Annotated in this window: 56 protein-coding genes (2 of these 56 running past the window's edge); 28 read left to right on the forward strand and 28 right to left on the reverse strand. The window is 49.0% G+C overall.

The genetic code is table 11. The annotated features are described in order from the left end of the window. The 3 genes in view from ptsP to gldA are tightly spaced (at most 12 nt apart) and all read left to right on the forward strand, a layout consistent with a single transcriptional unit that may run on beyond the window. Positions 1-1,206: the 3' end of a phosphoenolpyruvate--protein phosphotransferase gene (ptsP, locus tag DY231_RS22820; protein WP_115631641.1), read on the forward strand. The gene continues 1,296 nt to the left of window position 1, outside the view; the window shows 1,206 of its 2,502 coding nt (coding positions 1,297-2,502); its start codon lies off the left edge, out of view; its stop codon occupies positions 1,204-1,206. Positions 1,207-1,217: 11 nt separating this feature from the next. Then, positions 1,218-1,880 (forward strand): fructose-6-phosphate aldolase, encoded by a 663-nt coding sequence (gene fsa, locus DY231_RS22825; protein ID WP_115631642.1) that lies wholly within the window; start codon positions 1,218-1,220, stop codon positions 1,878-1,880. Positions 1,881-1,892: 12 nt separating this feature from the next. Continuing rightward, a complete protein-coding gene (gldA, locus tag DY231_RS22830; RefSeq protein WP_115631643.1) occupies positions 1,893-2,996 on the forward strand; it encodes a bifunctional L-1,2-propanediol dehydrogenase/glycerol dehydrogenase in 1,104 nt (367 codons plus the stop codon). A 53-nt stretch (positions 2,997-3,049) separates the two neighbouring features. On the opposite strand, the gene katG is transcribed toward gldA, so the two are convergent. The 4 genes from katG to metB all read right to left on the reverse strand — a co-directional run bounded on the left by katG (position 3,050) and on the right by metB (position 10,182). Next, the gene (gene katG / locus DY231_RS22835; protein ID WP_115631644.1) at positions 3,050-5,230 is read right to left on the reverse strand and encodes a catalase/peroxidase HPI; all 2,181 of its coding nucleotides are present in this window, start codon (positions 5,228-5,230) and stop codon (positions 3,050-3,052) included. A gap of 244 nt (positions 5,231-5,474) precedes the next feature. Continuing rightward, positions 5,475-6,365, reverse strand: a complete 891-nt coding sequence (gene metF / locus DY231_RS22840) for a methylenetetrahydrofolate reductase (protein WP_034500064.1) — start codon at positions 6,363-6,365, stop codon at positions 5,475-5,477. A 221-nt stretch (positions 6,366-6,586) separates the two neighbouring features. Then, positions 6,587-9,019, reverse strand: coding sequence for a bifunctional aspartate kinase/homoserine dehydrogenase II (locus DY231_RS22845; RefSeq protein ID WP_115631645.1), 2,433 nt, complete (start codon positions 9,017-9,019; stop codon positions 6,587-6,589). 2 nt (positions 9,020-9,021) lie between these two features. Beyond that, positions 9,022-10,182, reverse strand: a complete 1,161-nt coding sequence (gene metB / locus DY231_RS22850) for a cystathionine gamma-synthase (RefSeq protein WP_034500061.1) — start codon at positions 10,180-10,182, stop codon at positions 9,022-9,024. A gap of 262 nt (positions 10,183-10,444) precedes the next feature. On the opposite strand from metB, the gene metJ reads away from it, so the two are divergent. Further along, positions 10,445-10,762, forward strand: a complete 318-nt coding sequence (gene metJ, locus DY231_RS22855) for a met regulon transcriptional regulator MetJ (RefSeq protein ID WP_034461414.1) — start codon at positions 10,445-10,447, stop codon at positions 10,760-10,762. A 66-nt stretch (positions 10,763-10,828) separates the two neighbouring features. Here the strand turns inward: metJ and rpmE are convergent, their stop codons facing one another. Beyond that, complete coding sequence (rpmE, locus tag DY231_RS22860; RefSeq protein ID WP_034500060.1) at positions 10,829-11,044, reverse strand: 50S ribosomal protein L31; 216 nt, start codon at positions 11,042-11,044, stop codon at positions 10,829-10,831. Positions 11,045-11,252: 208 nt separating this feature from the next. Here rpmE and priA point away from each other — a divergent pair, with 208 nt between their 5' ends. The 7 genes from priA (at position 11,253) to rraA (ending at position 19,282) form a co-directional block, all read left to right on the forward strand. Beyond that, positions 11,253-13,448, forward strand: a complete 2,196-nt coding sequence (gene priA, locus DY231_RS22865) for a primosomal protein N' (protein ID WP_115631646.1) — start codon at positions 11,253-11,255, stop codon at positions 13,446-13,448. Between the two features lie 165 nt (positions 13,449-13,613). Continuing rightward, positions 13,614-14,648 carry a DNA-binding transcriptional regulator CytR gene (gene cytR, locus DY231_RS22875; RefSeq protein ID WP_115631648.1) on the forward strand — a complete coding sequence of 345 codons (1,035 nt, stop codon included), beginning with the start codon at positions 13,614-13,616 and terminating at the stop codon, positions 14,646-14,648. Positions 14,649-14,737: 89 nt separating this feature from the next. Further along, on the forward strand, positions 14,738-15,733 hold the full coding sequence (gene ftsN / locus DY231_RS22880; protein WP_115631649.1) for a cell division protein FtsN: 996 nt from the start codon (positions 14,738-14,740) through the stop codon (positions 15,731-15,733). 90 nt (positions 15,734-15,823) lie between these two features. Next, positions 15,824-16,354, forward strand: a complete 531-nt coding sequence (hslV, locus tag DY231_RS22885; protein WP_034461419.1) for an ATP-dependent protease subunit HslV — start codon at positions 15,824-15,826, stop codon at positions 16,352-16,354. 9 nt (positions 16,355-16,363) lie between these two features. Further along, positions 16,364-17,698 (forward strand): ATP-dependent protease ATPase subunit HslU, encoded by a 1,335-nt coding sequence (gene hslU, locus DY231_RS22890; RefSeq protein ID WP_115631650.1) that lies wholly within the window; start codon positions 16,364-16,366, stop codon positions 17,696-17,698. 76 nt (positions 17,699-17,774) lie between these two features. Continuing rightward, positions 17,775-18,704, forward strand: coding sequence for a 1,4-dihydroxy-2-naphthoate polyprenyltransferase (gene menA, locus DY231_RS22895; RefSeq protein ID WP_115631651.1), 930 nt, complete (start codon positions 17,775-17,777; stop codon positions 18,702-18,704). A 92-nt stretch (positions 18,705-18,796) separates the two neighbouring features. Further along, the gene (gene rraA / locus DY231_RS22900; protein WP_034500052.1) at positions 18,797-19,282 is read left to right on the forward strand and encodes a ribonuclease E activity regulator RraA; all 486 of its coding nucleotides are present in this window, start codon (positions 18,797-18,799) and stop codon (positions 19,280-19,282) included. Positions 19,283-19,340: 58 nt separating this feature from the next. Here rraA and zapB read toward each other — a convergent pair whose 3' ends face one another. After that, on the reverse strand, positions 19,341-19,580 hold the full coding sequence (gene zapB / locus DY231_RS22905) for a septal ring assembly protein ZapB (RefSeq protein WP_034461423.1): 240 nt from the start codon (positions 19,578-19,580) through the stop codon (positions 19,341-19,343). A 570-nt stretch (positions 19,581-20,150) separates the two neighbouring features. Between zapB and DY231_RS22915 the strand changes: the two genes are divergently transcribed. From DY231_RS22915 to fpr, 4 genes are all read left to right on the forward strand, one after another. Further along, on the forward strand, positions 20,151-21,002 hold the full coding sequence (locus DY231_RS22915; protein WP_115631653.1) for an MIP/aquaporin family protein: 852 nt from the start codon (positions 20,151-20,153) through the stop codon (positions 21,000-21,002). A 21-nt stretch (positions 21,003-21,023) separates the two neighbouring features. After that, positions 21,024-22,538, forward strand: coding sequence for a glycerol kinase GlpK (gene glpK, locus DY231_RS22920; RefSeq protein ID WP_115631654.1), 1,515 nt, complete (start codon positions 21,024-21,026; stop codon positions 22,536-22,538). 97 nt (positions 22,539-22,635) lie between these two features. Beyond that, the gene (gene glpX, locus DY231_RS22925) at positions 22,636-23,646 is read left to right on the forward strand and encodes a class II fructose-bisphosphatase (RefSeq protein WP_115631655.1); all 1,011 of its coding nucleotides are present in this window, start codon (positions 22,636-22,638) and stop codon (positions 23,644-23,646) included. A gap of 101 nt (positions 23,647-23,747) precedes the next feature. After that, the gene (fpr, locus tag DY231_RS22930; RefSeq protein ID WP_034500044.1) at positions 23,748-24,494 is read left to right on the forward strand and encodes a ferredoxin--NADP(+) reductase; all 747 of its coding nucleotides are present in this window, start codon (positions 23,748-23,750) and stop codon (positions 24,492-24,494) included. 1 nt (position 24,495) lies between these two features. Here fpr and DY231_RS22935 read toward each other — a convergent pair whose 3' ends face one another. Then, positions 24,496-24,915 (reverse strand): DUF805 domain-containing protein, encoded by a 420-nt coding sequence (locus tag DY231_RS22935; RefSeq protein WP_034500043.1) that lies wholly within the window; start codon positions 24,913-24,915, stop codon positions 24,496-24,498. Between the two features lie 147 nt (positions 24,916-25,062). On the opposite strand from DY231_RS22935, the gene DY231_RS22940 reads away from it, so the two are divergent. Together DY231_RS22940 and tpiA are read left to right on the forward strand one after the other, a co-directional pair. Continuing rightward, positions 25,063-25,629 (forward strand): DUF1454 family protein, encoded by a 567-nt coding sequence (locus DY231_RS22940; protein ID WP_370511355.1) that lies wholly within the window; start codon positions 25,063-25,065, stop codon positions 25,627-25,629. A gap of 110 nt (positions 25,630-25,739) precedes the next feature. Then, positions 25,740-26,507, forward strand: a complete 768-nt coding sequence (tpiA, locus tag DY231_RS22945; protein WP_034500041.1) for a triose-phosphate isomerase — start codon at positions 25,740-25,742, stop codon at positions 26,505-26,507. Positions 26,508-26,551: 44 nt separating this feature from the next. Here tpiA and DY231_RS22950 read toward each other — a convergent pair whose 3' ends face one another. From DY231_RS22950 to cpxP, 5 genes are all read right to left on the reverse strand, one after another. Beyond that, positions 26,552-27,310, reverse strand: a complete 759-nt coding sequence (locus tag DY231_RS22950; RefSeq protein ID WP_115631657.1) for a CDP-diacylglycerol diphosphatase — start codon at positions 27,308-27,310, stop codon at positions 26,552-26,554. A 94-nt stretch (positions 27,311-27,404) separates the two neighbouring features. Continuing rightward, positions 27,405-28,394: a sulfate/thiosulfate ABC transporter substrate-binding protein Sbp gene (gene sbp, locus DY231_RS22955; RefSeq protein WP_115631658.1), complete on the reverse strand. Its 990-nt coding sequence runs from the start codon at positions 28,392-28,394 to the stop codon at positions 27,405-27,407. Between the two features lie 152 nt (positions 28,395-28,546). Beyond that, the gene (pfkA, locus tag DY231_RS22960) at positions 28,547-29,509 is read right to left on the reverse strand and encodes a 6-phosphofructokinase (protein ID WP_034500037.1); all 963 of its coding nucleotides are present in this window, start codon (positions 29,507-29,509) and stop codon (positions 28,547-28,549) included. Between the two features lie 183 nt (positions 29,510-29,692). After that, complete coding sequence (gene fieF, locus DY231_RS22965; protein ID WP_115631659.1) at positions 29,693-30,595, reverse strand: CDF family cation-efflux transporter FieF; 903 nt, start codon at positions 30,593-30,595, stop codon at positions 29,693-29,695. Between the two features lie 124 nt (positions 30,596-30,719). Next, on the reverse strand, positions 30,720-31,232 hold the full coding sequence (gene cpxP, locus DY231_RS22970; RefSeq protein WP_115631660.1) for a cell-envelope stress modulator CpxP: 513 nt from the start codon (positions 31,230-31,232) through the stop codon (positions 30,720-30,722). A gap of 150 nt (positions 31,233-31,382) precedes the next feature. Between cpxP and cpxR the strand changes: the two genes are divergently transcribed. From cpxR to trmL, 3 genes are all read left to right on the forward strand, one after another. Then, positions 31,383-32,081, forward strand: a complete 699-nt coding sequence (gene cpxR, locus DY231_RS22975) for an envelope stress response regulator transcription factor CpxR (RefSeq protein ID WP_034461436.1) — start codon at positions 31,383-31,385, stop codon at positions 32,079-32,081. Further along, the gene (gene cpxA, locus DY231_RS22980; RefSeq protein ID WP_034500034.1) at positions 32,078-33,448 is read left to right on the forward strand and encodes an envelope stress sensor histidine kinase CpxA; all 1,371 of its coding nucleotides are present in this window, start codon (positions 32,078-32,080) and stop codon (positions 33,446-33,448) included. Before cpxR ends, cpxA begins: the two co-directional genes overlap by 4 nt. 89 nt (positions 33,449-33,537) lie before the next feature. Next, positions 33,538-34,011 carry a tRNA (uridine(34)/cytosine(34)/5-carboxymethylaminomethyluridine(34)-2'-O)-methyltransferase TrmL gene (gene trmL / locus DY231_RS22985; RefSeq protein ID WP_115631661.1) on the forward strand — a complete coding sequence of 158 codons (474 nt, stop codon included), beginning with the start codon at positions 33,538-33,540 and terminating at the stop codon, positions 34,009-34,011. Here the strand turns inward: trmL and cysE are convergent. The 5 genes from cysE to DY231_RS23010 form a co-directional block, all read right to left on the reverse strand. Further along, on the reverse strand, positions 34,008-34,829 hold the full coding sequence (cysE, locus tag DY231_RS22990) for a serine O-acetyltransferase (protein ID WP_115631662.1): 822 nt from the start codon (positions 34,827-34,829) through the stop codon (positions 34,008-34,010). The genes trmL and cysE overlap by 4 nt on opposite strands. 94 nt (positions 34,830-34,923) lie before the next feature. After that, the gene (gene gpsA, locus DY231_RS22995) at positions 34,924-35,943 is read right to left on the reverse strand and encodes an NAD(P)H-dependent glycerol-3-phosphate dehydrogenase (protein WP_115631663.1); all 1,020 of its coding nucleotides are present in this window, start codon (positions 35,941-35,943) and stop codon (positions 34,924-34,926) included. Further along, on the reverse strand, positions 35,943-36,416 hold the full coding sequence (secB, locus tag DY231_RS23000; RefSeq protein ID WP_034461441.1) for a protein-export chaperone SecB: 474 nt from the start codon (positions 36,414-36,416) through the stop codon (positions 35,943-35,945). Before secB ends, gpsA begins: the two co-directional genes overlap by 1 nt. Before the next feature lie 60 nt (positions 36,417-36,476). Then, a complete protein-coding gene (gene grxC / locus DY231_RS23005; RefSeq protein WP_034500028.1) occupies positions 36,477-36,728 on the reverse strand; it encodes a glutaredoxin 3 in 252 nt (83 codons plus the stop codon). 25 nt (positions 36,729-36,753) lie between these two features. Next, entirely contained in the window at positions 36,754-37,185 is a 432-nt protein-coding gene (locus DY231_RS23010) for a rhodanese-like domain-containing protein (RefSeq protein WP_034500027.1), read from the reverse strand. Between the two features lie 245 nt (positions 37,186-37,430). Here DY231_RS23010 and gpmM point away from each other — a divergent pair, with 245 nt between their 5' ends. From gpmM to DY231_RS23025, 3 genes are read left to right on the forward strand one after another with little or no spacing between them, the layout of a single operon-like run. Further along, positions 37,431-38,978: a 2,3-bisphosphoglycerate-independent phosphoglycerate mutase gene (gpmM, locus tag DY231_RS23015; protein ID WP_115631664.1), complete on the forward strand. Its 1,548-nt coding sequence runs from the start codon at positions 37,431-37,433 to the stop codon at positions 38,976-38,978. Between the two features lie 9 nt (positions 38,979-38,987). Beyond that, a complete protein-coding gene (envC, locus tag DY231_RS23020; RefSeq protein ID WP_115631665.1) occupies positions 38,988-40,271 on the forward strand; it encodes a murein hydrolase activator EnvC in 1,284 nt (427 codons plus the stop codon). Between the two features lie 3 nt (positions 40,272-40,274). Next, positions 40,275-41,231 carry a divergent polysaccharide deacetylase family protein gene (locus tag DY231_RS23025; RefSeq protein ID WP_370511340.1) on the forward strand — a complete coding sequence of 319 codons (957 nt, stop codon included), beginning with the start codon at positions 40,275-40,277 and terminating at the stop codon, positions 41,229-41,231. Between the two features lie 29 nt (positions 41,232-41,260). Here the strand turns inward: DY231_RS23025 and DY231_RS23030 are convergent, their stop codons facing one another. The 3 genes from DY231_RS23030 to kbl form a co-directional block, all read right to left on the reverse strand. Beyond that, positions 41,261-42,208 (reverse strand): glycosyltransferase, encoded by a 948-nt coding sequence (locus tag DY231_RS23030; protein ID WP_115631667.1) that lies wholly within the window; start codon positions 42,206-42,208, stop codon positions 41,261-41,263. 91 nt (positions 42,209-42,299) lie between these two features. Next, positions 42,300-43,325, reverse strand: a complete 1,026-nt coding sequence (gene tdh / locus DY231_RS23035) for an L-threonine 3-dehydrogenase (protein ID WP_115631668.1) — start codon at positions 43,323-43,325, stop codon at positions 42,300-42,302. Between the two features lie 10 nt (positions 43,326-43,335). Further along, a complete protein-coding gene (gene kbl, locus DY231_RS23040) occupies positions 43,336-44,532 on the reverse strand; it encodes a glycine C-acetyltransferase (RefSeq protein ID WP_115631669.1) in 1,197 nt (398 codons plus the stop codon). 217 nt (positions 44,533-44,749) lie between these two features. Here kbl and rfaD point away from each other — a divergent pair, with 217 nt between their 5' ends. The 4 genes from rfaD (at position 44,750) to DY231_RS23060 (ending at position 49,040) form a co-directional block, all read left to right on the forward strand. Beyond that, positions 44,750-45,682 (forward strand): ADP-glyceromanno-heptose 6-epimerase, encoded by a 933-nt coding sequence (gene rfaD, locus DY231_RS23045; RefSeq protein ID WP_115631670.1) that lies wholly within the window; start codon positions 44,750-44,752, stop codon positions 45,680-45,682. A gap of 16 nt (positions 45,683-45,698) precedes the next feature. Further along, entirely contained in the window at positions 45,699-46,748 is a 1,050-nt protein-coding gene (rfaF, locus tag DY231_RS23050) for an ADP-heptose--LPS heptosyltransferase RfaF (protein ID WP_115631671.1), read from the forward strand. Beyond that, entirely contained in the window at positions 46,748-47,725 is a 978-nt protein-coding gene (rfaC, locus tag DY231_RS23055; RefSeq protein WP_115631672.1) for a lipopolysaccharide heptosyltransferase RfaC, read from the forward strand. The genes rfaF and rfaC overlap by 1 nt, the downstream gene beginning before the upstream one ends. 175 nt (positions 47,726-47,900) lie before the next feature. Further along, the gene (locus tag DY231_RS23060; protein ID WP_256682696.1) at positions 47,901-49,040 is read left to right on the forward strand and encodes an O-antigen ligase family protein; all 1,140 of its coding nucleotides are present in this window, start codon (positions 47,901-47,903) and stop codon (positions 49,038-49,040) included. A gap of 64 nt (positions 49,041-49,104) precedes the next feature. Here the strand turns inward: DY231_RS23060 and DY231_RS23065 are convergent, their stop codons facing one another. The 8 genes from DY231_RS23065 to rfaQ are packed head-to-tail and all read right to left on the reverse strand — an operon-like array spanning position 49,105 to position 56,952. Then, positions 49,105-49,899, reverse strand: coding sequence for a glycosyltransferase family 25 protein (locus DY231_RS23065; protein ID WP_115631674.1), 795 nt, complete (start codon positions 49,897-49,899; stop codon positions 49,105-49,107). 24 nt (positions 49,900-49,923) lie between these two features. After that, on the reverse strand, positions 49,924-50,934 hold the full coding sequence (locus DY231_RS23070; RefSeq protein ID WP_115631675.1) for a glycosyltransferase family 8 protein: 1,011 nt from the start codon (positions 50,932-50,934) through the stop codon (positions 49,924-49,926). Positions 50,935-50,936: 2 nt separating this feature from the next. Then, positions 50,937-51,797, reverse strand: a complete 861-nt coding sequence (gene yibB / locus DY231_RS23075) for a protein YibB (RefSeq protein WP_115631676.1) — start codon at positions 51,795-51,797, stop codon at positions 50,937-50,939. Between the two features lie 46 nt (positions 51,798-51,843). Continuing rightward, positions 51,844-52,863, reverse strand: coding sequence for a lipopolysaccharide 3-alpha-galactosyltransferase (waaO, locus tag DY231_RS23080; protein ID WP_115631677.1), 1,020 nt, complete (start codon positions 52,861-52,863; stop codon positions 51,844-51,846). 2 nt (positions 52,864-52,865) lie between these two features. Then, positions 52,866-53,948 (reverse strand): lipopolysaccharide 1,6-galactosyltransferase, encoded by a 1,083-nt coding sequence (waaB, locus tag DY231_RS23085; RefSeq protein WP_115631678.1) that lies wholly within the window; start codon positions 53,946-53,948, stop codon positions 52,866-52,868. Positions 53,949-53,967: 19 nt separating this feature from the next. After that, complete coding sequence (gene rfaP / locus DY231_RS23090; protein WP_115631679.1) at positions 53,968-54,765, reverse strand: lipopolysaccharide core heptose(I) kinase RfaP; 798 nt, start codon at positions 54,763-54,765, stop codon at positions 53,968-53,970. Continuing rightward, positions 54,758-55,882: a glycosyltransferase family 4 protein gene (locus DY231_RS23095; protein WP_115631680.1), complete on the reverse strand. Its 1,125-nt coding sequence runs from the start codon at positions 55,880-55,882 to the stop codon at positions 54,758-54,760. Before DY231_RS23095 ends, rfaP begins: the two co-directional genes overlap by 8 nt. Beyond that, positions 55,879-56,952 (reverse strand): lipopolysaccharide core heptosyltransferase RfaQ, encoded by a 1,074-nt coding sequence (gene rfaQ / locus DY231_RS23100; RefSeq protein WP_115631681.1) that lies wholly within the window; start codon positions 56,950-56,952, stop codon positions 55,879-55,881. The genes DY231_RS23095 and rfaQ overlap by 4 nt, the downstream gene beginning before the upstream one ends. A 401-nt stretch (positions 56,953-57,353) precedes the next feature. Between rfaQ and waaA the strand changes: the two genes are divergently transcribed. After that, positions 57,354-57,671: the 5' portion of a lipid IV(A) 3-deoxy-D-manno-octulosonic acid transferase gene (gene waaA / locus DY231_RS23105; protein WP_115631682.1), read on the forward strand. The gene runs 960 nt beyond the window's last position; 318 of the gene's 1,278 nt are visible here — the first part of the coding sequence; the start codon lies at positions 57,354-57,356; its stop codon lies beyond the right edge, outside the window.

Here is a 57,671-nt window from a genome sequence, read left to right on the forward strand (position 1 = left end):
CTGGAAGGGGCAAATGGGCGCAGCATTATTGTACGCACAATAGATATCGGCGGTGATAAGCCAGTGGAGTATTTGAATATTCCCGCGGAGAACAACCCGTTCCTTGGCTACCGTGCCGTGCGCATTTATCAAGAATACCTGTCGCTTTTCCATAGCCAGTTACGCTCCATTTTGCGCGCATCGGCACACGGATCATTAAAAATCATGATCCCCATGATCTCCTCAATGGAAGAGATCTTGTGGGTAAAAGATCAACTCGCGGAAGTAAAACAGTCGCTACGCAGTGAACACATCCCATTTGATGAAAAAATCCCGCTCGGCATCATGCTTGAAGTGCCTTCGGTGATGTTCATCATCGACCAGTGCTGTGAAGAGATTGATTTCTTTAGCATTGGCAGCAATGACCTGACGCAATATCTACTGGCGGTTGACCGTGACAATGCAAAAGTCACGCGTCATTACAACAGCCTGAATCCAGCATTCTTGCGCGCACTGGATTACGCAGTACAGGCGGTTCATCGCCAGGGGAAATGGATTGGGCTTTGTGGTGAGCTGGGTGCGAAAGGCTCAGTTTTACCGTTGCTGGTGGGCTTAGGGCTGGATGAAATCAGCATGAGCGCCCCTTCAATTCCGGCCACGAAAGCACGCCTGGCACAGCTTGACAGCAAAGCCTGCCGCCAGTTGCTTAACCAGGCGATGGCCTGCCGTACCTCCCTTGAGGTCGAACATCTGCTAGCCCAGTTCCGCATGACTCAGCAAGATGCCCCCCTGATCACCCCGCAATGCATCTCGCTGACTAACGACTGGCGCAGCAAAGAAGAGGTGATTAAAGGCATGACCGACAACCTGCTGATTGCCGGGCGCTGCCGCTATCCACGCAAACTAGAAGCAGACCTGTGGGCGCGGGAAGCCGTGTTCTCAACGGGCTTAGGTTTTAGCTTCGCGATACCACACAGCAAATCTGAACATATCGAACAATCAACAATTAGCGTGGCACGGCTTCCGGCCCCAGTGAAATGGGGTGATGACGAAGCCCAGTTCATCATTATGCTGACGCTCAATAAACACGCCGCAGGCGATCAGCATATGCGTATTTTCTCCCGCCTGGCACGCCGCATCATGCATGAAGAGTTTCGTCATGCACTGGTTCACGCCGCTACGCAAGAGGCTATCGCCAGCCTGCTACAACACGAATTAGAACTCTAAGAGGACGAACTATGGAACTGTATCTGGATACCGCAAACGTAGCAGAAGTCGAACGTCTGGCACGAGTCTTCCCGATAGCGGGTGTCACCACGAACCCGAGCATTATTGCCGCCAGTAAAGAACCCATCTGGGATGTCCTGCCACGACTACAAAAGGCCATTGGTGCAGGCGGCATTCTGTTTGCCCAGACCATGAGCCGTGATGCTCAGGGCATGGTGAACGAAGCCAAACGTCTGCGCTCTGCTGTTCCGGGTATCGTGGTGAAAATCCCTGTCACTTCAGAGGGGCTAGCTGCAATTAAGCTATTGAAAAAGGAAGGTATTACCACGCTGGGAACGGCCGTGTACAGTGCGTCGCAAGGTCTGCTGGCGGCACTGGCGGGAGCGAAATACGTCGCGCCGTATGTTAACCGCGTTGATGCGCAGGGAGGCGATGGCATTCGCATGGTTCAGGAATTACAAACCCTACTGAATCTTCACGCCCCCGAAAGCAAAGTGCTGGCAGCCAGTTTCAAAACGCCACGCCAGGCGCTGGATTGCTTACTGGCAGGCTGCGAAGCAATCACCCTTCCGTTAGATGTAGCGCAACAAATGCTCAATACCCCTGCGGTAGAGTCAGCTATAGCTCAGTTTGAGCAAGACTGGGCTAACGCATTTGGTCATATCAACTTGTGAGGAAAATAGAGTATGGATCGCATTATTCAATCACCAGGTAAATACATCCAGGGCGCTAATGTCATCACGCGTATTGGAGAATATCTCAAACCGCTGGCTGAACGTTGGCTGGTCGTTGGAGACAAATTTGTCTTAGGATTTGCCGAATCTACGCTGGAAAAAAGCTTTAAAGATGCCGGGTTGATACTGGAAATAGCCCCATTTGGCGGCGAATGTTCGCAAAATGAAATCGACCGTTTGCGTGGCGTTGCGCAAAAAGCACAGTGTGGCGCGGTACTCGGGATCGGGGGTGGTAAGACTCTCGACACCGCCAAAGCTTTGGCTCACTTTATGGGCGTGCCGGTTGCCATTGCACCGACCATTGCCTCGACCGATGCACCTTGCAGCGCACTTTCCGTTATCTATACCGATACCGGTGAGTTTGACCGTTATCTGATGCTACCAAACAACCCTAATATGGTGATTGTTGATACCCAAATCGTGGCGAATGCACCCGCGCGAATGCTGGCAGCCGGGATTGGTGATGCAATGGCAACCTGGTTTGAAGCGCGAGCCTGCTCACGCAGCGGCGCAACCACAATGGCCGGCGGCAAGTGCACTCAGGCAGCATTAGCGCTCGCTGAACTTTGCTATAACACGCTGCTCGAAGAAGGTGAAAAAGCGATGCTTGCTGCCGAGTTGCACGTCGTGACCCCGGCTCTTGAGCGCGTAATAGAAGCCAATACTTACCTGAGCGGCGTCGGCTTTGAAAGTGGCGGCCTGGCAGCGGCTCACGCGGTGCATAACGGCCTGACAGCCATTCCAGATGCGCATCATTACTATCATGGTGAAAAAGTCGCTTTCGGAACGCTGACACAGCTAGTGCTTGAGAATGCCTCGGTGGAAGAGATAGAAACTGTCGCAGCACTCTGCCACTCCGTTGGTCTGCCAATAACGCTGGCACAACTGGATATCAAGCAGGATGTTGAGGCAAAAATGCGCCGTGTTGCGCAGGCATCTTGTGCAGAAGGTGAAACCATTCATAACATGCCAGGCGGGGCGACTCCGGATCAGGTGTATGCCGCTCTACGGGTTGCTGACCAATATGGGCAACGTTTCCTGCAAGAATGGGAATAAGGCCATAAAAAAATCCCCGCTCACAAGCGGGGATTCTCACTTCAGATAGCGGCTTACTTCAGGTCAAAGCGATCCAGATTCATCACTTTTACCCACGCGGCAACGAAGTCCTTCACAAACTTCTCTTTCGCATCACCGCTGGCATAAACTTCCGCCAGTGCGCGCAGAACAGAGTTTGAGCCAAAGACCAGATCCGCGCGGCTCGCCAGATGTTTCACTTCACCCGTTTGACGGCAACGCCCTTCGAACAGTTCAGAAGAGTCATCGGTGGCTTTCCATTCGGTGCCCATATCCAGCAGATTGACAAAGAAATCGTTGCTGAGAACACCTACACGATCGGTGAACTCGCCCTGCTTGCCGCCGTCGAAATTCGCGCCCAGCCCACGCAGGCCGCCGACCAGAACGGTGAGTTCCGGGGCAGTCAGCGTCAGTTGCTGCGCTTTATCAATCAGCAGAGATTCCGTTGTTGTCGCATCCACACGAGCACGGTAGTTACGGAACCCATCTGCCGCTGGCTCAAGCAGGTTGAACATCTCGACATCGGTTTGCTCCTGGCTGGCATCCACACGTCCAGGAATAAACGGAACACGCACGCTGACACCCGCAGCTTCCGCCGCTTGTTCAACGCCGACCACGCCCGCCAGCACAATGATATCGGCCAGCGAAGCTTTGCCAGCCTCTTTCTGAATCGCTTCCAGCGTTGGCAGAATGCGAGCCGCGACGGCATTCACATCCCAACTCCGCTGTGGAGCCAGCGCCAGGCGTGCACCATTGGCACCACCACGTTTATCACCACCACGGAATGTGGATGCTGATGCCCAGGCTACCGACACGAGTTCACCGACAGACAAACCGGAATGTGAGATAGCTGCTTTCAGGTGATCGATATCTGCCGGAGTCGGGCTAAATACTGCTTTTGGCAGCGGGTCTTGCCAAATTAGCTCTTCTTTTGGCACTTCCGGTCCGATGTAACGTGCAATCGGCCCCATATCACGGTGGGTCAGTTTGAACCATGCTCGGGCAAAAGCTTCGTTGAAAGCTTGCGGATCGTTAAGGAAACGACGTGAGATCTTCTCAAATTCAGAGTCAAAACGCAGCGTCAGGTCAGTCACCAGCATGGTCGGCTTGCGTTTTTTCGATGGATCAAAGGGATCAGGAATAATTTCAGGTGCATCAACGGCTTCAAACTGAATGGCACCCGCAGGGCTGCGCGTTTGCACCCATTCGAATTTAAACAGGTTCTCGAAGAAGTAGTTGCTCCACTGCATTGGGGTTTGTGACCAGACAACTTCCAGGCCAGAAGTAATCGCATCCGCACCTGCACCACTCCCGTAGCTGCTGGTCCAACCCAGGCCTTGAGATTCAATCGGAGCTGCTTCCGGATCGACGCCCACATGGGTCGCTTCTGCCGCGCCGTGGGTTTTGCCTAGGGTATGACCACCAGCGATGAGCGCAACCGTCTCTTCGTCATTCATTCCCATATTGCCGAAAGTGGCACGAATAGCGGCGGCCGCAGAGAGCGGTTCACCGCTGGCGTTTGGCCCTTCAGGGTTAACGTAAATCAGCCCCATTTCGGTCGCTGCTAATGGGCGTTTTGCGAGAGCTTCTGGGTCACGATGTTCCAGCCAGGCTTTTTCATTACCCCAGTTCACGTCAAGATCAGGTTCCCAGACATCTTCACGCCCGGCGCCAAAACCAAAGGTACGGAAGCCGGAGTTTTCCAGCGCCACGTTACCTGCCAGCACATAAAGGTCGGCCCAGGAGATTTTCTGGCCATATTTCTTTTTGATAGGCCACAGCAGGCGACGAGCTTTATCAAGGCTGACGTTGTCCGGCCAGGAGTTCAGCGGGGCAAAGCGCTGCTGCCCACGACCGGCACCGCCGCGTCCGTCTACCGCGCGATAAGTACCCGCGCCATGCCAGGCCATACGAATAAACAGCCCGGCGTAGCTACCCCAGTCAGCAGGCCACCAGGGTTGAGAATCGGTTAATAATGCTTTGAGGTCGCCTTTCAGCGCAGAATAATCAAGCTTGCTGAATTCTTTGCGGTAATCAAAATCTTCGCCAAGAGGGTTTGAACGGTTGGAGTGCTGATTAAGGAGGTCTACGCGGAGTTGTTTTGGCCACCAGTCACGAGTGCTTGTTCCTGCTCCCGCGCTTTCATCATTTCCGCTCTGATGAAACGGGCACTTCCCTGCGGACAACGTATTATGATCGTTTTCGTTTGTGCTCATCTTCCTGCTCCCTTCGTTATTTTAATACCAGGATATACGGCTCTGCAGATAAGTTATAGATGAAAAAAACTACAGATTTGATAGATATTTCCTGTTAGCTAATGAGCAACATAGCAAAACTGATTCGAAGAAACGTCGACAGCAACATAAACTTTCAAAACTTAACATTAGAAATGAAAGGGGTATTGGGAGGGGGAATGGATATACAGCGGAAAGTCATGGCCCTTGCGGGCCATTGTCTGAATTATACTGCCGGGCGAACACCCAGGGTGTGGCAAATTGCGTAGCTCATTTCTGCACGGTTAAGCGTGTAGAAATGGAAGTCTTTCACGCCTTCACGGCTGAGGATTTTCACCATATCCATCGCAATATTGGCACCGACCATTTTGCGCGTTTCCGCGTCGTTATCCAGCCCTTCAAACATTTGCGCCATCCAGTGCGGGACACGCACGTTGGTCATGGTGGCGAATTTATGAGCCTGCTTGTAGTTACTCACCGGCAAAATGCCTGGCACGATTTCGACGTCGATACCCGCCGCTGCGCAACGGTCACGGAAACGCAGATAGCTTTCCACATCGAAGAAAAACTGAGTAATTGCGCGGTTTGCACCAGCGTCAATCTTACGCTTCAGGTTGATCAAATCAGCCTGCGCGCTTTTCGCTTCCGGGTGAACTTCAGGGTAAGCGGCGACGGAGATATCAAAATCACCGACATCTTTGAGCAATGTGACCAGATCTGATGCGTACATATCCGGCTTGCCGCCGCCTGGTGGTAAATCGCCGCGTAGAGCGACGATGTGACGAATGCCGTTATTCCAGTAATCCTGCGCAATAGTACGTAATTCTTCGCGGGTGGCATCGATACACGTCAAATGCGGGGCAGCTTCCAGGCCCGTGCGGTCTTTAATGCCTTTGATAATGCTATGGGTGCGGTCGCGTTCGCCAGAGTTTGCACCGTAAGTGACGGAGACAAATTTCGGTTTCAGGCTGCTGAGGCGGTCAATAGAGCTCCACAGGGTTTGTTCCATTTCACTGGTGCGCGGCGGGAAAAACTCAAAGGAAACGTTAATTTGCCCGGCAACTTCGGCCAGACTCTGATTCAGTGCTTCCCGCTGGTTGGCGTGAAAAAAGCTCATACCCTTACCTCATCAATCGCATTTTATTATGTGGTGTTGTGTTTTACTACATCCAGACGTTTAGACGTCCAGATAGCAAGATGAAGGAAAAGCATGACGCCGTCAACAGATAATTCAACACAAGAAATGAGGAATTCTCAATCAAGTTGAAATTTATTCACGATGGCCGTGAATAATTAAAAAAGGCCAGCAAAAGCTGGCCTCGATTTTTTTCGAAATCGTTACAACAACTGTGCCAGACGGTTGAGATCCGACTGGATAGCACCCGCAGTAACATCACGCCCGGCACCCGGCCCGCGAATCACCAGTGGGTTATCGCGATACCAGCGGCTTTCGATGGCAAACACGTTATCGCACGGCAGCAGTGAGGCCAAAGGATGCTCAGGGCGTACCGCTTCCACACCAACACGCGCTTTACCGTTAGCGTCGAAACGCGCCACATAGCGCAGAACCAGCCCCATTTCCTGAGCGGCTTCAAAGCGCTGAAGCATTTGCTCATTGATCTCATCACCATTTTCAAAGAAATGGTCGATGGAACCCGTTTCACTTCCGCTTGTAACCAGCGACTCAACACGCACCTGATCGGGTTCGATGTCATAACCCGCTTCACGAGCCAGAATCACCAGCTTGCGCATCACATCTTTCCCGGAGAGATCGACGCGAGGATCGGGTTCAGTCAGCCCTTGCTGCCAGGCCTGGTCAACTAAATCGGTAAATGGAACAGTGCCGTCGAATTGCAGGAACAGCCAGGAAAGCGTACCTGAGAAAATACCGCTGATAGCCAGAATAGAATCGCCGCTTTCACGTAAGTCACGCACGGTATGGTTCACCGGCAAGCCCGCGCCTACGGTTGCGTTGTAAAGCCAGTGGCGGCCCGTTTTGGTAAACGCGTTGCGAATTTCACGGTATTTCTGACCAGTACTGGCACCCGCGACTTTATTGGCGCTGATAACATGGAAACCATGGCTGGCGAAATCAAGATATTGGTCAGCCAGCTGTTCGCTCGCCGTCACATCCAACACCACTAAATCATCATATGGGTGCGCACGCATCCACTGGAATAATGACTCTTCATCTTGCTCTACGGCTTCATCATTGAAGAAAGCGAGCGCACGGCTGGCGTCCAGACCTTCGTAATTCAGCAAGCTGCGGCGGCTATCAACCACACCCGACAGAACAAATTCAAAACCAGTGCGAGCTGAAAGGGTTTCTTGTTCGCGAGAGAAGAGTTCTAACCAGCGCGAGCCGATATTACCCTTCCCAAACAGGACCAGACCAATACGTTTTTCAGCGCGGAACAGAGATTTATGCAGGCCTTTGATGAGGTTTTCGGTTGGGCCAACACGCAACACCGCCACCAGGCTGATACCATCTTCTGACTGCCAGATAAACTCGACAGGCTGATCTTTCAGTTGCTGCCAGAAGCGGTGGCTGTGCAGTGGATTACGACAAACGCCCGCGCCTACCATTGCGACCAGCGCCAGACCTTCTCTCAGACGTAATTCGCCTGGAAGATTAGCATCCTGAAGGGTTTGCAGCACGCTGCCAGCCACTTCTGAGGTATAGCAAAGCTGGAGCAGATTGCGGTCGGGATGAACACCAATCGACAATGGGCGAATCTGAGCGCGCTTTAACAGCGTATCCAGTTCTTTGTGCGCCAGTTTAAAATCTTGCTGCGGAGCAACTTCAAGTTCAATCAGACAGACATCGTCGTGGCTGGTCACGATACGTGCGCCAGTGCCGGAAGCCAGCACGCGCTCGATGCGTGTGGAGCCTTGCTCTGGTGAATAGCTACAACGCAATTGTAGATCGATGTCGCTACCTGAAACGGGCTGCAATGTACGGGCGTGCAGCACAGGAGCGGCAAGACGCGCCAGTTCACTGGCTTCGTCCAGGCGTAGCAATGGGAGCAAACAAGCATCTTTGACTTTACGAGGGTCGGCACTGTAAACCCCGGCAACGTCACTCCAGATGGTCACGCGGGAAACCCCAGCCAGAGCACCAATCTGCGTTGCAGAATAGTCAGAACCGTTACGACCCAGCAGCACGGTTTCACCCGCATCGTTACGGCAGATAAAGCCGGTAACCACGAGGCGTTTATGTGGATGCTGCGCCATCAATTCTTGCAGCAGCGGCCAGGATAAACCTTCATTAACTTGAGGTTGCGCCGAACGCTCAGCGCGCATAAATTCACGCGCATCAAGCCAGGCCGCTGGATGGCCTAATTGATTCAACACCGCAGACATCAGGCGTGCAGACCAAATTTCACCATGACCCACGACTTCGGCATACACCGCGTCAGTCATTTTGCCGTCAAGCAAACCCGCCAGACGCTCAAGATCGTGAATAAACTGGCCAATCAGAGTATCTGCAACATCAGCTGCCACCAGGCCGCTAATCAGATCGCTTTGGTAACGACGTAGCGCCTGCTGAACCTGATGAGCAGAAAGACGATCGCTTTGGCTCAATTTTAGCCAGTTAATCAACTGGTTAGTTGTGCTACCGGCGGCAGAAACCACCATCATGTCGCCAGGTTTAGAATACTCGGCCATGATCCCCGCAACGCGCAGGTAACACTTCACATCTGCCAGACTACTGCCACCAAATTTATGCAGTTGACGACCCGACGCCCCTGTTGGTGCTGAAACACTCATGCTTACCCCTCGGCTGCAACCCGGAAGGCATTTTCCAGGTCAGCAATTAAATCTTCGCTATCTTCAATGCCAGTAGAAATACGCAACAAGGTTTCTGAAATCCCCGCTGCCGCACGCGCTTCTGGAGCCATGCCCGCATGGGTCATCGTCGCCGCGTGTGAAATCAAACTTTCTACTCCACCCAGCGATTCCGCTAACGTGAAGAGAGTCAGGCTACTCAGGAAACGACGCAATGTTTGCTCGTCGCCATTAAATTCAAAACTCAGCATCGCGCCAAAACCTTTTTGCTGACGAGCCGCAATTTCATGGCCCTGGTTTTCAGGCAGCGAAGGATGATACAGCTTTTTCACCAGCGGTTGCGTTTGCAGGAAATCAACAATCGCCTGGGCATTGCGTTGTGCCACTTCCATACGAGGTGAGAGTGTACGCAGGCCACGCAGCAGCAGGTAGCTATCGAAAGCGCTGCCGGTTACACCAATGTTGTTTGCCCACCAGGCAAGCTCAGTCACGGTTTCAGCGTCTTTCGCAATCACAACACCTGCGACCACATCTGAGTGACCGTTCAGGTATTTAGTACAAGAATGCAGAACCAAATCTGCACCCAGGGCCAGCGGATTTTGCAGAGCCGGGCTCAGGAAAGTGTTATCCACCACGCTGATTGCCCCAGCTTCACGCGCTGCGGCGCAGATTTTCGCAATATCTACCACGCGTAACAAGGGATTACTTGGGCTTTCGACCAGCACCAGCTTCGGTTTTTCGGCCAGAGCTGCATTTAATGCAGCCTCATCACCTTGATCCACAAACAAAACGCGATATGCGCCACGTTTTGCCAGACTATCAAACAGGCGATAGCTGCCACCGTAGCAGTCATGCGGAGCCACCAGCAGGTCGCCAGGTTTCAGGAAAACGGTCGTGACCAGATGGATGGCTGACATGCCGGTATTCGTCAGCACCGCGCCCGCTCCGCCTTCCAGTTCTGCCAGCGCGCGCTGTACGACATCACGCGTAGGATTCCCACGGCGCGAATAGTCATGCGCACGCGGTTCGTTAAATCCGGTGAAATTATAAGTGCTGGAGAGGTGGATCGGTGGGACAACGCAGCCGTATTGCTCGTCATCGTTCAAACCGCTACGTACTGCGATAGTTGCCTGTTTGCGCGTCATGGCTCTCGAATCCTTGCTGGTCGAATAAAGGTCAGGCACCAGAGTAAACACTGCTGAGTTAGACGTCAATACATCTGGACATCTAAACTTCTTTGCGTATAGATTGAGCAAACGCGAAATAGCCGTTAAAATTATATGCTTTAGGGTGATAGCGCCGCAGACCGCGGATCAATAAACGCTTACACTACGACCAGATAATCGCTTTTGCCGCGCATGTGACCGGTGGAGGCCTAAATACATTGATAAGAGGATTAAGTATCTCATGGCTGAATGGAGCGGCGAATATATCAGCCCTTACGCTGAGCACGGGAAGAAGAGTGAGCAAGTAAAGAAAATTACGGTTTCCATTCCTCTGAAGGTGTTAAAAATCCTCACCGATGAGCGTACCCGTCGCCAGGTGAATAACCTGCGTCACGCAACAAACAGTGAGTTGCTGTGCGAAGCATTCCTGCACGCGTTTACCGGCCAACCGTTGCCAAACGATGCAGACCTGCGCAAAGAGCGTAGCGATGAAATTCCTGAAGCGGCGAAAGTGATTATGCGCGAATTGGGGATTGATCCAGAGACCTGGGAATATTGATAATTCGCAGGATCGACAGATACAAAAAAGGCGCCGTTAGGCGCCTTTTTCTTACCGTGCAGCGAATTACTTCTTCGCGCCTGGAACGCTGAAACGCTTGTTGAAGCGGTCAACGCGGCCACCGGTAGCAACATCACGCTGCTTGCCAGTGTAGAACGGGTGGCATTCGCCACATACGTCCAGGTTCAGATCATGACCCACGGTAGAGCGAATCTTGATAGAATTACCGCAAGAACAGTTTGCAGTAATTTCTGCGTAGTTCGGGTGAATATTCTTTTTCATGGAAAACCTCTGTATAAGGCCGCGCCGCTCTTCCAGCCCTAACGCCAGACACCGCGCGAAGTTGATAAATTAGGTTTTTTGACACCAAAAACTGCGCATCAAAGGCGGCGAATCATACAGAACCCCGCGAGTGGATGCAAACTGATCCGCATTTTCTGGAACACACAGTGTACACTATCTCGTCATTTTTACCATTTCGGAAGAATTAATGCCTGTCGCCCACGTCGCTTTACCGGTTCCTCTCGCCCGTACTTTTGACTACTTCATTCCTGCAGGAATGCAGGTGGCGTCAGGCTGTCGCGTTATGGTGCCATTTGGTAAACGCCAGGCTGTCGGGATCGTTGTTTCTGTTAGCGAGCACAGCGAACTGCCCCTCAACGAGCTAAAGCCTGTTGCTGAGGTTCTGGATGGCGCTTCGTTGTTTCCGGATTCGCTCTGGCGCGTACTGCTATGGGCGGCCGAGTATTACCACCATCCGCTTGGCGACGTGCTCTTCCATGCATTACCGGGTTTGCTGCGCCAGGGGAAACCCGCCCACCACGCGCCGTTGTGGTACTGGTTCGCCACTGAAGAAGGCAAAGCCGTAGATCTTAACAGCCTGAAACGTGCGCCTAAGCAGCAGCAAGCTCTGGCGGCGGTACGGCAAAACATCATCTGGCGTCATCAGGTTAGCGAGCTGGAAATCAGCGAGACCGGGCTACAAGCGCTGCGAGCCAAAGGTTTATGCGACCTGAAAAGTGCTGCGCCGTCGGCCGCAGACTGGCGCGATAGCTATTCGGTAGAGGGTGAGCGTTTACGGCTCAACACCGAGCAGGCCACCGCCATCGGCGCCATTCATAGCTCCGCCGACCATTTTGCCGTCTGGTTGCTGGCAGGCATTACCGGCTCAGGCAAAACCGAAGTTTATCTCAGCGTGCTGGAAAACGTGCTGGCGCAGGGTAAGCAAGCCCTGGTTCTGGTGCCAGAAATTGGTTTAACGCCGCAAACTATCGCCCGTTTTCGCGAGCGTTTTAACGCGCCGGTCGAAGTTTTGCACTCCGGGCTTAACGATAGCGAACGCCTCGCGGTATGGCTGAAAGCACGCAGCGGTGAAGCGGCGATTGTGATTGGCACGCGTTCCTCACTGTTCACCCCGTTTTGCCGTCTCGGCGTGATTGTTATCGATGAAGAACACGATAGCTCTTATAAACAGCAAGAAGGCTGGCGCTATCACGCACGTGATTTAGCCGTGTATCGCGCTCACGCAGAAGACATTCCGATTATTCTTGGCTCGGCAACACCCGCGCTGGAAACCCTGCATAACGTTCAGGTCGGAAAATATCGTCAGTTGCAGCTGACAAAACGCGCCGGGAATGCACGCCCGGCCACGCAGCAGGTGGTGGATCTAAAAGGTCAGCCGCTAAAATCAGGGCTTGCGCCCGCACTCATCAAAAAAATTGGCCAGCACCTGAAAGCCGATAATCAGGTGATTTTGTTCCTGAACCGCCGAGGATTTGCCCCGGCGTTGCTGTGCCATGAATGCGGCTGGATAGCAGAGTGCCCACGCTGCGATCACTATTACACCTACCATCAGGGCCAGCGCCATTTGCGCTGCCACCATTGTGACAGCCAAAGAGCGATTCCCCAGCAATGCCCACAGTGTGGTTCCACCAACCTGGTTCCGGTGGGTATGGGGACGGAGCAGCTTGAGCACAGCCTTGAGCCTGAATTTCCGGGCGTACCGATTTCACGCATCGACCGCGATACCACCAGCCGCAAAGGCGCGCTTGAGCAACAGCTGGCAGAAGTCCACCGTGGTGGCGCACGCATTTTGATTGGCACGCAAATGCTGGCGAAAGGCCATCACTTCCCGGATGTGACACTGGTTGCGTTGTTGGATGTCGACGGCGCGCTGTTTTCAGCTGACTTCCGGGCAGCGGAACGTTTTGCGCAGCTGTATATTCAGGTATCAGGCCGTGCCGGGCGAGCCGGTAAGCAAGGTGAAGTTCTGCTGCAAACTCACCATCCGGAGCATCCTTTATTACAAACGTTGCTCACAAAAGGTTACGACGATTTCGCAAGCCAGGCGCTTACGGAACGCAAAACAGTCTTCTTGCCGCCATTTACCAGCCACATCATGTTCCGCGCGGAAGATCAGAATAACCATCAGGCTCCGCTCTTTTTGCAGCAGTTACGGAACCTGCTGGAATCCAGCCCGCTAAGAGATGATCAGTTGTGGATAATGGGGCCAGTGCCGTGTTTACAGCCTAAACGCGGCGGGCGTTTTCGCTGGCAAATTCTCCTGCAACATCCTTCCCGCGCTCGCTTGCAGCGTCTCGTTAGCCATTCATTGAAACTGGTCAATACGTTACCGGAATCACGTAAAGTGAAGTGGATGCTGGATGTTGACCCGACAGACGGCTAGCACAAAGCCCTGTGGATATGCGAAGCAGATCGAAAAATTCAACAACCATCACACTTTTAATGAAATAACTGTAACTAACCGGCATCAATTTCTGCTAAGAATGTGGACATGGTCAGACACCAGGGACGTTGTCAGCACCTGTAAAGTGCGCGCGAGGAGAAGAAGTTGAAGCCGAAGAATCAGGTTGCCAATGCAACCATGAAAGATGTTGCTGTGCAGGCGAAAGTCTCAACGGCAACAGTGTCCAGGGCGCTAATGAACCCGGACAAAGTATCGCAAAGCACTCGTAATCGTGTGGAACAAGCGGCAATTGCCGTTGGCTATTTACCCCATTCCCTGGGGCGAAATTTAAAGCGTAATGAGTCTCGCACCATTCTGGTTATTGTCCCGGATATTTGTGATCCCTTCTTTAGCGAAATTATTCGCGGAATTGAAGTGACCGCAGCCGAGCAAGGCTACCTGGTGTTGATTGGCGATTGCGCTCATCAAAATCAGCAGGAAAAAACCTTCATCAACCTGATCATCACTAAGCAGATTGATGGCATGTTGCTGCTCGGTTCACGGTTGCCCTTTGATGCCAGCATTGAAGAACAACGCAATTTACCGCCAATGGTAATGGCGAACGAATTTGCTCCCGAACTCGAGCTACCAACGGTTCATATTGATAACCTGACCGCTGCGTTCAACGCTGTTTATTATTTGCAGCAGCTCGGCCATCAGAAAATAGCCTGTATCGCTGGCCCGGAAGAAATGCCACTTTGCCATTATCGCTTACAGGGATACGTGCAGGCATTACGCCGTACGGGAGCAGTGGTCGATCCGCATTATATTGCGCGCGGTAACTTTACTTACGAAGCCGGTGCCGCAGCTTTGGCGCAACTCCTGGCGCTGCCTAATCCGCCGACCGCTGTTTTCTGTCATAGCGACGTCATGGCGCTGGGCGCGTTGTCTCAAGCCAAACGTAGCGGCTTGCGCGTGCCAGAAGATTTATCAATCATGGGCTTTGATGACATTGCACTTTCACAGTTCTGTGACCCACCGCTGACTACCGTCGCCCAACCCCGTTTCGATATCGGGCGGGAGGCTATGCTACTGCTTTTGGATCAGCTAAACGGTCACGCCGTGAGTAGTGGTTCGCGTTTACTGGATTGCGAGCTGATTGAACGAGGCTCTACCAGCGCACCTGGCAATAGAAAATGACCCGCTTTAGGACACTGGATTCTGGTCAAAGGGATGCCCATTAAGTAACATGGCGGGCTGATAAACGAAAAAAATATAGCGAATCAATAGTGGCACAACGAGATTATGTACGCCGCGGGCAATCGGCAGGTACGCGGCGTAAGAAAAGTAACACCCGTAGCAAGCAACGCAGCATGCCATCCGTTTCGCCGACGATGGTCGCTATCGCGGCAGCCGTTCTGGTGACCTTTATTGGTGCCCTGTACTTCATTACTCATCACAAAAAAGATGAAAGCGAAGCCCTGCCTGGACATAAAGTCACAGGTAACGGTCTGCCGCCGAAACCCGAAGAACGCTGGCGTTATATCAAAGAACTGGAAAACCGTCAGACGGGTGTGCGCGCCCCTACCGAGCCTTCTGCCGGTGGTGAAGTGCAAAATAAAGATCAGCTCACCAGTGAACAGCGTCAGTTGCTGGAGCAAATGCAGGCGGATATGCGCCAGCAACCGACTCAGCTTAATGAAGTCCCCTGGAACGAACAGACACCAGAGCAGCGTCAGAACACACTTCAGCGCCAGAAAGTGATTCAGCAGCAGCAACAGTTCACTGCTCAACAAGTTGCGCCGCAGACACGTACGGTACAGCCACAGTCTCAACCTGCCGCGCAACAGCCACGTACTGTTCAGCAGCAGTCGCGCACCACAACAACGGCACAACAGCCGTACCAGGATTTGTTGCAAACGCCGCCACATAACACTCAGCAGCGTGCAGCACAGCCGGTGACACAACCGCGTGAATCCGCGCAGCCGAAGGCGGCTCCGATTACCCGTGAGGAAGTAGCGAAACAAGCTCCGGCAGCTCAGGAGAAGCCAAAGGATGAGAAACGCTGGATGGTTCAGTGCGGCTCGTTTAAAGGCAGCGAGCAGGCGGAAACCGTTCGTGCGCAGCTTGCGTTTGAAGGCTTTGATTCCCGGATTACTACCAACAATGGTTGGAACCGCGTCGTCATCGGCCCAATCAAAGGCAAAGACAATGCTGATGGAACGATCAATCGTCTGAAGATGGCGGGTCACTCTAACTGTATTCGTCTTGGCACTGGGGGTTGAAACCCCCAAAATCCCCCCCATCTATAATTGCATTCAGCCCCGATAAAATGTCGGGGTACTTATTTAGCTGATGCAATAAGGGGTCTGCTCGTGACAACAATAGTAAGTGTGCGCCGCAACGGCCATGTCGTAATCGGTGGTGATGGTCAGGCCACGCTCGGCAATACTGTAATGAAAGGCAACGTCAAAAAAGTGCGTCGTTTGTATAACGACAAAGTGATTGCCGGCTTTGCTGGCGGCACCGCGGATGCCTTCACCCTATTCGAACTGTTTGAACGCAAGCTTGAAATGCACCAGGGCCACCTGGTGAAAGCCGCGGTTGAACTGGCAAAAGACTGGCGTACCGATCGTATGCTGCGCAAACTAGAAGCTCTGCTTGCGGTCGCTGACGAAAACGCCTCTCTTATCATCACCGGTAATGGTGATGTTATCCAACCAGAAGATGACCTGATTGCTATTGGTTCAGGCGGCCCTTATGCCCAGGCAGCAGCGCGTGCGCTTCTTGAAAATACTGAACTCGGTGCTCGTGACATCGTAGAGAAATCGCTGGGGATCGCCGGTGATATCTGTATCTACACCAACCATTTCCATACTATTGAAGAATTAGCGTCTAAGGCGTAAGGAATCCCCATGTCTGAAATGACCCCACGCGAAATTGTCAGCGAACTGAACAAACACATCATTGGCCAGGACAATGCCAAGCGTTCCGTGGCGATTGCGCTGCGTAACCGCTGGCGCCGTATGCAGCTTGATGAAGAGCTGCGTCATGAAGTTACGCCAAAAAACATTCTAATGATCGGCCCAACGGGTGTGGGTAAAACCGAAATCGCTCGTCGTCTGGCAAAACTGGCCAATGCGCCGTTCATTAAAGTTGAAGCGACTAAATTCACCGAAGTTGGCTATGTGGGTAAAGAAGTGGATTCTATCATCCGCGATCTGACCGATTCCGCGATGAAAATGGTGCGTCTGCAATCCATCGAGAAAAACCGCTATCGCGCCGAAGAAATGGCCGAAGAACGTATTCTCGACGTATTGATCCCACCCGCTAAAAACAACTGGGGTCAAAACGAAACTGCACCGGAGCCTTCTACGGCTCGCCAGTCTTTCCGTAAAAAATTGCGTGAAGGCCAACTGGACGATAAAGAAATTGAAATCGATCTGGCTGCGGCACCGATGGGCGTTGAAATCATGGCTCCTCCTGGCATGGAAGAAATGACCAGCCAGTTGCAGTCCATGTTCCAGAACCTCGGCGGTCAGAAGCAAAAACCTCGCAAGCTGAAAATCAAAGACGCGATGAAACTTCTGATTGAAGAAGAAGCCGCGAAACTGGTGAATCCAGAAGAGCTTAAGCAAGACGCGATTGATGCCGTTGAGCAACACGGTATCGTGTTTATCGATGAGATCGACAAAATCTGTAAGCGCGGTGGCAACAGCTCCGGCCCGGATGTGTCTCGTGAAGGCGTGCAGCGTGATTTGCTGCCGCTGGTTGAAGGCTGCACCGTTTCGACTAAACACGGCATGGTCAAAACTGACCACATTCTGTTTATCGCATCCGGCGCATTCCAGGTAGCAAGCCCGTCTGATTTGATTCCAGAATTGCAGGGTCGTCTGCCAATTCGTGTGGAATTACAAGCGCTGACCGTAGAAGATTTCGAGCGTATTCTGACTGAGCCAAACGCGTCGATCACTGTGCAGTACAAGGCGCTGTTGGGCACAGAGGGCGTAAATATCGACTTCACCGAAGATGGTATTCGTCGTATTGCTCAAGCCGCGTGGCAAGTGAACGAATCGACTGAAAACATCGGTGCGCGTCGTCTGCACACTGTGCTGGAACGTCTGGTCGAAGATATCTCTTATGATGCCAGCGAGATGAACGGCCAATCCATCCTGATCGATGGCGAATATGTCAGTAAACATCTGGATGAGTTAGTAGCAGATGAAGACTTGAGCCGTTTTATCCTATAATCCCGCTCAACGTATTTTCTTCATTTGAAATGGAGGGCTTATGCCCTCCATTTTTTTATATCTAACAGAGAGAACTATGAGCGAATCGCACTCTGTAAGCACCACTCAGGCCTGGCTTGAAAGCCTGCGCCCACGCACGTTACCTCTGGCATTTGCCTCTATCGTTTGTGGCTCGGCGTTGGCTTTCTGGCAAGGTGTGTTTAACCCTGCAATCGCATTGTTGGCATTGTTGACCGCGGGATTACTGCAAATCCTCTCAAATCTGGCGAATGATTACGGCGATGCGGTAAAAGGCAGCGACAAAGAAGACCGTATCGGGCCGTTGCGCGGGATGCAAAAAGGGGTGATTACTCAGGCGCAAATGAAAAAGGCGCTGATGATCACCGTGGTACTGATTTGTCTTTCTGGCCTGGCCCTGGTGGCCGTTGCCTGCCGTACGCTGGCAGATTTTCTCGGCTTCCTGGCATTAGGTTTGCTGGCAATCATCGCGGCCATCACCTACACCGTCGGCACGCGTCCGTATGGTTACATGGGGCTTGGTGATATTTCGGTGCTGGTGTTTTTCGGCTGGCTGAGCGTGGCAGGAACCTGGTATCTACAAGCGCACTCTCTCGCGCCTTTAGTCATTTTACCTGCAACCGCGTGTGGGTTATTAGCGACCGCCGTGCTTAACATCAATAATTTGCGCGATATCGACAGTGACCGGGAAAACGGTAAAAACACGCTGGCGGTGCGTCTGGGGCCAGTGCAGGCTCGTCGTTATCACGCCTGCCTGCTGATGGGCGCTCTGGCCTGCCTGGCCGTGTTTAATTTGGTGTGGCTACAAAGTCTGTGGGGTTGGCTGTTTGTGCTGGCAGCACCGTTGCTGATTAAGCAGACCCGGTTTGTGCTGCGCGAAAGGGATCCGCTCGCTATGCGTCCAATGCTCGAGCGCACGGTAAAAGCCGCGTTGCTGACTAACCTATTGTTTGCGATAGGAGTTGTGCTCAGTACGGTGTCGTTTTAGCTGACAAATATCAATTAACAATTGATGATTTTGCCAACAGTTAACATTAAGCGATATACTGACAACTCGTGCAGCAACAGAATCTTAATCCTATGAAATATGATACTTCCGAGCTTTGCGACATCTACCAGGAAGATGTCAACGTCGTTGAACCGCTGTTTTCCAATTTCGGTGGGCGGTCGTCCTTTGGCGGGCAAATCATCACGGTGAAATGTTTCGAGGACAACGGATTGTTGTATGATCTGCTCGAACAAAATGGCCGTGGTCGAGTGCTGGTGATTGATGGCGGTGGCTCAGTTCGCCGCGCGTTGATTGACGCAGAACTTGCCCGTCTGGCGACTCAAAACGAGTGGGAAGGCATTGTGGTATACGGTGCCGTGCGCCAGGTCGATGACCTGGAAGAACTGGATATTGGTATTCAGGCAATTGCCGCCATTCCTGTTGGCTCTGCGGGTGTTGGCGTTGGCGAAAGTGACGTGCGCGTTAACTTTGGCGGCGTGACATTCTTCTCCGGCGACCATCTGTATGCGGATAACACCGGCATCATCCTTTCCGAAGATCCCCTTGATATTGAATAACACAATCGAATAACAAAACGGGCGCCCTTAGGCGCCCGTTCTTTTTCTGGCTAAAGTCTTACACTTCTTCCATCTTACCCAGCAGGGCATGCAGACGATCCTGCCACACGTGCTGTTGCTCTTTCAGAGAATTGTTTTCACGTACTAATTCTTCATGATTGCTCTGAGATTGCTGAACTTGCTGAGACAGATTGTTGTTAGTCTCTTTCAGTTCTTCGATTTCCATTTGCAGCAGGGTAATGGTATCAATCGCCTGCTGTACTTTTGCTTCCAGTTTCTCAAACACTTCAAATGACATTTCGAACCTCTCCTGAATTGCAAGGCGTTGATGGATGTCTATACCCGTTAGCATTCGAGTTGCAGGTAGGCGGCCAGGGAGCTTATCCCGATGAGCTTACTTCAGTAAGTGATTCGGGTAAGTGAGCGCAGCCAACGCCCCTGCAGCTTGAAGGATGATGGGTATAAATCCCCCGTTCCGGATATTCCCCGAAGACACCTTATGAATATATGCGCACCACGCAGCGTGTCTCGATTGTAAGTAGCGTGAGTACCCGTGTCCAGCGAGTTCAAGCGCTCTTTGCGTAACATAACGTTTTTCGGCATATACCGAACGACGGCGCGGCTTAAAAACACTATTTGTTAATGCGCTGAAGATTAACGTGCGCGTTTGCGTTGTCTTTTTTGGGTGATAGTGCGCACATAATGACGCGAGATCGCTCATTTTTATGACGAGACACGCAAATTTTAGGTTCGATATTTCTCGTTTATGTTCGTTAACGATAAATTAACACTACGCCTACATGGCACCTGCGCGGCAGGGAATGCCCGAACAAACAATAATCATTAATTTTGCCTTCAGGACCCTATTATGAGTCAGACAGCTCCATCAACCTTGAAAGGTCAGTGCATCGCCGAGTTCATGGGTACAGCATTGTTGATTTTCTTTGGTGTCGGATGCGTTGCCGCCTTAAAAGTGGCAGGCGCAAGCTTCGGGCAATGGGAAATTAGTATCATCTGGGGGCTGGGGGTAGCGATGGCTATCTACCTGACCGCAGGGGTATCCGGTGCGCACCTCAATCCGGCAGTCACCATCGCATTGTGCCTGTTCGCCTGCTTCGATAAACGCAAAGTGGTTCCGTTTATTGTTTCACAAGTCGCAGGTGCGTTCTGCGCCGCAGCTTTGGTGTATGGCCTGTATTACAATTTATTCCTCGATTACGAACAGACGCATCATATGGTGCGCGGCAGCGTAGAAAGCCTGGATTTGGCCGGTATTTTCTCAACCTACCCTAATCCACACATCAATTTGATTCAGGCGTTTGCCGTAGAGATGGTGATTACCGCCATTTTGATGGGCGTTATCCTGGCTCTGACTGATGATGGCAACGGCATTCCACGTGGCCCATTAGCACCGTTGCTGATTGGCTTACTGATTGCGGTTATCGGCGCATCAATGGGACCGCTCACCGGCTTTGCGATGAACCCTGCGCGTGACTTCGGTCCGAAACTGTTTGCATGGCTCGCGGGCTGGGGCGACGTTGCGTTTACCGGCGGACGCGATATTCCTTACTTCCTGGTGCCAGTATTTGGCCCAATAGTAGGCGCAGCGCTTGGCGCGTTTGGCTACCGTAAGTTGATTGGCCACCATTTACCTTGCGATGTCTGTGTTGAAGATAAAGAGAAATCCAACACCTCCACGCAACAAAATGCTTCTTTGTAAGACTGACTTCAGGACAAGATTATGACTCACGAAAAAAAATATATCGTCGCACTTGATCAGGGTACCACCAGCTCCCGCGCCGTCGTCCTGGATCACGATGCCAACGTAGTCAGCGTTTCGCAGCGCGAATTCCAGCAAATCTACCCAAAAGCAGGATGGGTAGAACACGACCCAATGGAGATTTGGGCAACACAAAGTTCCACACTTGTCGAAGTGCTGGCGAAAGCTGACATCAACTCAGACCAAATTGCCGCCATTGGTATCACCAACCAACGTGAAACCGCGATTGTCTGGGAAAAAGAGACGGGCAAACCGATTTATAACGCCATCGTCTGGCAGTGCCGTCGCACCGCAGAAATCTGTGAACAGCTCAAACGCGACGGCCTGGAAGAGTACATCAAATCAGCAACCGGCCTGGTGGTTGACCCGTATTTCTCCGGCACCAAAGTGAAGTGGATTCTTGACCATGTGGAGGGTTCGCGTGAGCGTGCTCGCCGTGGCGAATTGCTATTTGGTACGGTCGATACCTGGCTTATCTGGAAAATGACTCAAGGGCGCGTGCACGTCACCGACTACACCAACGCCTCCCGTACCATGTTGTTTAACATCCACGATCTCACCTGGGATGACCGCATGCTCGAAGCGCTGGATATCCCACGCGAGATGCTGCCAGAAGTGCGTAAATCGTCAGAGGTTTATGGCCAGACGAACATCGGTGGTAAAGGCGGTACGCGTATTCCTATCGCCGGGATTGCTGGCGACCAGCAAGCCGCGCTGTTTGGTCAGTTGTGCGTCAAAGAAGGGATGGCGAAAAACACCTACGGCACCGGCTGCTTTATGCTGATGAACACCGGCACTCAGGCAGTTAAATCCACTCACGGTTTGTTGACCACTATCGCTTGCGGCCCACGCGGTGAAGTGAACTATGCGCTGGAAGGTGCCGTATTCATGGGTGGCGCTTCTATTCAGTGGCTGCGCGATGAAATGAAACTTATCAGCGACGCGACGGATTCTGAGTACTTCGCTACAAAAGTCAAAGACACCAACGGCGTATATGTGGTGCCAGCCTTTACCGGCCTCGGCGCACCTTACTGGGACCCATATGCTCGTGGTGCCATCTTCGGCCTGACGCGTGGCGTGAACGCCAACCACATTATCCGCGCCACGCTTGAGTCCATCGCTTATCAAACGCGCGACGTGCTGGAAGCGATGCAGGCTGACGCGGATATCCGTCTTCACGCCTTGCGCGTAGATGGCGGTGCGGTGGCGAACAACTTCCTGATGCAATTCCAGGCGGACATTTTAGGTACGCGTGTAGAACGCCCTGAAGTCCGCGAAGTCACAGCTTTAGGCGCGGCATATCTGGCGGGTCTGGCCGTTGGTTTCTGGCAGAATCTCGACGAAGTTAGCGAGAAAGCGGTTATCGAAAAAGAGTTCCGTCCAGGTATCGAAACCACCGAACGCAACTACCGTTACGCTGGCTGGAAAAAAGCCGTGAAACGCGCGCTGGCCTGGGAAGATCACGAAGAAAGTTAATTGCCCTCCCCCTAACCCTCTCCCTCAGGGAGAGGGGATCACCCTACCCCGCCTGTGCTAAACTCGGTCGCAATTGGGCTTCTTAAATGAGTGTGTAATGAGACGAGAACTTGCGATTGAATTTTCCCGTGTAACCGAAGCGGCGGCACTGGCGGGTTATAAATGGTTGGGTCGTGGCGACAAAAACACGGCGGATGGCGCGGCTGTTCACGCCATGCGCATCATGCTCAATCAGGTCAATATTGATGGCCAGATTGTGATTGGTGAAGGGGAAATCGACGAAGCGCCAATGCTCTACATTGGTGAAAAAGTCGGTACCGGCCAGGGCGACGCTGTAGACATCGCCGTTGACCCGATTGAAGGTACCCGCATGACGGCAATGGGCCAGGCCAACGCGCTGGCTGTGCTGGCCGTCGGCGATAAAGGCAGCTTCCTGAATGCGCCCGATATGTACATGGAAAAACTGATTGTCGGCCCGGGTGCGAAAGGCATTATCGACCTCAATCTGCCGCTGGCTGAAAACCTCTATAACATCGCCGTTGCGCTCAATAAGCCACTGAGCGAACTCACCGTTACCATTCTTGCTAAACCACGCCACGACGCCACCATTGCAGAGTTACAAAAACTTGGCGTGCGCGTTTTCGCCATTCCTGATGGTGATGTTGCTGCGTCAATTTTGACCTGTATGCCGGATAGCGAAGTTGATGTGATGTACGGCATCGGCGGCGCACCTGAAGGCGTGATTTCCGCAGCGGTTATTCGCGCGTTAGATGGCGACATGCAAGGCCGCCTGTTAGCTCGTCACCATGTGAAGGGTAATAGCGAAGAAAACCGTCTTATCGGTGAAAAAGAATTAGAACGCTGTAAGGCAATGGGCATTGAAGCGGGTGTGGTATTAAAACTCGATGATATGGCGCGTAACGACAACGTTATCTTCTCCGCGACCGGCATCACTAAAGGCGATTTGCTGGATGGGATTACGCGCAAAGGGAATATGGCGACCACAGAAACACTGCTGATTCGCGGCAAGTCTCGCACTATTCGCCGTATCCAATCTATTCACTATCTCGACCGCAAAGACCCGGACGTACAGACTCATATTCTGTAAGGCCGCCGTTTGTCTGATTGAGCTTTCCAGCTTTAACCGGCTGGAAATCTCGCACTTTTCTGGTGAAGATAGGGAAAACACAACAAAGGGGAGCGTGCATCATGGCGGAATGGGTCAAAGGTAAAGTCATCCGGATTGAAAACTGGACCGATGCTCTGTTTAGTCTCACTGTTCATGCGCCTGTCGCTCCTTTCACCGCCGGGCAATTTACCAAGCTTGGGATGGAAATCGATGGCGAACGCGTGCAGCGAGCCTACTCCTACGTCAACGCGCCCAGCGATCCAAATCTTGAGTTTTATCTGGTCACCGTACCTGAAGGCAAACTCAGTCCGCGTTTACACGCGCTGCAACCCGGCGACGAGATTTCATTGGTCAGCGAAGCGGCAGGGTTCTTTGTGCTCGATGAAATCCCTGACTGCCAGACGCTATGGATGCTGGCGACAGGAACCGCATTAGGGCCGTATCTTTCAATTTTGCAGGAAGGTACTGGACTTGAGCGTTTTGAGAATATCGTTTTGCTGCATGCGGTACGTTACGCGCAGGACTTGAGTTATTTGCCATTAATGCAAAAACTCCAGCAGCAATACGAAGGAAAGCTACGCATTCAGACGGTTGTTAGCCGTGAGTCTATTCCGGGTTCGCTAACCGGACGCGTGCCTGCATTGATCGAAAACGGTGAGCTGGAAGCGGCAGTCGGCTTGCCGATGAACATTGAAACCAGCCATGTGATGTTGTGCGGAAACCCGCAGATGGTACGTGATACGCAGCAATTGCTGAAAGATACCCGGCAGATGACCAAACATTTACGTCGCCGACCGGGCCATATGACTGCTGAACATTATTGGTAAGTTAGCGGTACTTCACTTCGCTGGTGTCTTTGCCAAAACGGTTTTCACCCTGGGTACCAACAAACGCGCCCAGGTCCATAATCACCATCACCAGAATCAGCGTTGGGATAAAACGTCCAAGTCCCCATTGCGCTAAAGTTCCGAATGTTTCCCAGTTGCCCGCGAGCAGCAGCCAGGCTGGAATAAACAGCAGCGCCCACCAGCCTTTCTTATTTCTGTCATGCAGACGTTTCACAATCACCGCCGCCGTTGGAATCAACGAACCCGATAAAAAGAAACCCGCGGTGGAATAAGGCATAATTTCTGCACCCGCCAGGGTGAAGAGAATGATCAGCGCGATTAACCAAACGCCAATCCAAATCCAGAAGTCACGACGTCCAATACGTCCGTTAAAAGAGAACAGCCATTGCTGTATGGTCATGGTAAGGTCCATTTTATTGTTTAGCGCCGTAGTGTACCCTGGCTATGCCGGGTTTTGACAAGCCAACGGAATGCCGATTTAATCGGGAAGCAGAATTCACAGGAGAATTTGTCAATGAGACATCTGTTTGCAGCTCTGGCTTTACTGATGCTACCCGCCGCGGTGGTCTGGGCCGATCCGCCTACAGATTCGGCTTCAACGCTACAAGCCGCTCCGTATTTGCTGGCGGGTGCGCCAACGTTTGATATGAACATCACGCAGTTTCGGGAAAAATTCAGCGCTGAAAATCCGAAGTTGCCGATCAACGAATTCCGCGCCATCGACTCTAATGCCGATGAAATCAACCTGATGCGCGCAGCCAGTAAGATTAACGAAAATCTCTATGCGTCCGCCGCACTTGAGCGCGGCACGCTCAAGATAAAATCTATTCAGATAACCTGGTTACCGATTCAGGGACCGGAGCAAAAAGCCGCTCGGGCAAAAGCGAATGAGTATATGGCGGCGCTGGTTCGCACATTTACGCCATCGCTTTCAAAGCCGCAAAGCGTTACTAAACTCAACAAATTACTCGGCAATGGTAAGAACAAGCGTTATTACGCGCAAACAGATGGCGCGATTCGCTATGTGGTTGCGGATAACGGTGAAAAGGGGCTTACCTTCGCTGTTGAACCGATTAAGCTAACGCTATCTGAAACACTTAACAACGGCGAATAAATGACAAAAAGCAAAGCCTTTCGCCTGTTGAGTCTCTATACTGTTTCACAGACCATGCTGCCCTGAATGGCAGCGATTCTTTTATTAGTTTGACCTTGTGGAGAATTAAGATGCGACATCCTTTGGTGATGGGTAACTGGAAACTGAACGGCAGCAAGCACATGGTACACGAGCTGGTTGCTGGCTTACGCAAAGAACTGGCTGGCGTTGCTGGCTGTGGCGTGGCTATCGCTCCTCCTACTATGTATCTGGATCTGGCTAAACATGCCGCTTCTGGCAGCCACATCATTCTTGGTGCTCAGAACGTTGACCTGAACCTGTCTGGCGCATTCACTGGCGAAGTTTCTGCTGAGATGCTGAAAGATGTTGGTGCTAAATACATCATTATCGGTCACTCCGAGCGTCGTACTTACCACGCAGAGTCTGACGAACTGATCGCTAAGAAATTCGCCATTCTGAAAGAAGTTGGCCTGATCCCTGTTCTTTGCATCGGCGAAACCGAAGCAGAAAACGAAGCGGGCAAAACTGAAGAAGTTTGTGCACGTCAGATTGACGCGGTTCTGAAAACTCAGGGTGCTGCGGCATTCGAAGGCGTGGTAATCGCTTACGAACCAGTATGGGCAATCGGTACTGGCAAATCAGCAACTCCTGCTCAGGCTCAGGCTGTTCACAAATTCATTCGTGACCACATTGCTAAAGCTGATGCGAAAGTCGCTGAGCAAGTGATCATCCAGTACGGCGGTTCCGTAAACGATAAAAACGCAGCAGAGCTGTTTGCTCAGCCAGACATCGACGGCGCACTGGTTGGCGGTGCTTCCCTGAAAGCAGACGCATTTGCCGTTATCGTTAAAGCTGCGGCTGAAGCGAAAAAAGCGTAAGTATTCTCGCGAATAAACGTTAAGGCTCTGCTCCGGCAGGGCCTTTATTTTTTGAGCAATCCGCAGTCATGATCTTGTAGTTGCTCAGCAGAAGCCAGATTCAAGCGCAGTAAATTCCGCTCCGTCGCTAAAACCACCCAATCTCCGTCAGCCAGTTGTGCCATCGCAATACTGTAACGCCCCATATGCTCGCGTGCCTGCGGAACCTGATTCGCCAGCATGATGAACGGGCCAGATTGTGAAAACTCTGCCATACCCACTTTTCTTGCGATGTACTGGTTTCCTGCCAGTGATTCCGGGAATTGCTGCCAGTTGTTATTCAGGGTGTTGGCATAGAGATTCAACTGCTCGCGCACCTCCTCCCGCAGACAAGAAATATGAATATGCAGCTGGTTTTGCGTGCGCCCGGACGTGGAATTTATCGTGAGCGAAATAACGTCGTCAGGCACGTGAGATCCTCGGTGAAGACTCATCACATCGCGTTGCTGCCAGGCCAGCCAAAAGAAATTCGGTGTTTTCGGCTGCAAAAGTTCAGGGCTTTCCATGCCTTTAATTTTCGCGGCGGGCATAAGCAGATATTGAAGCGGGCCGTTGATGTCTTTGAGCAAAACATACCCCGAGCGCAAATCCACTTTGGCGCAAGGTTCAGGGCTTTGGTTTTTTTGGTGATGAGGAATACATTGCTGGCTGACGATTCGCCAAAGCGCATCGGGGTGATGCAAATATTGCCGCAGGCTAAACCATCCCACCGCGGTAACAAGCAATACGAGGATTAAAAGAATGACCGGGCGTCGTAAGCGCAATTGAAACCTCAGGAACAATAAGAGGGATGCTCAGCGTAACGCAACTTACGGAAACCCAAAAGCAAAACGGCTCCTTTCGGAGCCGCCTTTAAACTCAACGCTGACTAATCTGGTCGAAGGTTCCGCCATTTGAGAAGTGATCTTTCTGCGCTTTTGTCCAGCCGCCGAACTCTTCATCAATGGTATACAGTTTAAGTTTCGGGAACGCATTTTCATACTTCTTCGCAACGTCTGCATTGCGTGGGCGATAGTAGTTTTTCGCCGCAATTTCCTGGCCTTCTGGCGAGTAAAGGTATTTCAGATACGCCGTAGCAACTTCCTGAGTCCCTTTTTTATCGACCACTTTATCGACGACTGAAACGGTAGGCTCGGCAAGGATTGATTCGCTTGGGGTGACAATTTCAAACTTATCTTTGCCCAGCTCGTTAGTTGCCAGCAAGGCTTCGTTTTCCCAGGCAATCAGCACATCACCGATATTGCGCTCAACGAAGGTATTGGTTGAACCGCGAGCACCGGAGTCCAGCACTTCAACGTTTTTATACAGCGCTTTTACGAAATCTTGCGCTTTAGCTTGATCGTTATTGTTGTGATGCAGGGCATAACCCCACGCTGCCAGATAGTTCCAGCGCGCGCCGCCTGAGCTTTTCGGGTTTGGAGTGATAACGGAAACGCCTGGTTTAATCAGATCGTTCCAGTCATGAATTTGTTTCGGGTTGCCTTTGCGCACCAGGAAAACGATAGTCGACGTATAAGGCGCGGAGTTGTCTGGCAGGCGCTTGATCCAGTTTTTATCGATACGGCCACGTTCAGCGATAGCATCGACATCGTACGCCAGGGCCAGAGTCACTACGTCAGCTTCAATGCCGTTGATAACAGACGTTGCTTGTTTACCTGAGCCACCGTGAGACTGACGAATAACAACGTTATCGCCGGTTTGTTGTTTCCAGTGAGCACTGAACGCCTTGTTGTACTCGTCATAAAGTTCGCGAGTGGGATCGTAAGAGACGTTAAGTAACTGAATATCTTTCGCCAGTACGCTGGTTGATGCCAACAGTAATGTAAGTCCAACTCCCCACTTGTTCATCGTTCGCTCTCTTTAATCAGATTTGATAAAAGCAGCGTGCCAGAAATTTAACCGTTCATTAAAGAATAAAAAAAGATTGGCTATAACTATTGGGCATATAACAGACAACAAAAAGCCGGGTTTCCCCGGCTTCAATTTTCACTGCTCGTGAATTAGTACAGTTTCTTAGCGCAATCCAGCCAGTCACCTTTGAACGGACGCTTCATGCTTTCGATAGCGTCGATGATGTCATGGTGAACCAGCTTCTCGTTCTGAATACCTACGCAACGACCACCGTGGCCTTGCAGCAGCAGTTCGATGGAGTAAGCGCCCATGCGGGAAGCCAGAATGCGATCGTAAGCAACCGGTGAACCACCGCGCTGAATGTGGCCAAGAACTGTGGCACGAGTTTCACGCTTGGTTTCCGCTTCGATATATTGAGCCAGTTCGTCGATATCACAGATGTGCTCTGTAATCGCCACGATAGCGTGTTTTTTACCTTTCGCGATGCCCGCTTTGATTTCTTCAACCAGGTCCTCGCGATTGAACTCAACTTCTGGCAGGACAACAAACTCACAGCCACCGGCAATCGACGCAGCTAAGGTCAAATCGCCACAGTAACGGCCCATCACTTCCACGATAGAAATACGCTGGTGGGAGGAAGAGGTGTCACGCAGGCGGTCGATTGCTTCAACGACGGTTTCCAGAGCGGTAAAGAAACCGATAGTGTAATCAGTACCTTTGATATCGTTATCAATGGTGCCTGGCAGACCGATGCATGGGAAACCCATTTCAGTCAGGCGCATCGCACCCATATAGGAACCGTCACCACCGATAACAACCAGCGCATCAATACCGCGTTTTTTCAAATTCTCAATAGCGACTTCACGGATTTTCTCATCACGAAACTCCGGGAAACGAGCGGAACCCAGGAAGGTGCCGCCACGGTTGATCATATCGGACACGCTGTAGCGGTCCAGATTCACCATGCGGTCTTCATAAAGTCCCAGATAGCCATCATAAACACCCACAACTTCCAGACCTTCCGACAATGCTGCCCGGACAACACCACGAATCGCGGCGTTCATACCTGGCGCATCACCGCCACTCGTCAACACACCAATTTTTTTGATCATGACTACCTCTGAACTTTTGAATGCAAATTAATCCTGTTGCCGGAAACGGCCTACGGCATGCCGAGGCGTCGACTCTGCTACAAATAGTATAACAACCGCTTCTTGCTGAATTGATTCAGGTCAGGCCATATGTCGGTATTTTATCCAAAAAATTCCAATAATGCCTGGTTTTACAACGAATATTTAGAGCTCAAAATGCCCTTGCTGCTGCGTCGGGACTACCGAGCAGGGGTCCTGGTGAATAATCACATCTGACCCAGGGAAACGACGCAAAATCGCTTGCTCCACTTGTTCGGCAATAACGTGCGCCTGAACCAGTGGCAGATTGTCTTCCATTTCGATATGGACTTGAATAAAGCGGGTCGGCCCTGACTGCCGCGTGCGTAAATCATGCGCCCCTTTAACACCGGGCCATGCATTGATGATATCAACAATTGCCTGTCGTTCGTCATCGGGTAACGCGCGATCTAAAAGAGATTGCACGGCTTCATGCCCCATGCGAATCGCGTTATATAAAATATAGACGCCAATGCCTAATGCAAATATCGAATCAGCGCGATGCCAGCCATACCAGGACAGCGCCAGCGCAACCAAAATGGCTCCGTTCATCATAACATCAGACTGATAATGAAGCATATCTGCCCGAACGGCCTGGCTTTGCGTCTTGCGCACGACCCAACGTTGGAACGTTACAAGTACGAGCGTACTGAGCAATGCGATAACCGTAACAATCACACCCACTAACGGTTGTTTCATTTGCTCCGGTTCCGCTAAATGCTGAATCCCGGTCAAAAACAGGAACAGTGCGGAACCAGAAATAAACATACTTTGTGCGAGTGCCGCCAGCGATTCCGCTTTCCCATGCCCAAAAGTGTGTTCTTCATCAGCAGGTTGCAGCGAATAACGCACGACAAGCAGGTTAGTCAGCGACGCGGCGATGTCCACCAGCGAATCGACCAATGCAGCCAGAATACTGACCGAACCGGTATACCACCAGGCGAAAATCTTGATCAAAAGTAACAGCGATGCCATCACCGTCGCGGCAATTGCTGCACGGCTGACCAGCTTCCCATATTGTTGATTCATAGGGGCTCCAGCGAATGATTGCTGGCTAGTATAGCGGATTCATCCGAACCTTCAGGCAAAAAAAACCCGCCTGTTAAGGCGGGGAAGACAGGGATGGTGTCTATGGCAAGGAAAACAGGGTTTGTTACTGGTTACTACGCTTACTGCTACTACTCAATGCCTGCAACGAAGACATGTGTTGCAGATCCGACAGTTCACGAAACTGATTCATGCGCTGTTGGTGTTTGTCATTCAAAACGGCCTGCTGTTCAGGACTTAACAAGCGGTACATTTGATTACGTACCTTCGCCATTTCAACCTGGCGAGCCACTTGTTCTTGTGCCATTTTTTCAGCCTGAGCACGCACTGCCGTTTCGTCAAAATTCTCTGCGGTGACCAGATTATGCATGGTCTCCATTTCGCTTACATTCACGGGTGGGCTATCATGCCGTGCCCGTTGCATTAGATCGCGCATTTGTTGGCGCTGTTGTTCGGTCAGGTTTATCCCGTCGAACATATGGCTTTGAAGGCTATTTCGCTTCACCGAGCCTTCACCGCCCTGGTACCAGTTATCGCTAGCCGGTAACTCTCTGGCTTGGCTCGCCAGGGTAATCAGAGTCAATGTAGAGGCCATGACGGCAGCGGTAACATTGCGCATCACTTGCTCCTGAAATCATCTGTGCTGCGATTCAACGAGAGCCAGTCTACGATTCCCGCTGCAAACTAGCGTCAGGGGGTGTAAAACAACGTAAAGTCATAGATTAGCGCGCCTTGATGACGTAATTTCTGCCTCGGAGGTAATTTAACAATGAATAAAATTCTGCTAGTTGATGATGACCGAGAGCTTACTTCCCTGTTAAAGGAACTGCTCGACATGGAAGGCTTTAACGTAATTGTTGCCCACGATGGCGAACAAGCGTTGGAGCTTCTTGATGACACCATTGACCTTTTATTGCTCGACGTGATGATGCCAAAGAAAAATGGCATTGATACATTGAAAGAGTTGCGCCAGTCACACCAGACTCCTGTCATTATGCTTACAGCTCGAGGAAGCGAGCTGGATCGCGTTCTCGGCCTCGAACTGGGTGCAGATGACTACTTGCCTAAACCATTTAACGATCGTGAACTGGTGGCCCGTATACGCGCTATTTTGCGTCGTTCACACTGGAGTGAGCAGCAGCAAAACAGTGACAGTGGCTCGCCAACCGTTGAAGTTGACGGCTTAAGCCTCAATCCTGGTCGCCAGGAAGCAAGCTTTGATGGGCAAGCACTGGATTTGACCGGTACCGAATTCACCCTGCTCTATTTGCTGGCGCAGCATTTGGGCCAGGTGGTTTCTCGCGAACATTTAAGCCAGGAAGTTCTGGGTAAACGCCTGACACCTTTCGATCGCGCAATCGACATGCATATCTCCAATTTGCGTCGTAAATTGCCGGATCGCAAAGACGGTCATCCGTGGTTTAAAACATTACGTGGCCGCGGCTACCTGATGGTGTCTGCTTCATGATAAGTAGCCTTACCGCGCGTATTTTTGCCATCTTCTGGTTAACGTTGGCGTTAGTGCTGATGCTAGTACTGATGCTGCCTAAACTGGATTCGCGTCAAATGACCGAATTGATGGAAAATGAGCAACGTCAAGGCATCATGATTGAACAGCATGTCGAAGCGGAACTTGAAAACGATCCACCCAATGACCTGATGTGGTGGCGTCGCTTATTCCGGGCCATCGATAAATGGGCACCACCGGGGCAGCGTTTGTTACTCGTGACCAGCGAAGGGCGAGTTATTGGCGCCCAGCGCAATGAAATGCAGATAATCCGTAACTTTATCGGTCAGTCTGATAACGCCGATCATCCGCAAAAGAAAAAGTATGGCCGCGTAGAATTAGTGGGTCCCTTCTCGGTACGTGATGGTGAAGATAACTACCAGCTCTACCTGATTCGCCCCGCAAGTAACTCCCAATCTGATTTTATTAACCTACTGTTTGATAGACCTTTACTGTTACTCATTGTCACAATGCTGGTCAGTTCACCGCTGCTGTTATGGCTGGCGTGGAGTCTGGCAAAACCTGCACGTAAATTGAAAAATGCTGCCGATGAGGTGGCGCAGGGGAATTTGCGTCAACATCCTGAACTCGAATCCGGACCGCAAGAATTTCTCGCGGCCGGTGCCAGTTTTAACCAGATGATTACCGCGCTGGAAAGAATGATGACGAGCCAACAAAGGCTGTTGTCTGATATTTCCCATGAACTGCGTACACCGTTAACCCGTCTGCAATTGGGCACGGCTTTGCTGCGCCGTAAAGCGGGTGAAAGCAAAGAGCTTGAGCGTATTGAAACCGAAGCTCAGCGCCTGGACGGCATGATCAACGACCTGCTGGTGATGTCGCGTAATCAGCAAAAAAATGCGCTGGCAAGCGAGACGATGAAAGCCAATCAAATCTGGTCCGAAGTGCTGGATAACGCAGCCTTTGAAGCCGAACAGATGGGTAAATCATTAGAAGTCACTTACCCGCCTGGCCCATGGTTGATGTACGGTAATCCCAACTCGCTGGAAAGCGCGCTGGAGAATATTGTTCGCAACGCCTTACGCTACTCGCATACGAAAATAGCTGTTAATTTCTCCGTTGATAATCAAGGGATTACTATCACGGTTGACGATGACGGCCCAGGCGTTAGCCCGGAAGATCGTGAGCAAATATTCCGTCCTTTCTATCGCACAGACGAAGCGCGCGATCGCGAATCTGGCGGAACAGGGCTGGGATTAGCGATTGTAGAAACGGCTGTTCAGCAGCATCGTGGTTGGGTGAAAGCTGACGACAGCCCGTTAGGCGGGTTGCGGCTGGTTCTTTGGCTGCCGCTCTATCATCGTTAATTTATCATCGTAAAGACCAGGCCCTTCGGGGCCTGTTTTCCTTCCGGCGATAAATTGATATTCTGCGCGCCTTGTCTTATGGGGGCCGTATGCTAAATATCGTGTTGTTTGAACCTGAAATCCCACCAAATACCGGGAATATCATCCGTCTTTGTGCCAATACCGGCTTCCGGTTGCACATTATCGAGCCGACAGGCTTTGGCTGGGATGATAAGCGTCTTCGTCGCGCAGGACTGGATTATCACGAGTTCGCCGCTGTTAACCGCCATAAAGACTATGATGCTTTTCTGGAAGCAGAAAACCCGCAGCGAATCTTTGCGTTGACCACAAAGGGAACGCCTGCGCACAGTGCTGTAAGTTATCAGGATGGGGATTATTTGGTGTTTGGCCCGGAGACGCGTGGCCTACCAGCAACGATTCTTGATGCTCTGCCAGCTGAGCAAAAAATCCGTATTCCAATGATGCCGGACAGCCGCAGTATGAATTTATCGAACGCCGTATCGGTGGTGGTATATGAAGCGTGGCGCCAGTTGGGTTATCCCGGCGCCGTTCTGAGAAGCTAGATTCCGTCGCCGTATTCGAAGCCACTGTTGGCTCCGTTAAAGTGCTGATCCATATCAATGGCAGGCATATCGCTTTCGGGCTTGCCAACAATGCGCGCAGGAACCCCAGCCGCCGTGGTATGAGGCGGCACTGGTTGTAACACCACAGAACCTGCGCCAATTTTCGCGCCGCGCCCAATTTCAATGTTGCCGAGGATTTTTGCTCCGGCACCAATCATCACGCCTTCACGAATTTTAGGGTGGCGATCGCCACTGGTTTTGCCCGTACCACCCAGCGTTACCGACTGCAAAATCGACACATCGTTTTCAACGATAGCCGTTTCACCGATCACAATGCCGGTGGCGTGATCGAGCATGATCCCACAACCAATTTTCGCCGCCGGGTGGATATCGACCTGGAACGAGACTGAAACCTGGTTTTGCAGGAAAATCGCTAACGCGCGGCGGCCCTCTTTCCACAGCCAGTGACCGATGCGGTAAGATTGCAGCGCATGAAAACCTTTCAGGTATAACAGCGGAGTAGAATATTTATCGACCGCCGGGTCACGGGTGCGCACGGCCTGAATATCGCAAGCGGCGGAGGCAATCATTTGTGGTTCTGCCGCGTAAGCTTCTTCGACAACTTCACGAATCGCGATAGCGGGCATAATCGGGGAAGCAAGTTTATTGGCGAGCATATAGCTCAGCGCACTGCCTAAGTTTTCGTGCTTGAGGAGAGTTGCGTGATAAAAACTGGCCAACATCGGTTCACAATCGGCAAGCGCTCGCGCTTCGGCTTTAATGTTGTTCCACACCAGATCCAGTTCTTCAGACGACATTGCTCTCTCCAGACAGAAAAACAGCGCCCGGCACAAAGTACCGGAACGCTTCAGTTATTGCGGTTGTGTTGTTCCATCAAGTCGTAGCTATTTTTTAGCCTGAGTTCCGTTCATCCTTGCGCGTTCGACCCAGCAACGTCAATGCTGCCTCGCGAGCGTTTTTTCCGCAATACAATACCTGATAAATTTCCTCGGTTATTGGCATTTCGACGCCTACACGCGCCGCCAACTCCCGAACTTCTTTGGTGTTGCGATAACCTTCAACCACCTGGCCGATTTTCTGCTGTGCCGAATCCACGTCCGCACCCTGCCCCAGCGCCATGCCGAAGCGACGGTTACGTGATTGGTTATCGGTACAAGTCAGTACCAGGTCGCCTAGCCCTGCCATTCCCATAAAGGTTTCAGGATCTGCACCCAAGGCACTGCCAAGACGCGTCATTTCCGCAAGGCCACGCGTGATCAATGCCGTTCGAGCGTTAGCACCAAAGCCAATGCCGTCAGACATCCCCGCGCCAATCGCAATCACGTTTTTCACCGCACCACCTAACTGCACGCCGATGAAATCCGGGTTACTGTATACACGGAAGCTTTTGCCGCAATGCAGCAATTGCTGGAGATCCTGAGCAAAAGTTTCGTCCGTTGCTGCCAGTGCAATCGCCGTTGGCAAACCTGCTGCCAGTTCTTTGGCAAACGTCGGGCCGGAAATCACCGCCAATGGGATTTCTTCCCCTAACGCTTCACGCGCAACGTCTTGTAGCAAACGTCCGGTTTCAGCTTCCAGACCTTTAGTCGCCCAGACGATACGAGCGTCTTTGCGCATAAGCGGCTTAATTTGACGCAGCACTTCGCCGAAAACGTGGCTCGGCACGACAACCAGAATATTGCGGCTGGCAGCCAATGCTTTCGCTAAGTCGCTTTCAAGGTGAAGAGTGTCTGGAAAAGGAACGTCAGGAAGAAATGCAGCATTGCAGCGATCTGCCTGCAATACAGCAAGATGTTTAGGGTCATGGCCCCACAATACGACGTGGTGGCCATTCCGCGCCAGGGTGATGGCAAGAGCGGTGCCGTAAGAACCGGCACCGATCACAGTCATTGAAGCATTAAGGCTGTTCATCAGGCATCCTGATGGTTTTCAGCACCTTCGCCTTCGCCAGATTGCTGCTGCAGATAACTCATGAACAGCGCATCGAAGTTAACCGGTGCAAGGTTCAGCTGCGGGAAGGTGCCACGAGAAACCAGGCTAGTGATTGCTTCACGTGCATAAGGGAACAGAATGTTCGGGCAGTACGCACCCAGGCAATGTGCCATCTGCGGACCTTCGATCCCACCGATGGAGAAGATACCCGCCTGCTGAACTTCGCACAGGAATGCAGTGTCTTCGCCCAGTGTTGCGGTCACAGTCACACGCAACACAACTTCATAAACGTCATCTGCCAGTTGGCTGGAAGCTGTATCGAGATCCAGTTTAACTTCTGGCTGCCAGTCTTTCTGGAATACATGCGGTGCGTTCGGCGCTTCAAAAGAGATGTCTTTGGTGTAAACACGCTGAATCTGGAAAGCCATTTCTGTGTTGTTTTGTTCTGACATTTTTAAACCCTTAAAAAATTAATACGTCCTTAAACGGCAGTATGCGACAAAGGAACTGCACTAGCGCAGCAGGGGATCGAGTCCACCACGAGCATCGAGTGCGTACAAGTCATCGCAACCACCAATGTGCTGTGCGTCAATAAAAATCTGCGGCACTGTGGTGCGCCCACTGCGTTTAATCATCTCTTCACGCTTAACGGCATCGCCATCAATCGCTAATTCCTGAAACGCGACCCCTTTGCTTTTCAGCAGGTCTTTTGCACGATGGCAAAACGGACAGGTTGCTTTGGTGTAGATTTCAATATTCGCCATGGTCTTCCCCAGTGTGCGTTTCGATTTATTTACCGCGAACCAACGGCAGGTTTTCCCCGCTCCAGCCAGCAATCCCTTCTTTCAGCAAAGTGACTTGCTCGAAACCAGCTTTGGTCAGCAGCGCTGCTGATTCTTGAGAAGAAACACCGTTGCCACAAACCACGATCACCGGTTGCGCTTTATGTTTTTCCAGCTCACCGAAATTGCCACTTTTAATGTCAGCAGGCAACACGTTCAATGAGTTAGCGATATGGCCTTTGCGATAGTCATCACGCGAACGCACGTCAACCACAACAGCATCTTCTTTGTTGATCAGGCGTGTCGCTTCACCACGGGTGATGACTTTAACTTTAGAGGTTAAGCCTTTAAAGGTCATGAAAAGTACGGCGGCCAGTAAGCCAACCCACGCCAGACTAAGTATGGGATGGCGACTAATGAATTGCATAATTTCTTGCATGGGGGGGTGTAACTCCCGACTAAGTAATATGAAAAAACCAGGTGAGGAGTATACATTTGCGTTGTGGCAAATACAGCCAGTCTGCGCCAGGTAATGTGGATTCTGCGGCCTGTTACGAAAAAAATTACCTTAACGACGTAAAACCGATCACAATCCAGCCTCTTTCTTTGATCTTCTGCGGCTATTTACCCCGTGGCCTGTAGTAAAATTACGCAAATTTTGTCTTTGACTTAGAGGTTGTCGCAATGTCAGTTACTAAAAAACCTATGGTTCTGGTGATTCTGGATGGCTATGGTCACCGCGAAGAGCAGCAGGATAACGCTATTCTGAATGCTAAAACCCCGGTTATGGATAACCTGTGGGCTCAGCGTCCACACACGTTGATCAACGCATCCGGCCTGGAAGTCGGTCTGCCAGAAGGCCAAATGGGTAACTCCGAAGTTGGCCACGTAAACCTCGGCGCAGGCCGTATTGTTTACCAGGATCTGACTCGTCTGGACGTTGAAATTAAAGAACGTACTTTCTTCGCAAACCCAACGCTGACTGCGGCAGTAGACAAAGCGGTTGCTGCTGGCAAAGCAGTACACATCATGGGTCTGGCATCAGCCGGTGGCGTTCACAGTCACGAAGAACACATTCTGGCAATGATTGAACTGGCCGCAGAGCGTGGCGCAGAAGCCATCTACCTGCACGCATTCCTGGATGGTCGTGACACACCGCCACGCAGCGCAGAATCTTCTCTGAAGAAATTTGCCGACAAATTCGCCGCTCTGGGCAAAGGCCGCGTCGCCTCCCTGATTGGCCGTTACTACGCTATGGACCGCGATAACCGTTGGGATCGCGTTGAACTGGCTTACGATCTGCTGACTCTGGCTCAAGGCGAATACCAGGCAGAAACTGCTGTTGCAGGTCTGGAAGCAGCATATGCTCGCGACGAAAACGATGAATTCGTTAAACCGACTGTGATCCGCGCAGAAGGCGAAGCGGATGCCGCAATGAACGACGGCGACGCGCTGATCTTCATGAACTTCCGTGCTGACCGCGCTCGTCAAATCACCCGTACTTTTGTTAACGCTGACTTCGACGGTTTTGCGCGTAAGAAAGTGGTTAACTTCGGCGATTTCGTGATGCTGACCGAATATGCAGCAGACATCAAAGCCGCTTGTGCTTATCCACCAGCTTCACTGACCAATACTTTCGGTGAGTGGATGGCGAAGCATGATAAAACTCAGTTGCGTATCTCCGAAACGGAAAAATATGCTCATGTGACCTTCTTCTATAACGGTGGCGTTGAAGAGCCGTTCGCTGGCGAAGACCGCATTCTTATTAACTCCCCGAAAGTTGCTACTTACGATTTGCAGCCGGAAATGAGTTCTGTAGAACTGACCGAAAAACTGCTGGCAGCTATCAACAGCGGCAAATACGACACCATCATTTGTAACTATCCAAATGGTGATATGGTCGGCCATACTGGTGTTTACGAAGCGGCTATTGCGGCAATCGAAGCGCTGGACCAGTGTATTGCTCAGGTTGTTACTGCGGTTGAAAATGTCGGTGGGCAATTGCTTATCACCGCGGACCACGGCAACGCAGAGCAGATGGCTGACCCGGCAACAGGCCAGGCGCACACTGCACACACCAGCCTGCCAGTTCCGTTGATTTATGTCGGTTCCCGTAACGTGAAAGCGGTTGAAGGCGGCAAGCTTTCTGATATCGCACCAACGATGCTGAACCTGATGGGGATGGAAATCCCGCAAGAGATGACTGGCAAGCCGCTGTTCATCGTGGAATAATCCCTCCCCATGAGGGGAAAGGCGATTTTTTCAATAACATGGGCCGTGAAAACGAAGCTGTTTTCAGTCCGGCCTATGATGTACGCCAGCGTTTTAAGCGCTGGCGTATTGTTATGCCCCTCGATCAGCCATGCCGACGATCGCGCTGAGTTGAAATCTATTCAGCAGAATATTGCGACTCAAGAACGTGCGGTACGTCAGCAACAGCAACAACGCTCTACATTACTCGCTCAACTCCAGGCACAAGAAAAAGCTATCGCCGAAGCCAGCCGCAAGCTACGCGACACGCAAAACACGCTTGCTGAACTCAACCGCCAAATCGACACCATGAATGCTTCCCTCGCGAAACTGCAAAAACAGCAGGCCTCGCAGGAGCGCAATCTTGCAGCTCAACTTGATGCTGCTTTTCGCCAGGGCCAACATACCGGCATTCAGCTGATTTTAAGCGGCGAAGAAAGCCAGCGCGGGCAACGTTTGCAGGCATATTTTGGTTATCTGAACGCGGCGCGTCAGGAAACTATCGAAAAGCTTAAGCAAACGAAAGCTGAAGTTGATGAGCAAAAAGCCAGTCTGGAATCTAAGCAAACCGAGCAGCAGACCCTTCTCTACGAGCAACAAGCTCAGCAAACTAAGCTTGAAAGCGCGCGTAACGAGCGTAAGAAAACACTGTCTACTCTCGAGTCTTCTTTGCAGCAAGACCAGCAAAAACTGAGTGAAATGCGCCAGAACCAGTCGCGTCTTCAGGGGCAAATTGCCCGTGCGGAAGCCGCTGCGAAAGCGAGAGCTGAAAAAGAAGCCCGTGAAGCTGAGCAAGTTAAAACCCGCCAAAAGGAAGCGACCAGCAAAGGTAGCACCTATAAACCAACAGAAAGTGAACGTTCACTGATTTCGCGTACAGGTGGCCTCGGCGCTGCACGCGGACAAGCCTTCTGGCCGGTACGCGGGTCAATTTTGCATCGCTATGGCGAACAACTCCAGGGTGAGCTACGTTGGAAAGGGATAGTTATCGCTGCGGGTGAAGGCACTGAAGTTAAAGCCATTGCTGACGGACGTGTCATTCTCGCCGACTGGTTGCAGGGCTATGGCCTTGTCGTCGTGGTTGAGCATGGCAAAGGCGATATGAGTTTGTATGGTTACAACCAAAGCGCGTTGGTTAATGTGGGTACACAAGTTCGCGCCGGCCAGGCGATTGCACTGGTGGGCAACAGTGGTGGTCAGGGCCGCCCGTCACTTTATTTTGAAATTCGTCGCCAGGGCCAGGCCGTCAATCCACAACCGTGGTTGGGAAGATAAGTTTTGCTTCAATTCCGTCGTGTGTCTTTCTTTTTCGTCAGCACACTTATGCTGGCAGCTCCCGTTTACGCCGGAAAACTGGCAATAGTGATAGATGACTTCGGTTATCGCCCCGCGCAAGAAAACAAAGTTATCGCCCTGCCTGCCAACATTTCGGTCGCAGTTTTACCCAACGCTCCTCACGCCCGTGAAATGGCCACTAAGGCGCATAACGCCGGGCATGAAGTCCTGATTCATTTGCCGATGGCACCACTGAGTAAACAGCCGCTGGAAAAGGACACGCTGCGCCCGGATATGAGCAGCGGTGAAATCGAACGCATCATCCGCGAAGCGGTGAATGATGTTCCCTTTGCCGTGGGCCTCAATAACCACATGGGTAGTGCGATGACATCCAGCCTGTTTGGCATGCAGAAGGTTATGCAGGCGCTGGGGCAATATAATCTTTATTTTCTCGATAGCATGACGATTGGCAACAGCCAGTCGATGCGTGCGGCGGCAGGCACTAACGTCAAAGTTATCAAACGCAAAGTGTTCCTCGACGACACACAAAACGAAGCGGATATTCGTTTCCAGTTTAATCGTGCCGTTGAACTGGCGCGCCGAAATGGCTCTGCGATTGCCATCGGCCATCCGCATCCAACGACCGTTCGCGTACTGCAACAAATGGTCTATAACCTACCTGCGGATATTACGCTGGTGCGCCCGAGCAGTTTGCTCAATGAGCCTCAGGTTGATACTTCAAGGCCTAATAACACGCGCCCAACTGCACCGGGGAAACCTGTTGAGCAACCGCGTAACCCATTCAAAGGCGTGAACCTTTGCAAGCCTAAACAACCGTTGCAACCGATCTATGCAACCACGTTCTTCACGGTGTTAAGTGAAAGCATCAGCCAAAGCCAGTTGCTGAAATACATGCAGCACCAATGGCAAGGCTGGGATTCAACTGTCAAGAAAAGCTAATAAGATGCCAGGATATTCCTGGCATTTTTTTAACGCAATCTGAACCACAGCCGTATCAAAAACCAGGCTTCATGAATTCCGCTGACCCCTTTTGCTAAATCGGTGAAGCGGATATGGTCATGAAATGACTTTCGAACCGCAGCACGATCTTTAATCTTCTTGCGGTAAAGACCTGAAAGGTGCCCTGTTTCTCTCAAAGCATGAATATAAAGCGGGCGACTAACGGCTGCATATTCAGGAGATTTTGCGTAATTAATTAACTTATTGATGATATCAATGTAACTATAAGCACGAGGATCGTAATAGCGACCGTGATTGGTAATAGAAGATGTGTTCTTCGAATAGTAATAATCTGGTTCCGGTGAAATATAAAATCGCCCATTAGCCAGAGCCAGCTCCGTGGACCATAAAATATCTTTATGACTGGTGCCTACGTGGAAGTTAATATTATTTTCTTTAATATATTTCGAACTTACAATTTGCAACCAAATATAATGCGGCCATTCTCGCACTTTGACAGCATGTTTAATCCATTCGAAACCGGAAATCATGCGGTTGTAAATTTGTTGCCGATGAACTTCCCATCCAGCCAACTTCTGCCCGGGGTTTCCGCGCCAGCCGTTGCATATCAATACATCACAATTATGCTGTTCAGCCTTAGTGTAGCGATTAAAAATCATGTCGGGTGTGATGGCATCATCAGCATCCAGCAGAATTAACCACTTTCCACAATGCGCTGCCAACCCGGCATTGCGCGCAATATAGACTCCGCTATTGGGTTGCTCAATAATGACCAACCTTTCATCCTGAATTGAATTAAGTATCTCGCGTGTCTTATCCGTTGAGCCATCATTAATAACAATAAGCTCTAAATTTATACGCGTTTCCGCGAGAACACTCTCGACCAGCTGACGTATGTTTTCTTCACCATTGTAGACAGGGATAATAACGCTGACTTCTATCGGCGGATGACTCATCTTCAACCTTTTAGCGAACACAAAGAATCAATACAATACTAAAAAACCAGGAAAAAAAAGGCCCAAATTCTGCTTTTGGGCCTTTTTACTGTTAATCCCAGCTAAGAATGACTTTGCCGGATTGACCAGAACGCATGGCATCGAAGCCTTGCTGGAAATCATCAATACCAAAACGGTGGGTGATAATCGGTGACAGATCCAAACCTGACTGAATTAATGCAGCCATTTTGTACCATGTCTCGAACATTTCACGCCCGTAAATTCCTTTAATGAACAGTCCCTTAAAGATGACTTTCGTCCAGTCGATAGACATGTCTGATGGCGGAATACCCAACATCGCAATGCGGCCACCATGATTCATGGTGTCGAGCATGGTGCGGAACGCTGGCGGAGCACCAGACATCTCCAGACCCACGTCGAAACCTTCGGTCATGCCTAACTCTTTCATGACATCGGTCAGGTTTTCTTTGCTAACGTTAACCGCACGGGTGACACCCATTTCGCGAGCCAGCTCAAGACGGTACTCATTCACATCGGTGATAACGACATTACGCGCACCAACGTGTTTAGCGACAGCCGCCGCCATAATACCGATTGGGCCAGCACCAGAAACCAGCACATCTTCACCGACCAGATCGAAAGACAGCGCGGTGTGAACGGCGTTGCCAAACGGGTCGAAGATGGAGGCCAGATCATCAGAGATATTGTCAGGGATTTTAAAAGCATTAAAGGCAGGCAGCACCAGATATTCAGCGAAGCAGCCAGGGCGGTTAACACCGATACCCGTGGTATTGCGGCACAAGTGAGTGCGGCCTGCACGGCAGTTTCGGCAATGCCCACAGGTAATATGGCCTTCACCGGAAACACGATCGCCGATTTTAAAGCCTTTAACTTCCTGGCCTATGCCGACCACTTCACCGACATATTCGTGTCCGACAACCATCGGAACCGGAATAGTCTTTTGTGACCATTCATCCCAGTTATAAATATGCACATCGGTGCCACAAATGGCCGTTTTACGGATTTTGATCAGCAGATCGTTATGACCCATTTCCGGCTTGGGTGCATCCGTCATCCAGATGCCTTCTTCTGCTTTCAGTTTTGCTAATGCTTTCATGACCGCTCCCTTAGGCGATGACGCCCAACTGTTTGCCGATACGCGTAAATGCGTCAATCGCACGTTCAATTTGTTCAGTCGTGTGAGCCGCAGACATCTGAGTACGGATACGCGCCTGCCCTTTTGGAACCACCGGATAGAAGAATCCAGTGACGTAAATGCCTTCTTTTTGCAGCTCGCGAGCAAAGTTCTGCGCAACCACCGCTTCACCCAGCATCACAGGGATGATGGCATGATCCGCACCGGCCAGAGTAAAGCCAGCGGCGGTCATTTTCTCGCGGAACAGACTGGCATTCGCCCACAGGCGATCGCGCATTTCAGCGCCAGTTTCCAGCATCTCCAGAACTTTAATCGATGCAGAAACAATAGCCGGAGCCAATGAGTTAGAGAAAAGGTACGGGCGCGAACGCTGGCGCAGCCATTCAATCACTTCTTTGCGACCTGCGGTATAGCCGCCAGATGCACCACCAAGCGCTTTGCCCAATGTTCCGGTAATGATGTCTACACGATCCATCACGTTGCAATATTCATGCGTGCCACGACCATTTTCACCCACAAAACCTACCGCGTGAGAATCATCGACCATGACCAGAGCGTCATATTCATCAGCCAAATCACAAACCCCATTCAGGTTCGCAATCACGCCATCCATAGAGAACACGCCGTCTGTTGCGATCATGATATGGCGAGCACCTGCCGCACGCGCTTCTTTCAGGCAAGCTTCGAGTTCTTGCATATCATTGTTGGCGTAGCGATAACGCTTTGCCTTGCATAAACGCACGCCATCAATGATAGATGCATGGTTCAGCGCATCGGAGATAATCGCATCTTCCGTGCCGAGCAGCGTTTCAAACAGACCACCGTTGGCATCAAAACACGAAGAATAAAGAATGGCATCTTCCATTCCGAGGAAGCCGGCCAGTTTGCCTTCCAGCTCTTTGTGGCTGTCTTGTGTTCCACAAATGAAACGCACAGAGGCCATCCCAAAGCCATGCGTATCCATGCCTTGTTTAGCAGCATTGATAAGCTCTGGGTGGTTAGCGAGGCCGAGATAGTTATTGGCGCAGAAGTTGATGACGTGACTCCCGTCAGCAACAGTAATATCTGCTTGTTGAGCAGAAGTAATAATACGTTCTTCTTTAAACAACCCTTCCGCTCGTGCGGTTTCAAGTTGGGTTGTTAACTGTTGGTAAAAATCTCCGCGCATTGCGATTCTCCAGGCATGGCTAATTTCGGCACATATTACCCAAACCTATACCAGGACACGAGATGACGCTTCAATGAAATTGATTTTTGCAGCATAAATCACGAGTATCAGAAACTTCCTCTGATTAGGCGGGTCAATGAATGTAATGGTATGATAAGAGCCATTAGCGCGTGAGGTATCGTGCCTTACGGCCCTCTTTTTGTTTAAGGTTTCGCTCATGATTATTGTCACCGGCGGTGCTGGCCTTATCGGCAGCAACATCATTAAGTCCCTGAATGATATTGGCCATACAGATATTCTGGTGGTAGACAACCTGAAGGATGGCACTAAGTTCGCCAACCTCGTAGATTTAAATATCGCCGACTATATGGATAAAGAAGACTTCTTAATCCAAATTATGGCGGGTGAAGAGTTCGGCGATATCGAAGCCATCTTCCACGAAGGCGCATGCTCTTCCACCACCGAGTGGGATGGCAAGTACATGATGGATAACAACTATCAGTACTCCAAAGAAGTCCTGCATTACTGCCTGGAACGTGAAATCCCGTTCCTGTATGCCTCTTCTGCTGCAACCTACGGCGGTCGCAATAGCGATTTCATCGAGTCGCGTGAATATGAGCAGCCGCTAAACGTTTACGGTTACTCGAAATTCTTGTTCGATGAGTACGTGCGTCAAATCCTGCCAGAAGCAAATTCCCAGATTACCGGCTTCCGCTACTTCAATGTCTACGGACCACGTGAAGGCCACAAAGGCAGCATGGCGAGCGTTGCATTCCATCTGAACACGCAGCTCACCAACGGTGAAAATCCAAAACTGTTTGAAGGCAGCGACAGCTTTAAACGTGACTTCATCTATGTTGGCGATGTCGCCGCCGTTAACCTGTGGTTCTGGCAGAATGGCGTATCCGGCATTTATAACTGTGGTACCGGCCGTGCGGAATCTTTCCAGGCTATTGCCGATGCAGCGCTGGCGTTCCATAAAAAAGGCAGCATTGAGTACATTCCATTCCCGGAAAAACTCAAAGGCCGCTATCAAGAGTTTACTCAGGCTGATTTGACCAATCTGCGCGCCGCAGGTTACGACAAGCCATTTAAAACTGTTGCCGAAGGCGTAACAGAATATATGGCCTGGCTGAACCGTGACGCATAAGCAGGTAGCCTGACGCATGAAAATACTGGTGATTGGCCCGTCATGGGTGGGCGACATGATGATGTCGCAAAGTCTTTATCGCACGCTCAAGGCGCGCTATCCCCAGGCAATCATTGATGTGATGGCACCGGCCTGGTGCCGTCCATTATTATCACGTATGCCGGAAGTTAACGAAGCGCTGGCGATGCCACTCGGACATGGTGCTCTTGAGATTGGTGAACGACGCCGTCTCGGACACGCGTTGCGCGAGAAGCGTTACGATCAGGCCTATGTGCTGCCAAATTCGTTCAAGTCCGCTCTCGTCCCCTTCTTTGCCAATATTCCACAGCGCACCGGCTGGCGCGGCGAAATGCGCTACGGATTGCTCAACGATGCGCGCGTTCTGGATAAACAAGCCTGGCCACTGATGGTCGAGCGTTACATTGCTTTGGCTTATGACAAAGGACGGATGCAGTCGGCAAAAGATCTTCCTCAGCCGTTACTGTGGCCTCAGTTGCAAGTTAGCGATGGGGAAAAAATTCAGGCGTGCGAAGCTTTTAGCCTCGATGCGCAACGTCCGATTATTGGTTTCTGTCCTGGCGCGGAGTTCGGCCCAGCCAAGCGCTGGCCGCATTATCACTACGCGACTCTGGCCGGCAAACTCATCGATGACGGCTATCAAGTTGTCTTATTCGGTTCTGCTAAAGACAAAGACGCCGGGAATGACATCGTCGCCGCATTGACGACTCAGCAGCAAGCGTATTGCCGCAATCTGGCGGGAGACACTGAACTTGAGCAAGCCGTTATTTTGATTGCCGCTTGTCAGGCCGTGGTTTCAAACGATTCTGGCTTGATGCACGTTGCAGCGGCACTTAACCGCCCACTTGTCGCGTTATATGGCCCAAGTAGCCCGGACTTTACACCGCCACTGTCCCATAAGGCGCGGGTAATTCGTCTGATCACAGGCTATCACAAGGTGCGTAAAGGCGATGCCGCGGAAGGTTATCATCAAAGTTTGATTGTTATAACGCCAGAGCGCGTGATTGAAGAGCTAACGGCTCTGTTACGAGCTGAGAAGGAAGCGTAATGCGGGTATTGATCGTAAAAACATCATCAATGGGTGATGTCCTGCACACGCTGCCAGCCCTGACGGATGCAATGCAGGCTATTCCTGGAATCCGCTTTGATTGGGCCGTTGAAGAAGGTTTCGCGCAAATTCCCACCTGGCATCCCGCAGTAGATAAAGTTCTTCCCGTGGCGATCCGCCGCTGGCGTAAGAATTGGTTTTCAGCCCCGATAAAAGCCGAGCGCAAAGCGTTTGTTCAGGCGTTACGCACCGAACAATACGATGCGATTATTGATGCGCAAGGTCTTATCAAAAGTGCGGCATTGGTAACGCGAAAAGCGCGAGGAATTAAGCACGGTATGGGCTGGAACAGCGCTCGTGAGCCACTGGCCAGTCTATTTTACAGTCGTCGCCACTCTATCGCTAAACAACAACATGCTGTTGAGCGTACTCGAGAATTGTTCGCGAAAAGTTTGAACTACAAAAAACCTTCATCTCAGGGTGACTATGCTATCTCGGGTCATTTTCTTGATAACCCAAATACTGACACTGTCCGTTACACTGTGTTTTTACATGCGACAACTCGTGATGATAAACACTGGCCAGAATCACACTGGCGCGAGTTGATAGGATTGATGAAGGATTCAGGAATACAGATCAAACTTCCGTGGGGTGCTCCGCATGAACAAGAGCGCGCAAACAGGCTGGCTGAAGGCTTTAGTTATGTAGAAGTGCTTCCACGAATGAGTCTGGAAGAAATTGCGCGGGTGCTGGCGGGAGCAGAGTTTGTAGTATCTGTGGACACCGGCTTAAGTCATTTGACAGCCGCTCTGGATAGACGAAATGTGACTTTATATGGACCAACAGACCCAGGATTGATTGGCGGTTACGGGCAGAACCAAGTGGCGTGCTGCTCTAAGACAAAGGATTTAAACGATCTCTATGCTGATGATGTCATCCATTCATTTCCTGTACTTAAGAAACACACTCTCGATTAAGTAACATTATTCATAAGATTTCATTTCATAAAGCGCTTTAATAGATGCTTATATTTTATTGTAGGGCAAAAAAGTTATGACGAAGCTTGAGAAGTTAGATAACTTATTATATTACGTGATATTACTGTTTTGTATTACCTCTTTGATGTTCCTTCCTTTTGAACAAGGAACCTCAATGAAATTATTGAGAATCGCAGGGCAAATTTCTTTACTTCTTGTAATACTGTCACCGAAAATGTATTTCAAAAGTGATGTTAAATACATTTCACTTTGTATTTTTATACTATCATTAATAACATTTACTTGGTTTAGAATTTATAAAAACTCGGAGTCTGAATATATTGGCGCTTATATAAACTATCGAGACTGGAGTCTTGCAGGTATTTTTTCGGCAATAACATTTTTAGTCATCGCTAGCAAAAGACTTTACTCATCACAAATCAATATAACGCACCTAATTGTTTCTTTAGCTGTTAATATATCTTTGATTATATATGCGTATTATCAGTTCTTTGTGTTAAAAATGGAAAGAATACTATTATCACTCGCATATGGCCCAAATGCTACTGCTGCTGCATACATCATCTCATTTGTATCTCTTTACGCTATGGCTTCAGTATCTTCATCATTAAAAAAACATAAATTAGAAGCTCTAAGTGTATTATGGATACTTAACTATACTGCTCTTATTATGACTGGCACCAGAGCCGCAATTATAGCCTACCCAATAGCGTTTATTCTTATGTGCTATATGGAGTATAAAGATAAAAGAATCCATATCTCTAAAAAATCATTATCAATACTATTCATTCTTGTTGCATTAATCATTGCATCTATGGCAAAACCAATAATGCACAGAGTTGATACTTTGAGATCTGATTTAACTCAATACTCTGAAGAAAATAGTAACACTTCCGTTGGCGCACGTTTTGCTATGTATAAAACAGGGTGGCTATCTTCTTATGACAATATCTCAGGCCAGTCTCTTGAGCAACGAAATGAAAGAATAGAAAAGATTGTTGAAAGTGATAAGAGTCTTTCTGCAGCATTGATATTCAAAAACGTACATCTTCACAATCAATTCATCGATACTCTTTCCACCATTGGCTGGGTAGGATTAATATTTGATTTACTTCTCATTGTAAGTATTGTTTCGTTTGCCATCAGGAATAAACAATCAGTTCTATACGCCTTCCTGATTCTATTCATCCTGTTTGGTATAAGCGATACATTAACATACGCGAAACCTATTCCTTTAGGTTGGTTGCTGCCACTAATGTTTATCTGCATATTGCATAAAAATAAAAAAATATAAGTAATAAAAAAGCCACTCTTAATATTCAGAGTGGCTGTAAATTGAAATACCAATAAATCGTACACTATTCAAATGAACCCAATATAACCCGAATCTTATATCTCAGCCTCATTAACCAGGCCATGATGTTGCTACGTGTTTTAACTCTCAACACTTTATTTTTTTCGATACGACTATTTTCTATATGAGAATTTGACTGGCAGACAAGGGGATGAGAAACAATGTCAGTAAAATATATTTGTGACATTACATGGTTATCGAAAAGAATTTTTCTGTCATCAATTAAAAAGAAGCCATGAGTCTCAAATAATTTGATCGCTGTTCTACAGTATCGCTCGTCAACAATATAGCAACACGCACGGGTCACTTTGTGCTTTTTGTAAGTTGCTTTTCTAAACAAGACATTGCCAATATTAACCGTTTTAAAGAGACTGAGTCCAAATAATTGATAATCTGAAGTTCCCTCTTGTCCCCCCAAAACATAAGAGGTTCCCATGGTTAATATGTTTCTATTTTCTGATAATGCACCCAATACATGAGATAAACGCTCGTCGAATGTAACATCATCTTCCAGAATCAGCGCCCACTCCAAACCATCATCTATGATTTTTTGATACGCTTGTAAATGGCTCAATGTGCAGGCCATCTCAGGATCGGTCATTGACCCATAAGAGGAGTTACTATTAGCCCTCACATTATCTTTTATATTTTTATATGCATCTGTTCTGTAATCAACAGCATCAATAAAATCATACTGAATATTATATTGGTTCAACAATGATATTATTCTTTCTTTACGGTCAATATCATGTTTGAGTGAAATAATGAATATAGGGAAACACTCTTTAGTGTGATTCATTTATTGCTCTACAATTTAATTGTTTTATTTATTAATATATGACTTATATTTATACGCTATCACTGACTTTATTGCTTGAAGATACTTACCTTGATAAAGCTTGTGCTTGTATTCCTCTTTATATTCAGATCTGGACTTCGCCTCAAAATATGGATCACTCTTCCAGGGCGTTAGAAAATAAATATCGCGAAAGAAAGAAGATGCAGGGTAATCAGCCCAGGCATGCCACGGTTTCGTAACACCGGTATAATGGATGAATACAGTCGAATCAGAAATGTATTGTTTGAAGTGATTTTTATCTTTGAATTCAAATTCCGATTTAAGTGAGTAAATTGTATTAAATCGTCTATCCAGATAAATTAAATTCCCTTGCAGTGCAATATTTAAAGCATCCTGATCGGGGTATTTTAAACGTACTGATAAACTCTCATCAAGAAGAAGTGAAAAGACTTTGCTTGTTAATTGTTGAGATTTCCATTGTGATAAATTCACATACATTACGCCTGAATTAAAATACAGTTCTTTAAAATCAACATTCAGACGTTGATAAGTTTTTTCTTGGATAGATCGAACATCTGGAACGACGGCTCCATAATGCTCACCAAAGTCGAGCGATACCAGTTCATTAATACTTCCCTTACAAATAATATCCGCATCCAGATAGAGCAAAGAGTTTACTTCTTGGGAGAGATAATCAAAAGCTAACAAACGATAATAAATAGAAACAGGCCAAATAGAGGTGCGTGGTAATTTTTTTAATAATGCACTATCGACTTCAAAGAGTTCAATTTTAATATTATATTGTTTTGTTAACAGATCAATTTTATCTAAAAAATCGGCACTATATACATCTGAAAAAATAAAGAAACGACAATTAATGGATTTGTTATTTTCGGCAATAGAAGCAACAGATATAATTGTCCCAACTTGGTAATTTACATCGGTTCCATAAGCGATATTAAAACTTTCTCTTAGCTCAAAGTTTTCGTGGCTATATTCTGTGATTTTTTTAGCACAATCTTTTAGGATAATCATATTTATTTTCCACGAAGAACACGGAGACGGTTTTTTATCTTCCACGCCACACTATTTCTACGATGGAAAACTTTGAACAGAGAAAACCATTTGTTATCGCCGAGATAATTTAAACGTATGAGTTCTTTATTTTTATAATAACACATTAAGAAAACCCCTTGATCATCATCAATGATTTTCCTTTGCAGCAAATACCTTTGACAATTCCAGACTAATTTATGAAACTCCCCCCAATGCTTAACCGAACCAACAATAGCGCCACCGATAATAAAGACATTGTTATTAAATATACCCGATAAAACATCATTCATTGTCTTCAATGAAAATTGTTTGCGAATCGTAAACAAATTAATCTTAGAGTCATCAAACGGATAATACCAGTTTTTGATACCATCAAGAGTAGCGGTTGAACGACAATAACCAAAATCAACCCAAGCAACTAAGTTGTTTTTTACACTTCCTAATTTTATTGCCTGCATTACAAAATAAGATTTAAGATTGCATACAAGTGCATAATCAGGAGACCAGTACTCTGGGTTTTTCGCCTGCTGTGGAGATATTAATTTCTTAAATTCAGGGTCATTCTGAATTTCTGTTATTTTTTCCCTGAACGTCCCAAAGGTGGATCGTAAATCAACAGGAATAACTTTTGTTGGTTTTCCCGCCCTGATTTCCTGGATACGTGAAACAAGATCATTGGATGTGAAAACAATCATTTCATTATCCAATGATGCTAAATTATTAAAGTTGCTTAGATATGTCTCAGCGGTCCTGTGAAGATAATTTGGATGTCCATTATCAACGGTCCAGTCACCTCGACCAATATCAAAAAAAGCAGTTACTATTGTTATAGACTTATTCATAAAGGTACCAACTAACTTATTATATTTAGAGGTAAAATAAATAATGTTAGAATAATTTTTTAGCGTAATAATTAATATAGCTATAGATACATTTTAAAATTAAGCCCTGCTTAAAATAATGTTTTGCACTATATCTAAATTGATGACTCGTTAATGGTGATAGCAAACTAACTGACTGCCAGGGAGAGTTTTCTTTTGCTCTATTGAAATACTCAGATACGGGGTAGTTCGCCCATATGTGCCATGGTTTGGTTGGACCAATATAATGGATAAACACACAAGAATTAGGAATAGGGTCAAAGACTTTAGCTTTCTTCAACTCATAGTTAATACTATATTGTGTATTAAACTTCCCATCTACAAAGCGATCGTTTCCAGCCAGTAAAATGTTAAGAACATCCTGATCCAAATGCGTTATCTTCTTAACTGCTTCCGGATCCTTCAACATATCAATGGCGCGTGTTGAAATATTATATTTCGACCACGCGGGTAAATTGATTAATAAAAATCCAGCATTAAAATAACCATTAATGAGCTTTGGAGTATCTAATGTAATTGATCTTTTTTTCCACCAGTCGATATCGCCTTCTGCAACAACAGCGGCAATTTCATTCTCATCAAACCTAAGATCGATTAATTCCTGGACAGAACCTTTACATACGATATCAGCATCCAGGTACAATATTTTATCAATTTTCCCGGAAAAATAATCTGCAATTATAAATCTGAAATAAGTTGCATAGGTCCAATTCTTTGTACTTGGCAATACCTTTAATTTCTCGCAGTTAATTAAATAAACCACAACTCGAGAATTATACTGGGCCGCTAATGCATCAAATTTATCACAGTCATTATCAGAAAAGTAATCAGTGAAAATGTGAAAAACAAAGTTACTCTCAGGGTTTGATAACAAGACAGATGCTATAGAAATACCGCAACCGAATAGAAAATTTTTATCAATTCCGTAGGAGATATGAAATGAATTCGCATTATGTTTATCATTGCAATGATCGAACTCTAACTTAGTGAGAATGACATCTTCTTCCGCAAAGTAATCTTGGCTCATATCTAACTCTTATTCTTAATAGATGATATTATTTCATTCATATTTTTATGATAAACCTCAGAATAAAACATTGAGATGGAATGCTTAACAGTCTGGCTATCAAATGCAATCAGGTGGTTAACCTGTTGGTTTAAATGAAATATAAACTTATTCAATTCTGATGGTGGGTAAAGGAAGCCATTGACCCCTTCCTGGATAATATCTTCAGGACCCGCAGTGCAATTTGCGCTGATGCATGGAATGCCGTATGACATAGCTTCGAGTAGTACCATACCGAAACCTTCAAACGATGACGTTAATAAGAGAGCACTCACTTTTTGAATTTCGTTCTGCACAAGCTCCCAGGGTTTCTCCTGCCAACCATGCCAAATTATCTTGTCATCAATTTGCAGTTCGCGGCCATAGGCCTGGCATTTTTGGAAATCAGATCCATCACCAATGACATGTAATTTCCATGGCCTATCAACACTTGCCAGCCCATCAAGTAAGTCTTTAACTCTTTTTTGCCCTTCAAACTTCATTCGACCCATATATAGAAAAGTTGCGACTTCATTTTCTGTCGGTGCCGGGATCGTAATATTCTGTCTGGTGACGGGGTTATAAATAAGGCTGATCCTATTTTCCGGTACGCCTCTGGCAAGTATTTGTTTTTTTATACCCGTACTAATTGCTAAATGATGATCTGCATATACTATACATTCCGCATGCTTTTTATGGTCAAGTGAAAAATGCGGCCACGAAAATAGAACAAATGATTGCTGGCTCTTGAGTCTCGCTTTGCTTGCTAACATGCATGACAGAACATCAATGCAAATAACAACATCTGGTTTGTTGTTTTTTAACCAGCGGTCGAAATTGTTAATATGTTTTAGTCGACGAAAAAAACTGAGCTTAACCTTTGAAAAAGAACAAGTGTAATCAATTCCCTGTAACCACTTCTTATCCATATTGTCATTACGACAAAAAAAGAACATTTCGCAGCTATCGGGCATATCTTTATTTTTTAATGAAAGTATAACATCTCTGATTACGGTTTCCATTCCACCAAAACCAGAGACAGCCTCTCCAATAAATGCAATTTTCATTGATTCATCACTTATTTGATTAAAGCGATTTACGTATTGTTCGTTCACGAATACGTTGTGCTTTTATTTCAGTTTGCTGAAGTAAATCGCTTTCTTTGGAAAAGATATCGCGCAATGGCTGCATAAAATAGGTGGAAAGGAAACGGTAACGATCGCGTTGAGTCAGTCCGATATTCAAAGATGAAAAATATAAACCAATTAAATCTTTATCGCGCCAGCGCTTTGGTACCGAGCTTCTAATTTGAGCACGATGGAGATCAATAACAGAGATTTTCAGGGTTTCTTCATCTCCTGCAAAAGGGAGATGAAGCAGAAAATGGCAGATATAGCAGTCACGGTGATTAACTCCACCCTGATGCATTTTGCGCACCATGGTTGCAACCCTATCAATCAGCATTCGCTTGGTACGTGGCAATGGCGGGTTAGTTGCCCAGTCGGCACAATAATCTTCCAGACTTATTGTCGGTGTAAGATCTTCAGTAATAATGAACGATTCTTTATTGATTGGGTTTAATCCCTTCTCCCCGAAGCCAACCCCTTGCATGGTATCAACATCTAATTCATAGAGTCGGTGTATTGCCTTCCATTCCCGATCGGCACCTAATACTGGCATGCGCAAGGTGATAAGGTTTTTCACCACTTCTTTAAATGCTGTGCCTCGATGCCATTTCAGGAAATAGCTTTTCCCCGCTAGCTCAAACCGTAATGTGCGGCGAGTCTCAAGCTCCCGGAAAACTTCACCCTGCAATTTTGCAACTTCAGCAAAGGCATCTTTTCCACGCCATAACGTTACAAGTGGTTCTTTCAACTCAACCATTAACTTCACCCGTAATAATATCAGCGGCCTTTTCAGGCAAGCTGTAGATATCTTGCGTATCTGCATAGTGGCGTGCGTTTGCCGCCCACTCATTCAGGCGCTCGCGTTCTGTTAATGCTATATACAACTCACTGTTCAGTTTTCCCTGATCAAACGGCTCGTTTATGACAACACCGCATTCCGCAGCTGCAATATGATGCCCGTAGCCGCACACTGAAGTCGTAATGACCGGTAAACCTGCTGCAATGGCTTCCAACAAGACAATCCCTGCTGCTTCTTGATACGCCGGGTGCATAAGCACATCGGCCGCAGCCATCAATTCAGCGACATCGTTACGCCCGGCAAAGAAATGGACGTTTTTATGGACACCAAGTTTTTCTGCCAGGGCTTCATAGCGTCCTGGTTTATCCTGGCCAACGACCATTAATACGGTGTTATCCCGGACCTTTTCAGGTAGCGACGCCAGTGCATTAATCGTTCTATCAACACCTTTGCGACGAAAATCTGAACCGACCTGCAACATCAGATTTTGTTGTTCGCTAATTCCATTTTTTTCACGATACCGCGAGCGGCTACCGGGTGCCTGTTGGCTATATTTGCGATCGGGGTAAATACCTGGCGGCAGAATATGAAAACGCTCAGATTCAGTGTGATAGTGTTTTTGAAAATCGGCTATCTGCTTGTCTGTTAACATTAATAACTGAGTGGGTTTGCCGTGCTCAAAAACTTCGCGTTCAAACTCAGCATAATGCCGATAGCGGGATGTCAGGCGATAAAAGAATCCTTTTTCCTGAGCGACTTTTTCGGCATAACAAACATCCGCAGCGTAATAGACATCCAGACCAGGCATTTTATTAAAACCGACAACCTTATCTACAGCATGTTGCTGAAGATGAGCCTGCACCCAGCGATAATATTCAGCATTACGTCCGTGGTTTGTACGGGAAACCACGGGCACCGTAATTAATTCAAATTCTGTTGGGTGCCCGCCCTGCCAGGATTGCGCGTAAACACGCACGTGATGACCGCGCGCAGCAACCGTTTGTGCGATGCGCATAAAATCACGCTGCAAGCCGCCATACGGAAAATATTTATACAAACAAAAGGCAATAATCATACTGACCCGCTCGTTTTAATGTCATTCGCCGCATCGGGTAACATCCTTTCAGTGGCAGCAATGACATCCTCAGCTGGAATGACTGACATATATTTCTTATTTCGGTCAAGCTCGTCGCGGACAGGCATTGGCTCATAGTCACCCGCCCAAAACTGAATCACATTATTTGACCACGGGCGCCAGAAAACATGGTCGGTAGCCCCAAAAAGGCAAATGATGGGGGTTTTTACCGCCGCAGCAATATGTCCCGGAGCGGAATCGACACCGATGAATAGATCTGCATGGTCAATGAGGGCGGCTAATTCAGGGAATCGTGTTTTCCCCGCAAGAGCTGTTACTGGCCTTAATTGACATCCCTGAGCAATATCTTCCACACATTCTAAATCTTCTGCAGAAGGGCCGGATGTTAAAACTACGCTGTAACCTCTGGCCTGTAATGCATCAATGACTTTTGAGAATTTATCGTTGTCCCAACATTTGAATTGCTGGCGTGCAGTGGGCTGAATGACAACATAGTGGTTATCGACACCTACATCTTTCAACAAACTTTGCATTTTGACCCAATTTTTAGGGTCATAAGGCATTGTCGTTTCTTTGCAGATATCTGTTATTCCCAATGGGGTCACAACAGATAAATTACGTTCTACGATGTGCTCGCCTGAAATGGGCGCCAGATGAGTAAAACTATTTTTCCAGAAAGCCGATTGTCGGTAGCTATAGTCCTGGGAAATGCTCATTTTTGCATTCAGGAGGCGAACAAAAAACGGAACAACCCTTTGATCAGTAAGGTTGATAACCAAATCGTATTTGTTGGCGCGTAGTGTTTTTAAAAGGAACAGGAAATTCTGAATTTTGGTTATAGAACCAGCGCCTTTATTACTCAGCCCATACAGCATGTTTATTTCTGAATTTTCAGACAGTATGGGGATCGTATCCTGATATAGAAGCACATCAATTTTCGCTTCCGGGTAGTTTCTTTTCAGCGTACTAATGACCGGAGTCGTCAGCAGCATATCCCCATGAAAACGCATCTTAATGACTAAAATTCTTCTAAATGATGGTTTTTCCACGCGCAGCTCTTAATTGTTGATAATGCTAAAGATATCAAATTTGCACGCTACCGCCCCAGGCTCAACAGCTACCCGAAGACTGAAAACGCACTCAATTTTTCGCAATAGTGTACCATTTCTTATTGTGTGATCCGATACGAATGTTTTTTCACCTACAAAGGTAAAAATCACATCTATTACAATAAGATAAACCCACGCATCGACAGATACGCATCTCGTTAATTATCTGGAAAGCAACTGATAAAACCCTTCAACTATTTCTGTAAAAATCCAAATATTTAATAATATTGAAGCTTTTTAACGCCAGTTTGCGCGATTTAAAGCAAATGGGGCAAAAGTGTTGGTAAAGCCGCAGTTAAATACATAGAATCCCCAGCACATTCATAAGTCAGTTACGTCCAATGCTCCAGTTGTTTTACACCACACTTTTCTATCTCATTCAGCCGCTCATTTGGGTGCGCTTGTGGGTGCGTGGTCGTAAGGCTCCGGCGTATCGTAAACGTTGGGGTGAGCGCTACGGTTTTTATCGTAAGCCGCTAAAGCCTGGCGGCATTATGTTGCACTCCGTTTCCGTCGGCGAAACCCTGGCGGCTATACCGCTGGTTCGTGCACTCCGTCATCGCTACCCAGAATTACCGATAACCGTAACAACAATGACACCGACCGGCTCTGAACGAGTCATGTCAGCATTTGGCGGTGACGTCCAACATCTTTACCTG

It is taken from the genome of Buttiauxella agrestis (genome assembly GCF_900446255.1).
Taxonomy (GTDB): domain Bacteria; phylum Pseudomonadota; class Gammaproteobacteria; order Enterobacterales; family Enterobacteriaceae; genus Buttiauxella; species Buttiauxella agrestis.

Bases quoted from the DNA above. Each gene is read 5' to 3' on its own strand.
- fsa (WP_115631642.1), top strand. From the start codon at position 1,218: ATGGAACTGTATCTGGATACCGCAAACGTAGCAGAAGTCGAACGTCTG.
- gldA (WP_115631643.1), top strand. From the start codon at position 1,893: ATGGATCGCATTATTCAATCACCAGGTAAATACATCCAGGGCGCTAAT.
- katG (WP_115631644.1), bottom strand. From the start codon at position 5,230: ATGAGCACAAACGAAAACGATCATAATACGTTGTCCGCAGGGAAGTGC.
- metF (WP_034500064.1), bottom strand. From the start codon at position 6,365: ATGAGCTTTTTTCACGCCAACCAGCGGGAAGCACTGAATCAGAGTCTG.
- DY231_RS22845 (WP_115631645.1), bottom strand. From the start codon at position 9,019: ATGAGTGTTTCAGCACCAACAGGGGCGTCGGGTCGTCAACTGCATAAA.
- metB (WP_034500061.1), bottom strand. From the start codon at position 10,182: ATGACGCGCAAACAGGCAACTATCGCAGTACGTAGCGGTTTGAACGAT.
- metJ (WP_034461414.1), top strand. From the start codon at position 10,445: ATGGCTGAATGGAGCGGCGAATATATCAGCCCTTACGCTGAGCACGGG.
- rpmE (WP_034500060.1), bottom strand. From the start codon at position 11,044: ATGAAAAAGAATATTCACCCGAACTACGCAGAAATTACTGCAAACTGT.
- priA (WP_115631646.1), top strand. From the start codon at position 11,253: ATGCCTGTCGCCCACGTCGCTTTACCGGTTCCTCTCGCCCGTACTTTT.
- hslU (WP_115631650.1), top strand. From the start codon at position 16,364: ATGTCTGAAATGACCCCACGCGAAATTGTCAGCGAACTGAACAAACAC.
- menA (WP_115631651.1), top strand. From the start codon at position 17,775: ATGAGCGAATCGCACTCTGTAAGCACCACTCAGGCCTGGCTTGAAAGC.
- rraA (WP_034500052.1), top strand. From the start codon at position 18,797: ATGAAATATGATACTTCCGAGCTTTGCGACATCTACCAGGAAGATGTC.
- zapB (WP_034461423.1), bottom strand. From the start codon at position 19,580: ATGTCATTTGAAGTGTTTGAGAAACTGGAAGCAAAAGTACAGCAGGCG.
- DY231_RS22915 (WP_115631653.1), top strand. From the start codon at position 20,151: ATGAGTCAGACAGCTCCATCAACCTTGAAAGGTCAGTGCATCGCCGAG.
- glpK (WP_115631654.1), top strand. From the start codon at position 21,024: ATGACTCACGAAAAAAAATATATCGTCGCACTTGATCAGGGTACCACC.
- glpX (WP_115631655.1), top strand. From the start codon at position 22,636: ATGAGACGAGAACTTGCGATTGAATTTTCCCGTGTAACCGAAGCGGCG.
- fpr (WP_034500044.1), top strand. From the start codon at position 23,748: ATGGCGGAATGGGTCAAAGGTAAAGTCATCCGGATTGAAAACTGGACC.
- DY231_RS22935 (WP_034500043.1), bottom strand. From the start codon at position 24,915: ATGACCATACAGCAATGGCTGTTCTCTTTTAACGGACGTATTGGACGT.
- DY231_RS22940 (WP_370511355.1), top strand. From the start codon at position 25,063: ATGCTACCCGCCGCGGTGGTCTGGGCCGATCCGCCTACAGATTCGGCT.
- tpiA (WP_034500041.1), top strand. From the start codon at position 25,740: ATGCGACATCCTTTGGTGATGGGTAACTGGAAACTGAACGGCAGCAAG.
- sbp (WP_115631658.1), bottom strand. From the start codon at position 28,394: ATGAACAAGTGGGGAGTTGGACTTACATTACTGTTGGCATCAACCAGC.
- pfkA (WP_034500037.1), bottom strand. From the start codon at position 29,509: ATGATCAAAAAAATTGGTGTGTTGACGAGTGGCGGTGATGCGCCAGGT.
- fieF (WP_115631659.1), bottom strand. From the start codon at position 30,595: ATGAATCAACAATATGGGAAGCTGGTCAGCCGTGCAGCAATTGCCGCG.
- cpxP (WP_115631660.1), bottom strand. From the start codon at position 31,232: ATGCGCAATGTTACCGCTGCCGTCATGGCCTCTACATTGACTCTGATT.
- cpxR (WP_034461436.1), top strand. From the start codon at position 31,383: ATGAATAAAATTCTGCTAGTTGATGATGACCGAGAGCTTACTTCCCTG.
- cpxA (WP_034500034.1), top strand. From the start codon at position 32,078: ATGATAAGTAGCCTTACCGCGCGTATTTTTGCCATCTTCTGGTTAACG.
- trmL (WP_115631661.1), top strand. From the start codon at position 33,538: ATGCTAAATATCGTGTTGTTTGAACCTGAAATCCCACCAAATACCGGG.
- cysE (WP_115631662.1), bottom strand. From the start codon at position 34,829: ATGTCGTCTGAAGAACTGGATCTGGTGTGGAACAACATTAAAGCCGAA.
- gpsA (WP_115631663.1), bottom strand. From the start codon at position 35,943: ATGAACAGCCTTAATGCTTCAATGACTGTGATCGGTGCCGGTTCTTAC.
- secB (WP_034461441.1), bottom strand. From the start codon at position 36,416: ATGTCAGAACAAAACAACACAGAAATGGCTTTCCAGATTCAGCGTGTT.
- grxC (WP_034500028.1), bottom strand. From the start codon at position 36,728: ATGGCGAATATTGAAATCTACACCAAAGCAACCTGTCCGTTTTGCCAT.
- DY231_RS23010 (WP_034500027.1), bottom strand. From the start codon at position 37,185: ATGCAAGAAATTATGCAATTCATTAGTCGCCATCCCATACTTAGTCTG.
- gpmM (WP_115631664.1), top strand. From the start codon at position 37,431: ATGTCAGTTACTAAAAAACCTATGGTTCTGGTGATTCTGGATGGCTAT.
- envC (WP_115631665.1), top strand. From the start codon at position 38,988: ATGAGGGGAAAGGCGATTTTTTCAATAACATGGGCCGTGAAAACGAAG.
- DY231_RS23030 (WP_115631667.1), bottom strand. From the start codon at position 42,208: ATGAGTCATCCGCCGATAGAAGTCAGCGTTATTATCCCTGTCTACAAT.
- tdh (WP_115631668.1), bottom strand. From the start codon at position 43,325: ATGAAAGCATTAGCAAAACTGAAAGCAGAAGAAGGCATCTGGATGACG.
- kbl (WP_115631669.1), bottom strand. From the start codon at position 44,532: ATGCGCGGAGATTTTTACCAACAGTTAACAACCCAACTTGAAACCGCA.
- rfaD (WP_115631670.1), top strand. From the start codon at position 44,750: ATGATTATTGTCACCGGCGGTGCTGGCCTTATCGGCAGCAACATCATT.
- rfaF (WP_115631671.1), top strand. From the start codon at position 45,699: ATGAAAATACTGGTGATTGGCCCGTCATGGGTGGGCGACATGATGATG.
- rfaC (WP_115631672.1), top strand. From the start codon at position 46,748: ATGCGGGTATTGATCGTAAAAACATCATCAATGGGTGATGTCCTGCAC.
- DY231_RS23060 (WP_256682696.1), top strand. From the start codon at position 47,901: ATGAAATTATTGAGAATCGCAGGGCAAATTTCTTTACTTCTTGTAATA.
- DY231_RS23065 (WP_115631674.1), bottom strand. From the start codon at position 49,899: ATGAATCACACTAAAGAGTGTTTCCCTATATTCATTATTTCACTCAAA.
- DY231_RS23070 (WP_115631675.1), bottom strand. From the start codon at position 50,934: ATGATTATCCTAAAAGATTGTGCTAAAAAAATCACAGAATATAGCCAC.
- yibB (WP_115631676.1), bottom strand. From the start codon at position 51,797: ATGAATAAGTCTATAACAATAGTAACTGCTTTTTTTGATATTGGTCGA.
- waaO (WP_115631677.1), bottom strand. From the start codon at position 52,863: ATGAGCCAAGATTACTTTGCGGAAGAAGATGTCATTCTCACTAAGTTA.
- waaB (WP_115631678.1), bottom strand. From the start codon at position 53,948: ATGAAAATTGCATTTATTGGAGAGGCTGTCTCTGGTTTTGGTGGAATG.
- rfaP (WP_115631679.1), bottom strand. From the start codon at position 54,765: ATGGTTGAGTTGAAAGAACCACTTGTAACGTTATGGCGTGGAAAAGAT.
- DY231_RS23095 (WP_115631680.1), bottom strand. From the start codon at position 55,882: ATGATTATTGCCTTTTGTTTGTATAAATATTTTCCGTATGGCGGCTTG.